General features: G+C 42.6%; 56 protein-coding genes (2 of these 56 only partly in view). 23 read left to right on the forward strand and 33 right to left on the reverse strand.

All coding sequences use genetic code 11. The features are described from left to right. Positions 1–632: the 3' portion of a hypothetical protein gene (locus DB520_RS01965; RefSeq protein WP_157971901.1), read on the forward strand. The gene continues 484 nt to the left of window position 1, outside the view; 632 of the gene's 1,116 nt are visible here — the last part of the coding sequence; its start codon lies beyond the left edge, outside the window; the stop codon is at positions 630–632. Here DB520_RS01965 and DB520_RS01970 read toward each other — a convergent pair. The 6 genes from DB520_RS01970 to DB520_RS01990 form a co-directional block, all read right to left on the reverse strand. Beyond that, positions 629–1,291: a hypothetical protein gene (locus DB520_RS01970; protein WP_114747982.1), complete on the reverse strand. Its 663-nt coding sequence runs from the start codon at positions 1,289–1,291 to the stop codon at positions 629–631. The two genes, DB520_RS01965 and DB520_RS01970, sit on opposite strands and share 4 nt — an antisense overlap. 120 nt (positions 1,292–1,411) lie before the next feature. Further along, complete coding sequence (locus tag DB520_RS26945; RefSeq protein ID WP_198675217.1) at positions 1,412–1,582, reverse strand: hypothetical protein; 171 nt, start codon at positions 1,580–1,582, stop codon at positions 1,412–1,414. Positions 1,583–1,587: 5 nt separating this feature from the next. Further along, positions 1,588–3,000, reverse strand: a complete 1,413-nt coding sequence (locus DB520_RS01975) for a purine-cytosine permease family protein (protein ID WP_114747983.1) — start codon at positions 2,998–3,000, stop codon at positions 1,588–1,590. A 63-nt stretch (positions 3,001–3,063) separates the two neighbouring features. Then, positions 3,064–4,113 (reverse strand): GntR family transcriptional regulator, encoded by a 1,050-nt coding sequence (locus DB520_RS01980; protein WP_114747984.1) that lies wholly within the window; start codon positions 4,111–4,113, stop codon positions 3,064–3,066. Between the two features lie 145 nt (positions 4,114–4,258). Beyond that, entirely contained in the window at positions 4,259–7,012 is a 2,754-nt protein-coding gene (locus DB520_RS01985) for a glycosyl hydrolase (RefSeq protein ID WP_114747985.1), read from the reverse strand. A 19-nt stretch (positions 7,013–7,031) separates the two neighbouring features. Next, positions 7,032–7,322 carry an L-rhamnose mutarotase gene (locus DB520_RS01990; RefSeq protein WP_317047726.1) on the reverse strand — a complete coding sequence of 97 codons (291 nt, stop codon included), beginning with the start codon at positions 7,320–7,322 and terminating at the stop codon, positions 7,032–7,034. Between the two features lie 166 nt (positions 7,323–7,488). Between DB520_RS01990 and DB520_RS01995 the strand changes: the two genes are divergently transcribed. Then, positions 7,489–7,941, forward strand: a complete 453-nt coding sequence (locus DB520_RS01995; protein WP_114747987.1) for a DinB family protein — start codon at positions 7,489–7,491, stop codon at positions 7,939–7,941. A gap of 8 nt (positions 7,942–7,949) precedes the next feature. On the opposite strand, the gene gldD is transcribed toward DB520_RS01995, so the two are convergent. The 3 genes from gldD to DB520_RS02010 form a co-directional block, all read right to left on the reverse strand. Further along, on the reverse strand, positions 7,950–8,543 hold the full coding sequence (gldD, locus tag DB520_RS02000; protein ID WP_198675218.1) for a gliding motility lipoprotein GldD: 594 nt from the start codon (positions 8,541–8,543) through the stop codon (positions 7,950–7,952). 216 nt (positions 8,544–8,759) lie between these two features. Beyond that, entirely contained in the window at positions 8,760–10,238 is a 1,479-nt protein-coding gene (gene guaB / locus DB520_RS02005; protein ID WP_114747988.1) for an IMP dehydrogenase, read from the reverse strand. A gap of 195 nt (positions 10,239–10,433) precedes the next feature. Then, positions 10,434–11,630 carry an RsmB/NOP family class I SAM-dependent RNA methyltransferase gene (locus tag DB520_RS02010; RefSeq protein WP_114747989.1) on the reverse strand — a complete coding sequence of 399 codons (1,197 nt, stop codon included), beginning with the start codon at positions 11,628–11,630 and terminating at the stop codon, positions 10,434–10,436. 131 nt (positions 11,631–11,761) lie between these two features. On the opposite strand from DB520_RS02010, the gene DB520_RS02015 reads away from it, so the two are divergent. The 3 genes from DB520_RS02015 to prmC all read left to right on the forward strand — a co-directional run bounded on the left by DB520_RS02015 (position 11,762) and on the right by prmC (position 13,469). Then, entirely contained in the window at positions 11,762–12,046 is a 285-nt protein-coding gene (locus DB520_RS02015) for a hypothetical protein (RefSeq protein WP_114748736.1), read from the forward strand. A gap of 62 nt (positions 12,047–12,108) precedes the next feature. After that, positions 12,109–12,441, forward strand: coding sequence for a magnesium citrate secondary transporter (locus tag DB520_RS02020; RefSeq protein ID WP_232834793.1), 333 nt, complete (start codon positions 12,109–12,111; stop codon positions 12,439–12,441). After that, the gene (gene prmC / locus DB520_RS02025; RefSeq protein ID WP_317047727.1) at positions 12,438–13,469 is read left to right on the forward strand and encodes a peptide chain release factor N(5)-glutamine methyltransferase; all 1,032 of its coding nucleotides are present in this window, start codon (positions 12,438–12,440) and stop codon (positions 13,467–13,469) included. The genes DB520_RS02020 and prmC overlap by 4 nt, the downstream gene beginning before the upstream one ends. Here the strand turns inward: prmC and DB520_RS02030 are convergent. Then, a complete protein-coding gene (locus tag DB520_RS02030) occupies positions 13,450–14,073 on the reverse strand; it encodes a thiamine pyrophosphokinase (protein WP_114747991.1) in 624 nt (207 codons plus the stop codon). The genes prmC and DB520_RS02030 overlap by 20 nt on opposite strands. Positions 14,074–14,375: 302 nt before the next feature. On the opposite strand from DB520_RS02030, the gene DB520_RS02035 reads away from it, so the two are divergent. Further along, entirely contained in the window at positions 14,376–14,654 is a 279-nt protein-coding gene (locus DB520_RS02035; RefSeq protein ID WP_114747992.1) for a hypothetical protein, read from the forward strand. Positions 14,655–14,879: 225 nt separating this feature from the next. Here the strand turns inward: DB520_RS02035 and DB520_RS02040 are convergent, their stop codons facing one another. Together DB520_RS02040 and DB520_RS02045 are read right to left on the reverse strand one after the other, a co-directional pair. Continuing rightward, positions 14,880–15,509, reverse strand: coding sequence for a LysE family translocator (locus DB520_RS02040; RefSeq protein ID WP_114748738.1), 630 nt, complete (start codon positions 15,507–15,509; stop codon positions 14,880–14,882). Then, positions 15,509–17,056: a GH3 family domain-containing protein gene (locus tag DB520_RS02045; protein ID WP_114747993.1), complete on the reverse strand. Its 1,548-nt coding sequence runs from the start codon at positions 17,054–17,056 to the stop codon at positions 15,509–15,511. The genes DB520_RS02040 and DB520_RS02045 overlap by 1 nt, the downstream gene beginning before the upstream one ends. Before the next feature lie 66 nt (positions 17,057–17,122). Here DB520_RS02045 and DB520_RS02050 point away from each other — a divergent pair, with 66 nt between their 5' ends. From DB520_RS02050 to DB520_RS02065, 4 genes are read left to right on the forward strand one after another with little or no spacing between them, the layout of a single operon-like run. Next, a complete protein-coding gene (locus DB520_RS02050; RefSeq protein WP_114747994.1) occupies positions 17,123–17,797 on the forward strand; it encodes a YggS family pyridoxal phosphate-dependent enzyme in 675 nt (224 codons plus the stop codon). After that, complete coding sequence (locus tag DB520_RS02055) at positions 17,790–18,200, forward strand: DUF423 domain-containing protein (RefSeq protein WP_114747995.1); 411 nt, start codon at positions 17,790–17,792, stop codon at positions 18,198–18,200. The genes DB520_RS02050 and DB520_RS02055 overlap by 8 nt, the downstream gene beginning before the upstream one ends. Before the next feature lie 11 nt (positions 18,201–18,211). Next, complete coding sequence (locus tag DB520_RS02060) at positions 18,212–19,507, forward strand: D-alanyl-D-alanine carboxypeptidase (RefSeq protein ID WP_114747996.1); 1,296 nt, start codon at positions 18,212–18,214, stop codon at positions 19,505–19,507. A 27-nt stretch (positions 19,508–19,534) separates the two neighbouring features. Beyond that, positions 19,535–20,572: a S66 peptidase family protein gene (locus DB520_RS02065; RefSeq protein ID WP_114747997.1), complete on the forward strand. Its 1,038-nt coding sequence runs from the start codon at positions 19,535–19,537 to the stop codon at positions 20,570–20,572. A gap of 64 nt (positions 20,573–20,636) precedes the next feature. On the opposite strand, the gene atpG is transcribed toward DB520_RS02065, so the two are convergent. The 10 genes from atpG to DB520_RS02115 form a co-directional block, all read right to left on the reverse strand. Then, positions 20,637–21,515: an ATP synthase F1 subunit gamma gene (gene atpG / locus DB520_RS02070; RefSeq protein ID WP_114747998.1), complete on the reverse strand. Its 879-nt coding sequence runs from the start codon at positions 21,513–21,515 to the stop codon at positions 20,637–20,639. 39 nt (positions 21,516–21,554) lie between these two features. Then, positions 21,555–23,138, reverse strand: coding sequence for a F0F1 ATP synthase subunit alpha (gene atpA / locus DB520_RS02075; protein WP_114747999.1), 1,584 nt, complete (start codon positions 23,136–23,138; stop codon positions 21,555–21,557). Positions 23,139–23,172: 34 nt separating this feature from the next. Then, the gene (atpH, locus tag DB520_RS02080) at positions 23,173–23,733 is read right to left on the reverse strand and encodes an ATP synthase F1 subunit delta (RefSeq protein ID WP_114748000.1); all 561 of its coding nucleotides are present in this window, start codon (positions 23,731–23,733) and stop codon (positions 23,173–23,175) included. A gap of 3 nt (positions 23,734–23,736) precedes the next feature. Next, complete coding sequence (gene atpF, locus DB520_RS02085; RefSeq protein ID WP_114748001.1) at positions 23,737–24,231, reverse strand: F0F1 ATP synthase subunit B; 495 nt, start codon at positions 24,229–24,231, stop codon at positions 23,737–23,739. Positions 24,232–24,302: 71 nt separating this feature from the next. After that, complete coding sequence (gene atpE, locus DB520_RS02090; protein ID WP_114748002.1) at positions 24,303–24,560, reverse strand: ATP synthase F0 subunit C; 258 nt, start codon at positions 24,558–24,560, stop codon at positions 24,303–24,305. Positions 24,561–24,600: 40 nt separating this feature from the next. Next, positions 24,601–25,623 carry a F0F1 ATP synthase subunit A gene (gene atpB / locus DB520_RS02095; protein ID WP_114748003.1) on the reverse strand — a complete coding sequence of 341 codons (1,023 nt, stop codon included), beginning with the start codon at positions 25,621–25,623 and terminating at the stop codon, positions 24,601–24,603. A gap of 18 nt (positions 25,624–25,641) precedes the next feature. After that, complete coding sequence (locus tag DB520_RS02100) at positions 25,642–26,058, reverse strand: hypothetical protein (protein WP_114748004.1); 417 nt, start codon at positions 26,056–26,058, stop codon at positions 25,642–25,644. Between the two features lie 15 nt (positions 26,059–26,073). Further along, positions 26,074–26,292 (reverse strand): AtpZ/AtpI family protein, encoded by a 219-nt coding sequence (locus tag DB520_RS02105; RefSeq protein WP_114748005.1) that lies wholly within the window; start codon positions 26,290–26,292, stop codon positions 26,074–26,076. Then, positions 26,267–26,680, reverse strand: a complete 414-nt coding sequence (locus DB520_RS02110) for a bactofilin family protein (RefSeq protein ID WP_114748006.1) — start codon at positions 26,678–26,680, stop codon at positions 26,267–26,269. Before DB520_RS02110 ends, DB520_RS02105 begins: the two co-directional genes overlap by 26 nt. A gap of 2 nt (positions 26,681–26,682) precedes the next feature. Further along, complete coding sequence (locus DB520_RS02115; RefSeq protein WP_114748007.1) at positions 26,683–27,555, reverse strand: M23 family metallopeptidase; 873 nt, start codon at positions 27,553–27,555, stop codon at positions 26,683–26,685. A 121-nt stretch (positions 27,556–27,676) separates the two neighbouring features. Here DB520_RS02115 and porW point away from each other — a divergent pair, with 121 nt between their 5' ends. The 3 genes from porW (at position 27,677) to uvrC (ending at position 34,772) form a co-directional block, all read left to right on the forward strand. Further along, positions 27,677–30,322: a type IX secretion system periplasmic lipoprotein PorW/SprE gene (gene porW / locus DB520_RS02120; protein WP_114748008.1), complete on the forward strand. Its 2,646-nt coding sequence runs from the start codon at positions 27,677–27,679 to the stop codon at positions 30,320–30,322. Positions 30,323–30,330: 8 nt separating this feature from the next. Further along, on the forward strand, positions 30,331–32,643 hold the full coding sequence (locus DB520_RS02125) for a penicillin-binding protein 1A (protein WP_114748009.1): 2,313 nt from the start codon (positions 30,331–30,333) through the stop codon (positions 32,641–32,643). A 323-nt stretch (positions 32,644–32,966) separates the two neighbouring features. Beyond that, a complete protein-coding gene (uvrC, locus tag DB520_RS02130) occupies positions 32,967–34,772 on the forward strand; it encodes an excinuclease ABC subunit UvrC (protein ID WP_114748739.1) in 1,806 nt (601 codons plus the stop codon). Between the two features lie 47 nt (positions 34,773–34,819). Here uvrC and porN read toward each other — a convergent pair whose 3' ends face one another. The 9 genes from porN to DB520_RS02175 form a co-directional block, all read right to left on the reverse strand. Beyond that, positions 34,820–35,632, reverse strand: coding sequence for a type IX secretion system ring subunit PorN/GldN (gene porN, locus DB520_RS02135; RefSeq protein WP_114748010.1), 813 nt, complete (start codon positions 35,630–35,632; stop codon positions 34,820–34,822). A gap of 39 nt (positions 35,633–35,671) precedes the next feature. Continuing rightward, entirely contained in the window at positions 35,672–37,276 is a 1,605-nt protein-coding gene (gene porM, locus DB520_RS02140) for a type IX secretion system motor protein PorM/GldM (protein ID WP_114748011.1), read from the reverse strand. A gap of 45 nt (positions 37,277–37,321) precedes the next feature. After that, the gene (gene porL / locus DB520_RS02145; RefSeq protein ID WP_114748012.1) at positions 37,322–38,134 is read right to left on the reverse strand and encodes a type IX secretion system motor protein PorL/GldL; all 813 of its coding nucleotides are present in this window, start codon (positions 38,132–38,134) and stop codon (positions 37,322–37,324) included. A gap of 42 nt (positions 38,135–38,176) precedes the next feature. Then, entirely contained in the window at positions 38,177–39,271 is a 1,095-nt protein-coding gene (gene porK / locus DB520_RS02150; protein ID WP_114748013.1) for a T9SS ring complex lipoprotein PorK/GldK, read from the reverse strand. Between the two features lie 117 nt (positions 39,272–39,388). Next, entirely contained in the window at positions 39,389–40,366 is a 978-nt protein-coding gene (locus DB520_RS02155; protein WP_114748014.1) for a PorP/SprF family type IX secretion system membrane protein, read from the reverse strand. A gap of 78 nt (positions 40,367–40,444) precedes the next feature. Further along, the gene (locus DB520_RS02160) at positions 40,445–41,218 is read right to left on the reverse strand and encodes a uroporphyrinogen-III synthase (protein WP_114748015.1); all 774 of its coding nucleotides are present in this window, start codon (positions 41,216–41,218) and stop codon (positions 40,445–40,447) included. Positions 41,219–41,244: 26 nt separating this feature from the next. Beyond that, positions 41,245–42,345: a DUF4271 domain-containing protein gene (locus tag DB520_RS02165; RefSeq protein WP_114748016.1), complete on the reverse strand. Its 1,101-nt coding sequence runs from the start codon at positions 42,343–42,345 to the stop codon at positions 41,245–41,247. 4 nt (positions 42,346–42,349) lie between these two features. Beyond that, entirely contained in the window at positions 42,350–44,056 is a 1,707-nt protein-coding gene (locus DB520_RS02170) for a BamA/TamA family outer membrane protein (RefSeq protein ID WP_232834795.1), read from the reverse strand. A gap of 23 nt (positions 44,057–44,079) precedes the next feature. Further along, complete coding sequence (locus tag DB520_RS02175) at positions 44,080–45,000, reverse strand: SMP-30/gluconolactonase/LRE family protein (RefSeq protein WP_114748740.1); 921 nt, start codon at positions 44,998–45,000, stop codon at positions 44,080–44,082. Positions 45,001–45,202: 202 nt separating this feature from the next. On the opposite strand from DB520_RS02175, the gene hemW reads away from it, so the two are divergent. Both hemW and DB520_RS02185 read left to right on the forward strand, forming a co-directional pair. Beyond that, positions 45,203–46,327, forward strand: coding sequence for a radical SAM family heme chaperone HemW (gene hemW / locus DB520_RS02180; protein WP_114748018.1), 1,125 nt, complete (start codon positions 45,203–45,205; stop codon positions 46,325–46,327). 56 nt (positions 46,328–46,383) lie between these two features. Further along, entirely contained in the window at positions 46,384–46,659 is a 276-nt protein-coding gene (locus DB520_RS02185) for a DUF721 domain-containing protein (protein WP_232834796.1), read from the forward strand. Here the strand turns inward: DB520_RS02185 and DB520_RS02190 are convergent. Next, positions 46,656–47,369, reverse strand: a complete 714-nt coding sequence (locus tag DB520_RS02190) for a DUF4197 domain-containing protein (protein WP_114748020.1) — start codon at positions 47,367–47,369, stop codon at positions 46,656–46,658. The two genes, DB520_RS02185 and DB520_RS02190, sit on opposite strands and share 4 nt — an antisense overlap. 311 nt (positions 47,370–47,680) lie before the next feature. On the opposite strand from DB520_RS02190, the gene DB520_RS02195 reads away from it, so the two are divergent. The 8 genes from DB520_RS02195 to DB520_RS02230 all read left to right on the forward strand — a co-directional run bounded on the left by DB520_RS02195 (position 47,681) and on the right by DB520_RS02230 (position 56,204). Beyond that, the gene (locus DB520_RS02195) at positions 47,681–49,666 is read left to right on the forward strand and encodes a GAF domain-containing SpoIIE family protein phosphatase (protein ID WP_317047729.1); all 1,986 of its coding nucleotides are present in this window, start codon (positions 47,681–47,683) and stop codon (positions 49,664–49,666) included. Between the two features lie 30 nt (positions 49,667–49,696). Further along, the gene (locus DB520_RS02200; protein ID WP_114748022.1) at positions 49,697–50,041 is read left to right on the forward strand and encodes an STAS domain-containing protein; all 345 of its coding nucleotides are present in this window, start codon (positions 49,697–49,699) and stop codon (positions 50,039–50,041) included. Further along, positions 50,031–50,447, forward strand: coding sequence for an ATP-binding protein (locus DB520_RS02205; protein ID WP_114748023.1), 417 nt, complete (start codon positions 50,031–50,033; stop codon positions 50,445–50,447). Before DB520_RS02200 ends, DB520_RS02205 begins: the two co-directional genes overlap by 11 nt. Before the next feature lie 90 nt (positions 50,448–50,537). Further along, positions 50,538–52,547: a peptidylprolyl isomerase gene (locus DB520_RS02210; protein ID WP_114748742.1), complete on the forward strand. Its 2,010-nt coding sequence runs from the start codon at positions 50,538–50,540 to the stop codon at positions 52,545–52,547. Further along, complete coding sequence (locus DB520_RS02215) at positions 52,504–53,409, forward strand: peptidylprolyl isomerase (protein ID WP_114748024.1); 906 nt, start codon at positions 52,504–52,506, stop codon at positions 53,407–53,409. The genes DB520_RS02210 and DB520_RS02215 overlap by 44 nt, the downstream gene beginning before the upstream one ends. Continuing rightward, entirely contained in the window at positions 53,402–54,835 is a 1,434-nt protein-coding gene (locus tag DB520_RS02220; RefSeq protein ID WP_114748741.1) for a peptidylprolyl isomerase, read from the forward strand. Before DB520_RS02215 ends, DB520_RS02220 begins: the two co-directional genes overlap by 8 nt. 86 nt (positions 54,836–54,921) lie before the next feature. Beyond that, positions 54,922–55,539 (forward strand): nicotinamide riboside transporter PnuC, encoded by a 618-nt coding sequence (gene pnuC / locus DB520_RS02225; protein WP_114748025.1) that lies wholly within the window; start codon positions 54,922–54,924, stop codon positions 55,537–55,539. 98 nt (positions 55,540–55,637) lie between these two features. After that, positions 55,638–56,204, forward strand: a complete 567-nt coding sequence (locus DB520_RS02230; protein ID WP_114748026.1) for an AAA family ATPase — start codon at positions 55,638–55,640, stop codon at positions 56,202–56,204. A gap of 22 nt (positions 56,205–56,226) precedes the next feature. Here DB520_RS02230 and DB520_RS02235 read toward each other — a convergent pair whose 3' ends face one another. Next, positions 56,227–57,671, reverse strand: partial view of a GMC oxidoreductase gene (locus tag DB520_RS02235; RefSeq protein WP_114748027.1) — the 3' portion only. The gene runs 259 nt beyond the window's last position; only the last 1,445 of its 1,704 coding nucleotides appear in the window; the start codon falls outside the window, past its right edge — the gene reads right to left on this strand; it ends in the stop codon at positions 56,227–56,229.

Raw genomic sequence — 57,671 nt, forward strand, 5'->3', positions numbered from 1 at the left:
ATCAACACGCCAAAACGATTTTCAATTACGATATTAAGGAGGTGGAGTCCGTGGCCCTGGAAAGCTACCCGGAGGAATGGCAACCTATACAAGAGGACAGGTATGTGGGAACCGGCAGAGTGCTGTCAGCCTATAACACTGACAAACAGGAACTGGCACTGCTCCCGGCATTGGGGCATCAGCTCTTTATCTATGATTTTTCCGGGGAGGTCCCCCTATTAAAACACGTTGTGAAGCTTTCGCACAAGAACAGACCAGAAAAAATCCCCGACTATGAATTTGACCGGGACCAAAGCTATTCCGATTACCCCTCCCTTACCGAGTTGCGATATGTGGGGGAAAAGTTGTTGGTGGGTTTCTATACTATGGTGCCTAAGGACGTTATGAGGCAACTGCGAAGTCAATCTGAGGATTTCCGCAATTCACAAACCTATAGGGAAGCAGAAAAAAAATTCATAAGGCAGCACTTTATGGTGGTGGAGGGGGATAAACAAATAGGAGTAATAGATGAGTTCCAGGTTCCCGGCACCTTGGATTTCGTGGATCAGAAGGGGAGAATATACCTCAATGACAACGTACAACCCTCACGAGAAAGAGACTACAATGTGTTTTACAGGTTGAAAATTGATTAATCCCCTTTTAATTCATCTTCCTCATCCCAGGCCAAAAAGACCATTCTGTACTCACCACTTGGCAGGTATCTGGGTTTTGAATTCATATAAATATAGAGTCTATTTGAAGATATCTCGTACCTATAGGCATTTTGGAGTGCTTGCAAATAATTTACTTCGTATTCTATCGCGGCAAAAGAGGTTGCACTCCCAATCTGTTCCCGCATCTCGGAATCTATAGTAAACCGGATTTCATGAGAGGATTCATCGAAACTATAACATGCCAAATACTGGTAGGCATGGGTCCTTGTCCCAAATTCGCTTTTATCTTCTTCGCAGGACTTCCCTTCTACCTCAGTGAGACGCAAAAAAAGTGGAAAATAGTAATCTTCAAGGTTGTTTTCATAGCCACCATTGTAAATAATAGCGTGTGCTAATTTAGACATGGGAGTTCTATAATCCAGTTCTCCAGTCTCCAAATTCTGAAAATTCACAAATTCCCAATCACGTACCAAAGGTTCATCCGCCCCATCATAGGTAAGGTCAAAATCCTCAAGAGGGTTAGGAGCCCTCTCCACTTCCTCCTCTTCCAGATCACCATTTTCTTGCGGTAAATACTCCTGGTCATAGCCACAGCCAATGAAAACAACTAAAAGTAAAATAAGCCTAGTCCACTTCATGGAAAGATGGTTTAACTACACTAGTTAATACGGAAACTTTTCAATATCGTTTCCCCGTATCTTCAGGTTAAAACCTACCATGACCAAATCTTTTACTAAGGCAATACAGGGGCCATTCAGCTAAATTGACTTGTTCATCCAGAAGGGGGATGTGACAAACCACAGAACCGTCCCCAGGGCCATAAGCTGCTTGCAGAGGGTTGCGCTAATGACTTCCTGAAACAGGAACACGCTTGGCAAAAGCGTAAGGGCCAAGCCTAGAAAGGACACTATTTTTATCAACTGCTTCATTTATTTCACGCTAAGGTTTTTTGGGTTACAACAGGTTTTTGGTTGATTTTGCTGGCGGCTATATATACCAGCACAGCAATAAACCAACCGGGCAATCCCAGAAAGAATATCTCGATGCCAGCAAACATGTTCAACGCCACACAAAGTACCAAGGTAATTCCCCAAGTAAGCGCAACGGACCAGTTTAACGATTCTCCTGAGAATTGGGCATAATTCGGTTTTAGACCTAATTTTTCCAACACATACACATCAATGAATATGACCGCCCCCACTGGCATCAAAATCAATCCATACAATGCCACAAATTCCAACAACATCATTACAAGCGCCGGAAAACAAGCTGCAACCGTGGTAAATAATCCCACAAACAAGGTTACTTTCCAAGTTTTCCATTTGGGATTAATAGACTGTATCGCCAGCCCTGCCCGGTACAGTGTGGGATTGGCTGTGGTCCAGCCGGCAATCACCACACAAATGGCTCCTGTCACTCCCACCACATTATAAGCTATTGGGCCTGGCGCAAAGGTGAGGCTCCCTTGGGATTCGATAAGAAAAAGAGAAAAAAGAATGCCTGAAGCAATCCATGCGATAAAGTGTCCCAAAAACACACCAGTGGCAGAGGAAAACCCATATTCCCATTTTTTGGCATACCTGAGGATAGACAAATCCGCCATGCCTATATGCATGGCCATATTACAAAACCAAGCAAAAAACAGGATATGCCAAAAGGTAAATTTACTCTGCCCCTCCAAGGGCTGCCCCGTCCAGATGGTTTGGTTGGCCACCTCCCAAAACTGACCAAACTCCGTGACCCCCAAACGGGGTAGGGCCGCAATTCCTGCTGCTATAAATACCATGATCATCCAGGGGGCTGCCACATTGGCGAACTTGGAAACTTTCTCAAATCCAAACATGGCAATCACCGTGGTAATGGCACCGACCACGAATACGGTTAACACCCAACCCAGATTATTTGGATAAACATCTGTGAGCTGAGGCATGGTCATATCGAAGGAAATTCCCACGGCGGTGGCCGAAACGGCGATCATGGCTCCTGCCAGAAAACAAAACAGCCCTGCATTGACCAAGTTGTACAAGGTAGTGAATCTGTGTCCAGCGATTTGCTCAAGGAGGTAGTACAAGGTCACCCGGGTCTTTACTGCAATTTTACCGGTAAAGAAAGCCCAGCTAAGCACTGCCAGGATATTTCCTATTATCAACCCACTTACCAGGTCCCCTGCACTGGCACCATGTGCCACAAACAAGGGTCCAATTACAAATTCGGTTCCTGCTGTATGTTCGCCGGCATAAGTGCCTAAGAAACTTTTCCAACCTTTATACTTATTTGGAGGGATGGGTTCCTGCTCATACTCATTTACCGCATCCAGCTTCTGTACCCAGGCCTTTTTATTCCACATATGAATTTCATAATGCCCTTTTGGGCAAGTTAGTTTGTGTTTTGGTTTAACAAGTATATTCCGCTAGACTGAACCTCTGTTAATAAACTTGAAAATGTTTTTAACAGATTCCATTTTTTGTTTTTTGAGCATATAAGCTGCGGACTCACCCATTAGTTGAAAGTCTGTGGAAATTACTGTAATTCCCAGCAGCTCTTTTAGTGGGGTATCATTGTAGGAGATAATTCCTATATCTTTACCCATAGTGAAGCTTTGCTCCCTTACCTGTTTAATCAGGTTTACCAAGTCATTTTCCTCTATTACTATATAGGCATCTTTAGGCCTTAGCTCCATCTCCGAATACACGGTATCCAGAATTTCGTGGTCAAAGTCAAAGTCATTACAAAATTTCCTAAAGCCGTAAGTGATCTCCTTGGGATAGGGATAAACAATATTTGTGGGATAGACCAGTATAATCTTTTCATAATTTTGGAGTTCAAATATCCCCTCACATAGCGCGTGATAAATATCATGTTTGAAATCCTGATAAATGGATGGCACCCGATCTCCCAATTCTGGCACATAATTGTCCAAGATCAAAAGTTTTCCCGAAGGAATCCCTTTAAGGGCTTTCAATACCTCAGTATCCAAGTTGTAGTGTGATTTATGCTCATCTTTGAAATGAGGCATAATGACAAAGTGATCATAAGCCAAGGCATGTTCATCCAAGATGTTCAACAACAACTTGGGGTCGCAATGATATACCTGAAGGTCCACCTGTGCGTTTGTTCCCATACAGTCTAGGAAGGAATTGTATATTTTTAGCTTATAGTTGCTGAGTTTGTTGATGATAAAGAGGACATTGATTTTGGATTGGCTTACATTTTTAGCTACGTAATACCCTTTACCCTTTACCGACAAGATAATTTTCCTACTCTTCAGGTGTGAATAGGCTTTTTCAACTGTATCTCTTGACAGGTAATGCTCTTCGCTGATCTCATTGATGGAGGGAATCTTGTCCCCCACCATAAGCTGTTTATTTTCAATGTCCTCAATTATGGAATTGATAATTTGCTGGTATTTCGGGATTCGGGATTCCTCATCCAACCTAATCAAAGATTTTATTTGTTGCATGATGGGTTTATTTAGGTCGCCAATTGATGCAATGAAAAGGAGGATAAGCCAAATAACCTAAGCCTACTTTCGCCTTTGCACAATGAAAGGTTTAAATTAAGTAATAAATGCTTATGTTTTCTATCATTGCGTATTTTTAACATTACTATTTTTTTCTTTGAAAGGAAAGTAACTTTACCGGCCCCAATAAGCCTGAGGGCATCAATTCCCACTCAGTGGCATCAAAGGGTTCATAATCAATATTGACAAAGTTGATTTCGTGATAATTTCTCCAAACTTCACCTTTCCTATCCATGTGCCTGATCCTATTGGCCATCAAATTAGCCACTTCCACCTTCAAGTGGTTTTCGCCTTCCTTGACAAAATCCCCCACTTCCAGCCTAAATGGCAAGCCGTAAGCGTATCCCACTTCCTGCTCGTTTATCCACACCCTTGCGCTTTCACGAACTACCCCCAAATCCAGATACAGGACTTCATTTTTAACCCTATCCACCGTGAAGCTGGTTTCATAGGTTCCCAAACCGGAAAACGCGTCCAAGTCCTCATTTAAAGTCCAGGTCACAAGCTCGTTCATTTTTATTGGGGAGGGTTTCGAGGGGCCTCCGTCAAATCTAACCATCCAAGGCCCCTGAATCTCCAAAACATCTGGCCTTCCCTCATAATAGTCCCAATCCTGCAACCCTTCCATATGCTCCTCGAGAACTTGAATAACACGGGTCTCACCCGATGGAATTTGGACCAACACTTCATCCTGCTTGTTCCTAATGGCTCTTCCCAAGGCTCCTTGCTGCGGATCCATGATAAGATATTCGTTCCCCTCTTTAGACAATGCAATCCATCTTTCTATAGGGTCGGCAGTATGGTTGACCAAATAATAAAATGCCCGCTTTCCGGAGACCCTTTTTACAAATTGAAGTCCCGTATCGGCAAGGGTTTCCCTCTGTATACCTGAGGTATGGAGCAGGGAAAGAATATCCTCCCCTAAATAGACTTTACCTTTCCCAACCTCAGCAATTTGGCCTTTAAACGACAGGGTTCCCCAAAGCTCCTCCAACCTTACCCTGCGATTTTCGTGATCCAAATAACCTGGAATATCTTTAGGTTGGGTTTGAAATATCACCGTAGCTCCGCTTGCAGCCAGCTCAAAAAGTCTTTCTATTGTACTTAAGGGTATTCTTTTGAGGGTTGGAACTACAAGAACCTTTGCAATGGCCCCTCCCTCTAACTGAATGTCATTATTGGAAACCTCCACGTTTTGTAGGAATGCATCGGAAATAAAATCTACCCCATAACCTGATTGTATGAGTTTATTGGACTCTTGGTAAAAGGCAGTAGGATGAAGCCACTCGTCGATGTTATGCACAGTAATCATTTTAGAAAGACCCTTATCATCGTGCCAAATATCATATACCGGCCAGTACATCAATACCTCGTGCTCGGGCTGGCCAGCTTGCAAAACGGATTGGCATCGTGCTATGTATTCGTTGAAACCTTTGAAATGTGGCCAAAGACTATTATGGGTATTGAGGTTCAGTGAGGCATAGAATAGCCATCCCGGAAACTCAATATCTTTGGGTGAATAAGTAATACCATGGTAAAACATATGGTTTACCCCTCCCAAAAACGCTTGCTCCAGCTCTGGTTTTGCCTGAGAAAAAGAAGATTTAAAATGTTCCCCTAGCCAAGTAAAGGTTTCGGAGGATACCAACTTCTTACCAGTGAGATGGGCAGCCGAAGCAGCAAACTTAAGCATGATGGGATCTGGATCCACGTTCCGTATGTCTGCACTATCCCTGCGCAAACCAGGAATGGGAAAATAGCTGGACCCGAAGGTTTCCCCTTCAGGGATATCCACTGTGGCATAAAGGTCCAACAGATTTCCAGGTGAACCATGTGCCTGATTTTTGGTTTTTTTGCCCTGATCATGTGCCCAATTGGTCCACTGCTTGGTAAAATTATCCAGTAGCATTTCGTGGATGGTTTCCCTATAATCTGATTTGATACGGGCGTTTATATCTTCTCCTTCCCCCAGCAGCTCGGGAAGGTACTCCCTTAAATCATACCCTCTTTTGGTTTCGAAATACTCAAAGAATTCTCGGGTGAAATCAGCACCATACACCTCAAAGCTGTCATTGTAAAAAGCCCTGAAATTAGGAAAACCATCCTCAAAAGCATCGTCAAAATGACGGAGGTAGGAAGAAACAGCTTCTTCAGAAAAATGGTCCAAGGTAAACCCCTGCCCACCAGGTGCTGCCCTTTTTACCTGTTGCCCTGTCTGAGCCATATACAAAGCTATCACTTTTGCCTCCCCCTCATGTTCCCAGTTTACCTTGCCATCCTCACTCACCTTATCTGTCAACTCTACAGGGTCTGAACCTATGGGGAAACCCATTACGCATATGAGTTCATTTCGAAATCTTTTAGCCCTATTAGCCTCTAAGCTGATGCTTAAACTTGGTGACCAATCATATTCTTGATGAATCAGACGTTGAGCCGCGGACTCAGGATTCACCATTGGCCCACCAAAGGGCCATCCTGTTCCCTGGGTCAGGTCTATCCCCATCCCGTATTTCTCTGCCTCCACTACGGTGTGAGAAAGCATTTCTTTCCATGCGGGAGAAAGGTATTCAATAAATTTATCCTCATGACCCTTGGCTCCGTAAATGGGAGCAATTTCTAGCCCCCCAATTCCTGCCTCATGGTAGGATAGCAACAAGGCACTAAGGTTCTCCTTATCTACAGCACTCCCCATCCACCACCATCTGCTCCATGGCTTGGCTGTTTGGCTGATCTCCGGCCAGACACCAGGTGCTATCTCGGAGGGGGGTTCGGGAGTTTTACAACTTAAGAAAAGTGTCCAAAAAATAATTATTCCGATTGAAAGACCACGTTGCTTCATGCACAACCAGTTTGGGACGTTAAAGGGTGAATACATTTTCAAGTTGTTTTACAACAGGTGAATGATCCACATGGGTTTCCATCAAATCCTGCATGTGCGCCCACCACTTTTTCATTATGGGGTGCTCAGGAAGTTGCTTGACTTGGTTGTTTTCCCCAAGTCGCTGAAAAGCAAACAAAACGCCGGTGTCTTTGTCTAAAAAAATATGGTATTCCTCTATTCCACTCTCCTTTAACAGGGAAGAAAGTTCCGGCCAGATTTTATTGTGCCTGTCCTCATAAACATCCTCTTTACCAGGTAATAGCTTCATAGTAAAAGCGACGACATTTTTCATGCTCCTCTTTCTAATTATTGGTGTACCATGTTCATCAAAATGTTAAAATAACACCTTACAGCAAAAAAACTATCCTGTACTTTCAGGTGTTTTAGATTAATGTGATTCAAGACGGAAATAGCTCGTATCTTTAATAGAAAAAATGGATACAGCCTATTTTTCGGAAATTTTCCAATACAATGAGTTTGTAAACGAAAAGTGGATAAATGCCATTCAAGATGCCGAAGCACCTGCCCCCAGAGTATTTGAATTGATGAACCATATTTTGAACGCCCATGCAATTTGGAATAGCCGGATAGCTGGCAAAACTCCTAAAGTAGAGGTATGGGGAATCAGGAAGCAGAACCTCCATTCCCAATTTAACCATGAAAACCATCTTACAACCCTACTTTTAATGGAGGGAATTGATCTGGGTTCCAGTATTGACTACAAGAATTCCAAAGGGGTTAGGTTCTCAAATACTTATAGGGACATTTTATTTCACCTTATCAACCATTCCACCTACCATAGGGGACAGATAGCAATCTTCTTTAGAAATTCTGGCTTGGAGCCCGTAAACAGTGATTATGTGTTTTGGAAAAGAAGTAAAAAATAAATTAGCCCTTACCCTTCCTTAAATTCTAGGGAATTTATAAGGTGCATCATATCCACCTTGATATATTCGATGATTGGCGCCAAGGAGTCGTTCTTTACCGCTGTTTTAAAGTAAAGGGCTCCTCTTAGGAAATGGTCAGTACTATCTGTCACGTAAAATTGAAATTGGGTAGGCACCTCTCCCGATAATTCGGCAACGAGGCCTGTATATCCCTTCGGGTTTTGAATCACCCCCTCGTCTATACCGTAGGCTTTAACTTGGTGTTTTGAAGTAAGAGAAAGTGCATCGTGTAAATAGGCTTTAAGGTTCTCCCTATTACCTTCTACAGGCTTATAGGTAAGATGCACACGGGCATCCCAGTCCTTGTAATGGAGGTTTACCCAGGTTTTCTCCTCTAAATTAAAGGAATCCGCCTCCACCGCACTATACTTAGAATGTTCAAACTGATAGGGCAAATCCTCCTCCAGTGATTTATAAGAGGGATCTGGCAAGTCTATCCTATTAAAACCCTTGGGCTTTGGGAAATAGGATTGTTGACAGGCAAAGGTTACCACCAAAACCGATAATAGGACAAGATTGGACAATATATGCTTTAAATGCATTTTCATTTGCTTAATTGTGTATTCCCACAATGCATTAACTCCAAATTAGGAAAAATCATTGCATCATTTGCGTCTTTTAAGAAAAACCTTTCCTTGTCCTGAACAGATGCAAAGATCCTGTTTTTCCAAAGTAAAGGCTCCTGAATAAATACAGGAGCCTCTATTTTTGTCTCTTTTAATGCAGATAGTACTTCTATCTTTTGGAGATGTCGGGATTTACATTTTGGCCGAATAGTTTGGAGCTTCCCTGGTGATGCTTATATCATGGGGATGGGACTCCCGAACACCGGCAGCAGTGATTTTCACAAATTTACCATTGACCTTCAAGTCCGAGATGGTGGGGGTTCCGCAATAGCCCATGCCAGCCTGAAGCCCTCCTACCATTTGGTAAAGTACTTCGGAAACCATGCCTTTAAAAGCCACTCTTCCCACTATGCCTTCGGGCACCAGTTTTTTGATATTGTCCTCGGCATCTTGAAAATACCGGTCTTTGGACCCAGATTCCATAGCATCCAAAGAGCCCATTCCCCTGTAGGACTTAAACTTCCTACCTTCAAAAATAATGATTTCGCCTGGAGCCTCTTCGGTACCTGCCAGCAATGACCCTATCATGACTGAATCCGCACCAGCCGCCAAAGCTTTGACCACGTCGCCGGAATATCGTATTCCCCCATCGGCTATCACACAGACATCCCTGTCCTTAAGGGCCTGGGCACATTCAAAAACTGCTGAGAGCTGAGGCACTCCCACTCCAGCAATAACCCGGGTGGTGCATATGCTGCCCGGACCGACTCCCACCTTCACTGCATCAGCTCCTGCATCAGCCAAAGCAATAGCAGCCTCTGGGGTGGCTATATTCCCCACTATTATGGCCAAATCCGGAAAAGCTTCTTTAATTTTTTTGCACCCTTCAATTACCCCCTTGGAGTGACCGTGCGCAGTGTCTATGGAGATAACGTCTACTCCCGCGTTTTTGAGTGCTTCCACCCTTTCCACTATATCTGCCGTAACCCCTACAGCAGCACCTACCCGTAGTCTGCCATATTCATCTTTGCATGCATGGGGTTTGTCCTTTCTCTTGAGTATATCCTTGTAGGTGATCAGTCCGGTAAGCTTGTAGTCTTCATCTACAATGGGAAGCTTTTCAATCTTGTACTCTTGCAATATCTCTTCGGCATGTTCAAGGCTGATGCCCGCCTTTGCGGTAATGAGGTTATGAGTGGTCATGATCTCCTTGATAGGCCGGTTGAGATCTTTGATAAACCTCAAATCCCTGTTAGTGATAATACCTTTCAAGAATCGGTCTTTGTCCACTACAGGTATCCCACCAATGTTGTATTCCTTCATGATTTCCTCGGCATCTTTCACCTTAGCCTCTATATCCAGGGTAATGGGATCGAGGATCATACCACTTTGAGAGCGCTTTACCTTTCTGACCTGGGCAGCCTGCTTCTCTATTGGCATATTCTTGTGGATAAATCCCAAGCCTCCCTCTAGGGCAATTGCTATGGCCAGTTCCGCTTCTGTCACTGTGTCCATGGCGGCAGAAACCAGGGGAATGTCCAGCTTAATGTTTTTGGTAAGGTAAGAAGAGGTATCGGTGTTGCGTGGCAATACTTCAGAGTATCCCGGCACAAGAAGCACGTCGTCGTAGGTAAGTGCTTCGTAAATAAACTTATCAGCGTTTGGATTCATGGCAAATGGTTTAGTAACCGTATTTGCCCGTCAAAGATACAAAGTATTATCTATATGAATCAACAAATTCATCGAAGTGTCGTGAAATTTTCTTCTTTTCACCCTCTTGGTATAAAATTATATTTTGACAACTGCTGCCATTCTAAATGCTTTTCATTCTCAAATTTCATTCGAAAAACTTCCTTTTAAATTAACTTATCCCGCTTTTTGCAGTTTGGCAATATAAAAGCCATCAAACCCACTTTCATGAGCTAAGACCTTCTGTTCTTCTTCCAATGTGAAACCTTTTCCCGCCTCACTTTCCAAAAACCTATTTACCTGATCTTGGTTCTCCATTGGGAGTATACTACAGGTAGCATAAACTAATATCCCTCCTGGTTTGAGCATGCGTGAATAATCCCTTAACAAGTCCTCTTGGATTTGCAGGACCTTCTCAAGTTGAGCAGAACTCAATTTCCATTTTGTGTCTGGGTTCCTACGCAAAACCCCTAACCCCGAACAGGGGGCGTCAATCAAGAGCCTATCCGCACTTTCCTTTAGCCGTTTTATGGTTTTGCTTCCACTGATCTCCCTAGTTTCAATGATGGTAATGCCTCCCCGTCTGGCCCTGAGTTTGGTGTTTTTCAGCTTCCATTCCTTTAAGTCCATGGCCAATATTCGGCCTTTGTTTTGCATTAACGCCGCTAGGTGTAAGGACTTCCCTCCAGCCCCTGCACATGCATCAATTACCCTCATCCCGGGCTCGGGGGCCAATGCCATAGCCACCTTTTGGGAACTTGCGTCCTGAACTTCAAAAAATCCCTTTTTGAAATAAGAAGACTTAAAAATATTCTGCCTTTCCTGCAAAACTAAAGCATCGGGATATTCTTTCAACGAATAGGTTTCCACACCCTCCTCTAGTAATAGCTTTGCCAACTCTTCCCTGCTGGTCTTTAAGGTGTTTACCCTAAGCACCACTTCAGCCTGTTGATTCTGTGCATGCAGCTCATTTTCCCATCTAGCGCCTAGCTGCTGACTGCCAATTTCGTCCAACCAATCCGGAATAGATTCCAAAAGGGCTCTTTCCCTAATCTTGGAAGCTTTTTCCAACACCTCCCCTTTGTTGACAGCCTGAAATTCTTTCCAGAAAGGCAGATCATTACCCATCCAAATCCAATAGGAGGCAAATAAATGATAATAATCCTCACTGGGGCTGATCTCCTTGATAAATCTCCACCACCTTACCATATCATATACAGTCTCCGCTACAAAGCCCCTATCCCTTGCGCCCCACTTAGGGTTTTCTTTAAAGGTGCGCTCTATAACTTTGTCCGAATAATAGCCCCCTTCAAAAATGGATGCCAGAGATTCTACTACTCCTCTTACTGTATTCGAATGTAATTTATTTACCATGTGAGTTTTGAAAAGAAAGCACAAATATAGGAAAATCAATTGGACAGGGTATTATCCCCTTCGGGCTATCTCTCATTTCAATGGGTCACCTGAAAATATCGTTTGGCAGGATTTTGGTATATTGCTTGACTATGGGAGAAAAAAAATGTCCACATTGCGGAGAGTGGTCGAGCTGGAACCAAAACCTTATCGACACTTGTGATCACTGCGGGAAAACCCTAGGGGGGGTTGACTTGGAATACCAAGAGAGAAGAGAAGCTCAAAAACAGGCAAACAAAGAGCAGTGGATTTTTTATATCAAGGAAACAGATAGCGAGTTTGTGAAGACAGTGAAGAAAGTGGGAAATTTCTTTTATACCGTATATATTTCCATCATAACCTTCATTGCTTGGTTGATTGCCGCTTTACCTGGATAATGACTGTTCTTAAAAACCCTTTCTTTATTTTACCCTGTGTGATTTTTTGGATAAATCAATACTTGGAAAGAGTAGAAAAAATCTTTCTTCCCTACATACATAGTTACCTCGACGACCTCATGGCTATGCCTGTAATTTTAGGCGTTACCCTTCAGGTGTACCGTTGGATACACCCTTCAAGAAATCTTTTCGTTTTCACCAAAACCCAAATTTTTGTAGCATTTATATATATTAGCCTTTTATTTGAGGTAGTGCTGCCATGGTACTCCTCCACCTATATTCAAGACATCTGGGATGTGGCCTGCTATTTGGCAGGTGCAATTTACTTCCATAAGTTTATCAATATCTCTAGTAATATCGAGCATGGGGTGGGCAACTCAAAGGGGGATGATTGACATTGCGGGATTTTCCCGTAGCGAGTTACTCAAATCCCGATAAATATAGAGATTGGGCAGGCTCCCGAATCGAGTCCCCCGAATCAAGTTCGGGGCAGGCTACCCGCCATACGGTTTACCTGCCGAAGGTAAGGGATTCAGATGTGACCATTGAAAACAATGATAAAAAAATGAATACTAAGGAGTTTTTTCAGCAGCAGGTACAGCAACTTTCCTCCTTGATGTACCCTAAGGAAGAAGCAAAGCACCTTGTTTTTTGGTTGCTGGAACATCACCATGGAATCTCAAGAAAAGACCTTTTAATGGATAGAAAGCTGTTAAAAGATACAACACCCATATTGGAGTCTATAAATGCATTGCTGGAAGGAAAACCCATTCAATATATTATTGGCAAAGCCCCCTTTTATGGGAGGGAATTTATCGTGGATGAAAGGGTACTGATTCCGAGAAGAGAAACGGAAGAGCTTGTTTATTGGATCTGTGAGAACCATAAAGATCAGGCACCATCCCTGTTGGACATTGGTACTGGTTCCGGATGCATACCCATTACAATTAAGCTGGAACTTCCTCGTGCCAAAGTAAGCGGGGTGGATATCAGCGAGGAAGCCTTAAGCGTAGCCAGGCAAAATGCAGATAGACTTAACGCAGAAGTCACGTTTTTTTTCGCCGATGCCTTAAATTGGAATCTGGACTTATCCACCGAAGTTTCAGTTTTGGTGAGCAACCCTCCTTATGTACGTGTAGGTGAGAAATCACAAATGAAGACGCAAGTGTTAGATCATGAACCTGGCCTGGCTCTTTTTGTTGATGATGCCGATCCCCTGGTATTTTACAGGGCGATAGCCAACATAGGAGTGGAGATCCTAAAACCTAATGGTCTTCTCTATTTTGAAATCAACGAAGCTTTCGGTAGTCCAATAAAAGTTTTGTTGGAGGAACTAGGTTACGGGGATGTCAAGGTTAGAAAAGACATGCAGGGAAGGGACAGAATGGTCCGGGCAACCAACATTAAAAGGCGGGATCTGTAAATTCCCCCACCCAAAATGAGTCCGTACCCTTGAAGGAAGTAATTCCCTGCTCCACCTCTACAAAAGTAGCATATTTAATCGGTAGAAGTTCAGACTTGCCATTATGGCATTTTTCAATAAAGCTGTCTTCCCTGGCATGCAAATGAAGGCTGCTTGCAGGCCACCACTTACGAAAATGACCATTCTTTGCATGAACATACCTAAGCTGCCCATCCCAAACCACTACGTTACTATCCTGAAACAAAACCTCCATTTCCAATAGCTCTTGATGGGAGAAGCCAATGACATTAAGAGCCTCCTGATCCAATCCCCTCAAATAGTGCAAAGCAATTTTCAGTTGTTCTTGCACTCCACTTCCTTCCACCCTTATACAATGAACCGGCTCTTGGGACCTAATCAGGTCTGTCTGAAGAAATAGGTCTTGCCCCAAAAGAACATCCACCTTTACCCCCCAAGCCAGTACTTTTTCAATACTGTCTTGATTGCACAGCACCGTTGGGGACCATTCCAATAAACTACTGATTCTGGAAAAAGGGAAATCTTTCAAATCTAGAAAAAGGATTGCGGGCTCTTGCTGCTCTTTTACAAAATGGTGTGAGGACATTTGTTTCTTGGTATGTCTTGTAAGAGTAAGGTAAAAGTAAGGATTTTCTGATAAGCCCAAGAATTAATGAAGGACAGGAGAGGAAAGTCTTAAGGACAAAAAAAAATCAAAAACCAGAATACATGTGCCTATATATTAAAACATTGAAATTCAATATTTTATGACATCGAGTAATTTTTTAGCTCATCTAAAATGTATTTTAAATACTCTTTTTTGTTTTTTGTTTAAACTTTTTGTTTTACCTTAGCGTTGAAGATAGTAAGTTTTTTATTTTTATACTTTGAAATTAAACAGCTAATACAATGTTAAAGTACACTTTCGAAACGAATGATCAGGAGTTGAAGACATGGGTAGATCCTGAAACCGGTTCATTGAACGTTCAAATTGACGACGAAACCGTTAACATCCCATACGAGATTGGTGCGGAGATGATCGCAGTACTTAAGCACAAGCAGTCCATTTATCATGAGTTGGAACGCAAGAAGGAAAGTGCATGGAAGATGTTTTTGGACTTGTTCTCCAAAAGTGAAAGGGGTTCCTCCTACCGGGAGATTCCAGAGCGAAAATTTAAAGCCGCCTAGATTTGGGGGATATTCTATCTAAACTAAAAATTATAAACCAGGTAACAAAACCTGGTTTTTTTGGTTTTTGTCCGCTGTTCCTTTTTTTCCAATTCATTTACAAAATCCTAACCACGTCCTTTAAATTTTTTCGAACCCATAGGGAGAAAACCCAATCGTAGCCTAGGCCCTTCACTTTCCAATACCTTTTTAGCACCATTCCCAATGTATACGTACTTTATGGACTTAGGGAAAATTGGTCACTCCAAAGTAAAATAGTCTTATTCCAAAGAAAAGCAGCAGAACCGCCACGGTTCTGTTCAATCTTTGCATCAGCCTTGGGGTGACATATTTACTTAAGGATTGGGCGACGTAAGCTTTCACCAAGTCCAAAGAGAAAACCGTGAGAAGAAGGGCCAGATAATAGTTGGCCTTGTCCCAGGCACCAAAACTTTCCTTGAGATTTACGATTCCAGCCACGGAAACCCAAAACAAAAACACAAAAGGGTTGATTCCGTTAAGCCCCAAGCCTTTAAAAAAACCTTTTCTACGCTTTGTTTTCCGAAACACAACTCCACCAGAATTCGGTCTTGCTACGTTTCTACCGAAAAAAGAGGCTGAAGCAAAGCCAATTAGAATAATCCCCCCAACCAAACCCAAAACAGACTGAAAGTAAATGCTTCGCGAAAGCCAGTTTACGCCAAAATGAGTAATCAATACATAGATGCTGTCACTTAGAAGTATTCCAAGTGCCATAAAGACAGAATGGCGAAAACCATTTTCAATGCTATTCTGAATCAAGGCGAAAAAAACAGGTCCAATAATCAGGGATAGGATCACCCCCATACCTATCCCTTCGAGTAGGGGCCAAACCATTACAAATATTTTTTTTCCTTGAGAAATTGTATCCATGAGCTGACTTTAGCACCTTTGAGCACCCTTGGGAATTTGTTTTGTCCCCCTTCTTTTCCTTCCTCACGCATCCACTCATAGAAAAGTTGTACAGGTAGCGGGGTCAACTTAATCTCCCGAAGTGCGTGTTTTCTCTCCACTGCATAGTCGTCGTTAAGGGTTTTGAGGTTTTCATCTATATCCTTTCGAAGGACATCGGCATCTACCTCTTGTTCTACTCCTACAAACCAATGATGGCCAAATAAAGAACCATGAGGCACACCAATCACCGTAAACTCCCTAATTCCCACATTGCGTGTATCTTCCATCATTTGAATGGCCTTGTTCATATTATCCACCGAAAGATGCTCCCCACAGAGGCTCAGGAAATGCTTGGTCCTCCCTGTTATTACGATCTCGCTTTCCACTTTGGAAACAAAGCGAATTGTGTCACCAATCATGTAGCGCCAGGCACCTGCACAGGTGGTAATAAGTAGGGCATAGTCCACGTTTTCCTGTACTTTTTCTATAGGCAGTACCTCACAATCTTGCCTAATCTCCCCATTTTCATCAAAATTCCGGTCATTAAAGGGGACAAACTCATAAAAAATGCCGTTGTTGAGTACTAGACGCATGGATTTCCTGTTCGGAAATGCCTGAAATGCCAAAAAGCCCTCACTTGCTAAATACGTTTCGATATAATTCAGTGGCCTTTCCAATAATTTTTCGAACCCTTTTTTGTAAGGTTCAAAATACACTCCCCCATGTACGAATATGGTGAGGTTTGGCCAAATTTCATGGATGTTTTTAAGCTTGTACCTTTCAATGATCTTTTCCATCAAAATCTGTAGCCAAGCAGGCACGCCCACAATGATGCCTATGTCCCATTTTGGCGCGTTTTCCACGATTTGCTCTAGCTTTTCCCCCCAGTTTTTATTTCGGGAGATCTTTTTGCCTGGCTTATAAAAGCGCTGAAACCAAATAGGCAGCCTACCGGCGGTAATCCCACTTAGGTCCCCGGAGAAATAGGTCCCATTAAAATCCAGGTCCGTACTGCCCCCAAGCATTAATATCCCTTTACTAAACAGCTTGGCAGAGAGGTCGTATTTGGAAAGTGTCAGTATTTGCCTGACCCCTGTCCTCCGTATGGCCTTCACCATTTCATTCGTAATGGGAATATATTTGGAGGCACTGCCGGAAGTGCCGGAGCTTAAGGCAAAATATCGGATCCTCCCTGGCCAGGTTATGTTTTTCTCCCCAGCCTTCAACCTGTGCCACCATTCATTATAAATTTTTTCGTAATCATAAATTGGCACTTTACTGGTAAACTCCTCGTAGTAGTCTAGCCCTTCCTCCTTAAAAGCCTCCAAAATTTGTTTGAATCCATATTTCTTGCCCATTTCAGTTTTCGCAGCTGCTATTAAAAGTTTTTTGAGCAGGGTCTTTTGCAGCTCTTCAGGAGCACTGTATTCTTGTTCCAATGACTCTCTTAATCGGATGCCTTTTTTTAGTAATGTACCTATTATAGCCATATCTTTGTCTTGAAAGTAAAAACAAACCTAAGCGAATTAAACTTCTAATTAGGTAAATTAAAGAGAATGGATATAAAAGCAAACCTTGACAGGATAAAATCTTCATTTGAAAACCCCAACTGTTTACTCATTGCCGTGAGCAAGACAAAACCTGAATCGGACATACAAGCTGCCTATGAAGCGGGTATAAGGGATTTTGGGGAGAACAAAGTCCAGGAACTCACGGATAAGGCTCCCAAACTACCACAGGACATACGTTGGCACATGATTGGCCACCTACAAAGAAACAAGGTGAAATACATAGCCCCATTTGTACATCTAATTCATGGGGTGGACTCTCTGAGGTTATTGAAGCAAATAAACAAGGAAGGCAAAAAAATTGACAGGGTGATTCCCTGCTTGCTTCAAATTCATATAGCAGAGGAAGACAGCAAGTTTGGGTTGGACGAAAAAGAGTTAAAGGAAATCCTATTAGGGGAGGAGTTGAAGTCCATGAACTTTATTGCCATAAAAGGACTAATGGGAATGGCAACATTCACGGAGGACAATGAGCGTATAAGGCGGGAGTTTATCTCTTTAAGAAAGCTAAGAGACGCCTATGCTTCCTCATCCCTTCCCCCCAATACAGAACTCAAAGAATTAAGTATGGGTATGAGTGCGGATTACAAGATTGCCATAGAGGAGGGAAGCAGTATGGTTAGAATTGGCAGTGCAATTTTTGGAGAAAGAAACTATGGGTAGTTATTTCAATACCAGATCCATCCTTAAATGGGCTGCACTTTTGGGTGGAATGGCAGTGGCCTTGGGGGCATTTGGTGCACACGGATTAGCAGATCGATTGGAGCAAATGGAAAGGATAGACACCTTTCAAACTGCCGTCGATTATCACTTCTATCACAGTCTAGCCTTACTTCTTAATGGTGTCTTGGTCTCCATTTATGCAACAATAAAGGCATTCAAAACAAGTGCCTTGTTTTTTATCATCGGTATTTTCATCTTTTCGGGCTCCCTTTACGTTTTATCCCTGACAGGCATCACTTGGCTTGGGGCAATTACCCCCTTTGGTGGGGTGGCGTTCATTCTCGGGTGGGTTTTCTTGTTCCTCGGGGCTACCAACATTAAAGGGAAACATAAAACTAGTTAGGACAATTCTCTATGAAGATTAAAATTTTATGCCTATTCGGCATCTTTTCGTTTAGCATACTGTTTTCAGAAATTCGTGCTCAGGATGGCCGAAGGCTTTATGTGGGATTGGACGAATTATTAGGTAAGGGGAGTTTTTTTGACAACCATCAAACGGGCTTTATGCTATATGACCTGGACAGCCAGCGCGTTCAGTATGATAAAAACAGCCATATTTATTTCATTCCGGCATCAACAACCAAACTGTTTACTTTCTTTTCTTCACTACTGGTCTTAGGCGACAGCACCAATCTTTTGAGGTTTGTCAACAAGGAGGATGAAATTGTCATCTGGGGCACCGGCGATCCCTCTTGGAAATATCCGGGCCTCCCTCAACCAAAACTAAAGGAGTTCTTAAAACCTTACTCAAAAGTACATTTTTCCGATCATAATTGGAAGGATGACTCTTTCGGTTATGGTTGGCAATGGGACGACTATAACAGTTATTATTCCGCAGAAAAATCCCCCTTTCCTATTTACGGAAACCTTGTCACTGCCGTAAACATCAACAATAAACCTCACTTGAGTCCCAGTATTTTTTCCATTTACCAAGACGACAAAAATGTCAGGAATGTCACCAGGGAGTGGCATTCCAACGATTTTTTCTATAACCCAAGGACATACAACGGAATGAGGGCCAGAATCCCCTTTATCACCTCCCAAAAGACCTTTGTTACCCTAGCGGCAATGGATTGGGACAAGGAGGTCTACGCCTCTAAAGAACCCCTTCCTGCAAAACATATGGTCCTTAAAGGTGTTCCTACCAGGTCTCTTTACAAGGAACTTCTCTTGGAAAGTGACAATTTCATCGCAGAGCAATTGCTCTTGATGATTTCTGATGAGGTGTTCAAAGAACTAAACACGGAAAAGACCATTTCCTATATAAAGAAAACCTATCTTTTTGACCTTCCTGATGATCCCATATGGGTGGATGGGTCCGGATTATCCCGGCATAACCTTTTTACTCCACGCTCCTTTATCGCACTCTTGGAGAAAATCTACAGGGTAATGCCAGACGATGAATTGTTTCAACTCTTGCCTACCGGAGGAAGAACGGGTACCCTAAAAAACAACTATTATGCCCCCACTCCATATGTATTTGCCAAAACGGGTACCATAAGCAACAACCATTGCTTGGTGGGATTTATACGTACAAATAAGAAAAAATTGTATGCATTTGCCTTTATGAACAACAACTACCCCTACAGAGCATCAGCAGTAAGGAGAGAAATGGAGAAGGTTCTCTTGTATGTGAGGGATAATTTTTAAATTGGCCTTCATTATTCAACCACCAACATGAAAAAAAGAGACTTTATTAAAAGTTTGGGGTGGGGTTTAGCTTTTGCCCCAACCATGGGATGGTCGGCTAGCTCCACCCAAAACAACACTTCAAGCATCCTACCCCAACCGCTAAAAAAGGGAGATTGGGTAGGACTGGTTAGCCCCTCCGCTGCTACGAGCGAAAGGATACTTATCACCTTTGCCGTAGAGGCCCTGGAAGCTTTGGGGTTCAAAGTCATGCAAGGGAAAAACCTATTCAACAGAAGGGGCCATCTTGCCGGTACAGATCAGGAAAGGGCTGGGGATGTCAACGAAATGTTCCTCAACCCCGACATCAAAGCCGTGATTTGTATCCGAGGGGGAAGTGGAGCAGCTAGGATCCTACCCTTATTGGATTATGATGCCATCCGAAACAACCCCAAACCCTTGCTGGGATACAGCGATATCACTGCTCTGCACATGGCTATCTATGCAAAAACGGGCTTAGTTACTTTTCATGGACCAAATGGAACAGGATCCTGGAATAAGTTTAACGTCAATCAATTTGAGCAGATGTTTTTTGAAAAAAACAAGCTCGTTTACGAGAATGAACTGGAAGAAACCGACGATTTGGTCATCAAAAAAAACAGAACCCAAACCATCTTCCCAGGTACAGCAGAAGGCACCTTGGTGGGAGGAAACCTTACGGTACTGAGTGGTCTTGCAGGATCCCCCTTTTTACCAGATTTCGAAGACAAGATCTTGTTTTTGGAGGATATAGGGGAAGAACCTTATCGGATAGATAGGATGATGAGCACCCTACAGTTGATGGGGGCACTGAATAAAATCAAGGGGTTCGTTTTTGGATATTGCACGGATTGTTCCCCTTCTTCGGGATACGGGAATCTGAACCTTGACCAGATATTCGAAGACTTTATCCTTCCATTAAAAATCCCAGCCTATAGAGGTGCCATGATTGGGCATGAGGCAAAACAATTCATTCTTCCCGTAGGAGGTGAAGTAGCTATGGACGCAGGGGCAGGAAAGTTTTGGATGACTTCCCATGTATTCTAAAACAAAACCCCAGTATCTGACTTAGATACTGGGGTTTTGTTAATATTATTTTTATGGAAAGGATTTAATTACTCCCTTCAAGTGCATTTGCACCGGCCACAATTTCTAGGATTTCGTTAGTTATGGCAGCTTGCCTGGTTCTGTTATATACCAACTTAAGGTCTTTCAAGAGATCATTGGCATTTTCAGTGGCTTTATCCATTGCAGTCATCCTGGCTCCATGCTCGGATGCATTGCTGTCCAAAATAGCCTTAAAGAACTGGATTTTTAAGGAATTAGGCACCAACTCGTCGATAAGATATTCTCTTGAAGGCTCTACAATGTACTCCGATTGGGCCGTTCCATCAGTAGCCTCCCCTTGAATTCTTTCAATAGGAAGGAATTGCTCGGTCTGAACTAACTGAGTGGCCACATTTTTAAACTCGTTATAAACGATGATGACCTTATCAAAACGCTCTTCTTCATACGCTTTCATCACAAATTCAGCAGCGTTTTTTACATTCTCGAATGAAACATCCAAAAACAACTGGTAAAAATCATTGATAACGGGATTATCTCGTTTCTTAAAGAAATCGAACGCCTTCTTTCCTATAGGCATCACGGTTACAAGTTGGTCTTGGTACCGATTTTCAATAAGATAGGCGGTGCCCTTAAGAATATTGGAATTAAACGCACCGCACAGTCCCTTGTCGGATGTGACAGGAATGAAAAGTACTTTCTTTACAGGCCTTTCCTTTGCATATACAATATCCGTATCCCCCTCAGTACCGGAGGAAATGTTATTGAGTATCGCCGCCAATTTTTGGGCATAGGGACGCATTTGGACAATCTTGTCCTGTGCCTTTCTCAGCTTAGCAGCCGCCACCATTTTCATGGCTTTTGTAATCTGCTGGGTGGAACTGACCGAATTGATTCTTTCTTTTACTTCCTTTAGGTTAGCCATATTCTATTTCATTGCCTCCTTCGGATGGTTAGGTTCAAGTTAGGATACCTTGCTGTGTTTAGGTGCTAATTCGGCAACTGCCTTTTTCAATAGTTCCCCAGTTTTTTCAAGATCCCCTTTTCTTATTGCTTCCAAGGCCTCCTGATAATTTGCCTTAATTAAATTGTAGAAGTCCGCTTCAAAGGCTTTAACATTCTCTACAGGTATGCTATCCAACATTCCCTTGGTGGACACATAAATAATGGCCACTTGCAATTCCACTGGTACTGGGGAATATTGTTTCTGTTTAAGTATTTCTTGGTTTCTCCTACCTCTTTCAATGGTTCTTTTGGTAGTAGGATCAAGGTCTGAACCGAATTTTGAAAACGCTTCCAATTCCCTAAACTGAGCCTGATCCAACTTGAGTGTACCGGCCACTTTCTTCATAGACTTGATTTGTGCGTTACCTCCCACCCTCGACACGGAAATCCCCACATTAATAGCAGGTCTGATGCCAGAGTTAAACAAGTTGGTTTCCAAAAATATCTGTCCGTCTGTAATGGAAATCACATTTGTAGGGATATAGGCAGAAACGTCCCCAGCTTGGGTCTCAATGATAGGAAGAGCCGTCAATGATCCTCCGCCCTTTACAAGCGGCTTAATGGATTCAGGAAGGTCGTTCATCTGCTTCGCAATTTTATCAGAAGCATTGATTTTGGCCGCCCTTTCCAATAGTCTGGAGTGTAGGTAAAAAACGTCTCCAGGATAAGCCTCTCTTCCGGGGGGTCTTCTCAGCAAAAGAGATACCTCCCTATAGGCTACGGCCTGCTTAGATAGGTCATCATAAACCACCAAGGCTGGCTTACCGGTATCCCGGAAAAACTCCCCTATGGCTGCTCCTGTAAAGGGGGCAAAAAACTGCATAGGTGCAGGGTCTGAAGCGGCTGCTGAAACTATTACGGTATAAGGAAGCGCTCCTCCTTTTTCCAAAGCAGCCACCACGTTTGCAACGGTGGAGGCCTTTTGACCAATGGCTACATAAATGCAGAAAACAGGCTCTCCCTTTTGGTAGAATTCCTTTTGGTTAAGAATGGTATCAATGGCAACTGCCGTCTTACCAGTTTGCCTATCCCCTATAATTAATTCCCTTTGCCCTCTTCCAATTGGAATCATAGCATCAATAGATTTGATACCGGTTTGTAAGGGTTCATTTACAGGCTGACGATAAATAACACCGGGAGCTTTTCTTTCCAATGGCATTTCATAAAGATCTCCAATCAAGGGGCCTTTACCATCTATGGGATTCCCAAGAGTATCCACCACCCTGCCAAGCATGCCTTCTCCCACTTTAAGGGAAGCGATGCGCTTAGTTCTCTTCACGGTATCTCCTTCCCTTACGGTTTTGGAATCACCAAAGAGCACAGCACCGACATTGTCTTCCTCTAGGTTAAGAACCATGGCTTTTAGACCATTTTCAAAGGAAAGCAGTTCTCCCGCTTGTGCTTTTGAAAGTCCATAAATTCGGGCAACACCGTCCCCAACTTGAAGGACAGTTCCCACTTCTTCCAGTTCAGCCTCTGTCCTTGCACCGGAAAGTTGCTCCCTCAGGATGGCCGAAACTTCATCAGGTCTTACTTCTGCCATTGTATATAGCTATTATGTGTGATTACTACGTTGATTAAAATTTCTTCTCGTATAAATTCTCGGTGAACTCCAGACGAAGTATTCTCAGTTTGCTGCTAAGTGACTCATCCAACTGCCTGTCGTCTATTTTAAGCACAAATCCTCCGATTAGGCTTTCGTTCACTTTTTCTTCCAAATCCACTTTTTCCTTGCCTGAAATTTCAGTGACAATTTCCCTAAACCTCTTTCTCAATGGGTCATCTATGGTAAATGTGGTGACTATTTCCGCTCTTTGGATGCCTAGGTGTTTGTTGTATTGGGTTAAAAACTCCCTGGCTATAGATGGAAAAACATCCTCCCTCCCCTTTTTGGAAAGCAATTGGATAAAGGTGTGGGTGACTTCCGAGGCTCCTGCACCCATTACCCCGTTGAGGACATTGAGTTTCTTATCTGAAGAAACAATTGGGCTTTTCAATACAGCAGAAAACTCAGTACTCACCTTGCAGATTTCCAATAGCCTTTCCATATCCGCATGCACGTTTTCAAGTACCCCTTTTTCTATAGAAAGTTCAAGGATAGATTTTGCATACCTACTGGCTACTTTAAAATCGGACATGCATTAATTAAGTTTAATTTCATCCACAAACTTTTCCACTAGTGCTTTTTGAGAAGGCTCATTACTGAGTTGAGCCCTCAGAAGCTTCTCCGCAACTAGCAAGGAAAGTTCAGCAACTTTGATTTTCACATCAGTGAGGGCCGCCTCTTTTTCGGTCTGAATCACAGCCTTGGCCTCTTCTATAAGTCTAGTTGCCTCCTTGGAAGCTTCCCCCTTGGCTTGATCAATAATTTTAACCGCATTTTCGTTGGCCGTCTTCAATATTTGGTCTCTTTCAATTCTAGCTTCTTGTAGGAGCTTTTCATTTTCGGAGACAAGAGACGCCATTTCGGCTCTGGCTTTTTCTGCAGTTGAAAGTGCCTCTTCTATACTTCCTTCTCTTTCCTCCAAAGCGGAAAGAATAGGTTTCCAGGCGTATTTGGCCAAAACCAAAAACAAGATGCCAAAACCTATCGTTTGCCAAATAATTAACCCTAAGTCAGGACTGATCAAATCCATAGTTTATCTAATTTCGTTGTTGTCCAATGGATAAAAAGGTGGGCTGACCTAGTGTCAGCCCATTACTTTTTTTAAAATGTAATGTTGGCGTTTAGTGCGATTAGCAAACACACCACCACTGCAAATAAGGATACCACTTCAATAAGGGCAGCAATAATCAACATAGCTGTCTGGATTTTTCCAGCAGCTTCTGGTTGACGAGCAATACCCTCCATGGCTTGTCCACCGATACGGCCAATACCCAGACCTGCGCCTATCGCAACAATTCCGGCACCGATACCAGCACCCATAAGTGCAAATCCGGCAGTCAATAATAGAGAAGTTAACATACGTGTGATTTATTTATATAAATTGAACAAAGAAATTTCATTAATGATCATGCCCATGATCCGCTACAGCAGCACCGATATACATAGCTGAGAATAGCGTGAACACATAGGCCTGTATAGTGGCCACGAGCAATTCTATCAAATTTATAAATACTACCATCATGGTACTCGCGAACCCGACGGCATAGGATTCAAAGACAAATATTAGCCCGATGAAACTCAGGATTACAATATGCCCTGCAGTTATGGCCACGAAAAGACGCACGGTGAGGGCAAATGGCTTAGTAAAAAGCCCAATGATCTCTACAGGTACAATAATCAATAACAAGGGAAGGGGAACACCTGGGGTTGCTACCACATGTTTCCAATAGGCCTTGTTCCCATTGAAATTGGTAACAAAAAACGTGATCATTGCAAGTGTCACGGTGACTGCAATATTACCTGTAAGGTTTGCAGCTCCAGGAAGAAGACCCAATAAGTTTCCAAACCAAATAAAGAAAAAGAGGGTCAGCAAGTAGGGAGTGAACTTCTTGTACTTGGGACCAATGTTCGGAAGAGCGATTTCATCCCTCACAAAAAGGATAATAGGCTCCAGAAAGGAGGCAATACCCTTCGGTGCCCTGTTAGGATTTCTTTTGTATTGTTTTGTGGCTGTCAATATCAAATACAATGTGACGCCCAATACCAGAAACAACATGGCAACATTTTTGGTAATTGAAAGGTCTACAAAAGACCTTCCTTCCTCCGTGGCCCTCAATTTATCATGGTCATCTATAAAATAACCATTGTGTTCCCTACCAAAAGTATGGGTTTCGGGATCCACAAAATTGGAAGAAGAATATATTTCAAAACCCCTGTCGGACGAATAAATTATCACTGGCAAGGGAAGGGAAATATGGGTATGTCCTATGGTAGCAAAATGCCATTCATGGGAATCCTTGATGTGATGCATGATGAAACCGGTCTTGTCCTCGTCATCTCCGGAAGCTGCCTGAGCAATCGGCGAAAAATACATCAAAAAGACTGATAACAAGATACTTAAGCAGATAATTTTGCGGGCCATCCAAGTATTTTTTTATACCTATTTCAAATGAAGGCGCAAGTTAGTTATAAGGCCGTAGATATCAAACAATAAGTACAACAAATAAACTGCAAAGAAATTAACCACAAACCAAAGGATATTCTCATCCCCCATTTTCAAAACTACAAAAACAAAGGCCAGACTGGCCAAAAGTCTGAAAACTATCCCTCCCATAAGCACTGAAACAGAATTATATTTCTTGTTTTGAAGCAGTTTTTCAGAAATATTGCCCGTTGCCAGGGTGAGAAGTGCATAAAACAAAATTATCAACCAAATATTATTATGAATGAAGCCAGGCTTTAGAAAGGATTGTAAGGCTACTACTAACAGGGATATCATCCCTGTAAACAGCAAAAGTTTGCCCGAAAAAGAGGACAAAAACTTCAGGTAGGCTGGGGAAGAAGATTGCTGTTTCATAGACTTGGAGCAGGATCAATCCTTGGGCAGTGACTTAAAAAGTTGATAAAAGGCAAGCAAGGTGGAAAGCAGGCAACCCGCCAGCAAACCCACAGGAAATTTAAATTCTGCCTTTTGGTCTATCAAATGCCCAAGCCATGTACCCAGTGCTATTATGGTCAGCATTTGAAATGCCAATCCGGTGTACTTGATAAAAGATGGTGTTGGCTCAGGAGGAGATTTTCTTTTTCCCATGATCAATGTTCTTCGGATCTTCATTGAGTTGGTTGCCCATTTGACATTTCCCATTGAACTCCGCTCCATTTTCGATGATAAGTTTCTTCGTAAATATATCACCTATGATAAGTGCAGACTTTTTTAAAAACAAAGTGTCCTTACACCGAATCTCTCCGTTTACGTTTCCTGCTACTTCTACTTCATTGGCAGACACATCCCCATTCACCTTTGCGGATTCCCCAATGATAATTTTCTTTTGGGATTCCAAAGAGCCTTCCACGGTTCCCTCTACCCTAATGTTACCTGGGGTGCCTATGTTACCCACTATGACAGTGCCTGCTGCCACCAAATTATTGGAGTTCACCATAGCCGTGGTACTTTTCTTGTCTTCATTGTTACTAGCCATAATCAGTCAAATGTGATGAATTCCTGGGGGTTTAGGGGAGTCCCCTTGTACCAAAGCTCCAAATGCAAATGCTGCCCTGTGGTTTGCTCTCCAGTATTTCCAATAATTGAAATTATTTCCCCTCCTCTTACCGTGTCGCCAACGGATTTCAATATTACAGAATTATGTTTGTAAATTGAAATCAATTCATTGGAATGCTGAATGCCCACAATATAACCAGTCTCCAAAGTCCATGAAGCGATGATCACAGTTCCTTCTGCAATAGCCTTCACCGGCTCATTTTCTGCTGCCACCACATCCACACCGAAGTGCTCTTTAGAAGGTGTGTACCCACTTACCACCACACCCTGTATGGGGGGGAAAAAATAGGTGTCCGTAAAGGAGGAGCTGCTAAGTCTCCCAAAATTGTTTTCTTCAAGGGGCATAGATTCAAACTCGCTGATAATGCTGCGAGTGGCATCACTGGATTTATAAAGATCAATTTCACCTCTATTAACTTCCAACCCGCCTTCACTGGACTCCCTTTCCTGGGTTTCAGACTCGTCCTCCTCACCAGAGATTACCTGCCTGAGGTTTTTTACGTACCTGTCCTTGGCATTTACCTCCATAATTAGCGAGTCCACTGTTTCGGAAAGCGCATATATACGTGCCGTATTCTCGGATTCCATATAACCCGGGTCAAACCATCTCGCCAACAAAGTCTTTGACAAGAACAAGGATGCAGCAAAAGATGTCATCAACAACAACATCAACAATAAACCTATCCTAATTTTCGTAATAGTAAAGGAGGTGATGACCGAAAAGTCCTCCTCCCTTCGTATGACAAAAAGAAACTTGGTTTCTATCCAGTCATTTAATTTTTGTTTGACACTCAAAACGTCTTAGTTTATAGTTTTGCTACCACAAAAATAGGATAATCATGGCAGCATTTAAATATTTATTTTAAAAGAGGTAAATTTCGAGCTCTCACTATATTATATGCGTGCGTCTATAAACATGAAACCCCTAGTTCTGATCCTGGTAGTAGCAGGGTGGGTTTTGGCTGCTTGCAGCTCACAGAAAAACACTTTTATAAACCGCCTGTACCACAATACAACGGCAAGATACAACGCCTATTATCTATCTAAGGAGAAGATGCAAGAATTGGAGATGAAAATTGAAGAGGAGCATGAGGAGGATTATTCCACCATCCTCCCTGTTTTCTATCCTATTGACAGTGCGGTCATAGAATCCAATGCAGAACTGCTGGAAGATGCCAGGAGCCTGGCCTCGAAGGCAATAGACTGGCACAAAATCAGTAACTGGGTAGACCCTTCCTATCTGTTACTTGGTAAAATAGACTACTATCAAGCCGAGTTTGATGAAGCCCAGAACACCTTCAAGTACCTCAATGTCAACAGTAAAGATAAAGAAGTAAGGCATGGGGCATTGATAAGTTTGCTTAGGCTCTTCATTGATTTAAGGCAATTTGATGACGCGGCCTATGTCATGGACTACCTTTCAAAGGAATCCGGAATTAGTGATCAGAACAAGGCATATCTTTATAAGACGCTTGCCTATTACTATGAAACCAGGGAAGAGCAGGAGATGATTGCCCCTGCATTGTTTAAAGCCCTGGAGTTTGCAGAGCGGAAAAATGAGATTTCCAGGATTAACTTCATCCTCGGCCAACTTTATCAAAGAGCCGGGTTGGATGCATTTGCCTACGAATATTACCAAAAATCCTTGACAGGTTCCCCAAGCTATGAGCGTACGTTTTACGCCCAGCTTTTTTCCCAGCAGGTGGCCGAACTTGAAAAAAGTAAGGATCTGAAAAGGGTGAGAAACTACTATGACGACCTCTACAAAGACCGCAAGAACTTAGAATTTCGGGATGTTGTGCTTTATGAAAAGGCCCTTTTTGAACATAAGCAAGGGGAAATAGAAGAAACCGTGCGCCTACTTACCTTAGCTGCTAAGGAGCCATCCGAAAACCGGAGGCAGAAGGGTTACATTTACGAAAAACTTGCGGACATCTTTTTGAATGACAAGGATGACTATCTTAGCACAAAATATTACCTGGACAGCGCCTTCCAACAATTTAAGGAGTCGGATAAGAACTATGCCGAATTGGCTTTGAAAAAGGACATATTTGACAGATACGCTGCAAATTATGAGAGAATCACAAAAAATGATAGCCTTATCGCACTAAGTAAACTTTCTGCCGAAGAGCAGGAAGCCTATGTGGATGAGTTTATCGCCAAGGAAGAGGAAAGGCTTATGCGGGAAGCTGAACTGGCCAGTGCCAAAAAATCAACCGGCATCTTCGACAACCTCCTAGCCTTCGGTGGAAAAGGCACAGGCTCTTCCTTTTATTGGGAAAACCCTACCGCAATGCAAAGGGGGGCTATTGAATTTGTACGAGTATGGGGCAACCGTTCCCTGACGGATAACTGGAGAAGAACCAATAGGAGTTTTCAAGAAAGGGGTGATGAATATGGTGACGAAGAAGGCCTTTCGGAGGAAGAGTTAGCCCTGGGGCTCCCTTCGGAGGAAGAAGGAGAAGAACCCCAAACCTTGAACCTTCCTGACAAAGCCACCCTTTTGAATAACATTCCAAAAGACCAGTCCGTTCTGGACCAGATGGCCGACGAAATGGAGGATTCGTATTTTAACTTGGGAAAAATATTATTCTTTGAACTCAAGGAGCCAAGGCTTGCCCTAATAAATTTGAACAAATTGGTGGAGACCTACCCCAATACACTCAAAAAACCGGAGGCCTATTACACCATGTATCTGGCTACCAAGGAACTGAATGAGAACCCTGAATATTATGCCCAGATGCTCAATACGGAGTTTCCTGAGTCACAGTACACAAAATCCATAAATAACCCGGACAAGGTCTCCGGTACCCAGGCGAACTTTGAATCAGCAGAAAACTACAAACAGGCCTATAGCTTGTACAGACAAGGAGAATACGAATCTGCAAGGGCTGTCGTAAAATCCACTCTTGAAAAATATTCCCTTTCCAAAAATACCGAGAAACTTTTACTTCTAGGGATCATGATCGAGGGTAAAAGTGGGGATTTGGAAGAGTTCAAGGATCGCTTGGAAGAGTTCATTGCAAACGCAGAAGATACGGAGTTACAAAAATTGGCTCAAAAAATGCTTAAAAGTTATGTAGGTGAAAGTGAGGACCCAGAATTGACGGAAGGAACAGAATCATTAGCCGACGAAGGAGAGGAAGCCTCTGAAGATGGCGTTGAGGATGAAGGCAAAGCCGAGGAAGAGGATTCACCTTATAAAACAAACCCCAATCAAACACACATCTTCATCATTAGTATGGAACCAAAGCAGGCTCAGGAGTCCAAAGACCTCACAGCAGAATTCGAGGGCTTTCATGCCAAAAATTACCCCAACGACAGACTGAGAACCGGCACCATATCCCTTAACAGGGAAAACACAATTATCATTATCAGCCCCTTCAGTAATGCAGAAAAGGCCATGAAATATAGAGATGAGTTTTTAAACAGTTTTAACAATGATAATTTACCTGAGGAAATAAAAAATGGTAGTTTTGTAATTTCTATAGAAAACTTCCAACAATTGAATAAAAGGAAAGACATTAAAGAATATAAGGCTTTTTTCAAAAAAGCTTACTGAAATACAGAATGGGAAATCACATTAAAAAAAGAAACTATAGCTGGGTAGCAAAGACCATAAAATATTTGTGGTTTGCCTTTATCTTCGGCATGCTTGGGTTTGTATTGTTTGTAATGGCAGTCAGTGCAAATTTTCTGGGTCTTTTTGGAGAAATGCCAGAATTCAAGTCCCTTGAAAATCCCGAAAGTGAGGTAGCATCCGAGCTTTATTCCGCCGATGGAGTGATGCTAGGGAAGTATTACAGGGAAAATCGCAGCCCTATCACCTATAACGAGCTTTCTAAAAACACAATTCAAGCCTTAATCGCAACAGAAGATGTGAGGTTTGAAGACCACTCCGGAATTGATCCCAGAGGACTGATGCGTGTATTATTCAAAACCTTGCTGCTTGGCCAGCGAAGTGCTGGAGGGGGTAGCACTTTAAGTCAGCAGACAGCCAAAAATCTTTTTAAAACCCGAACCCAGGCTACACAAGGCGTATTAAGCAGGGTGCCGGGTTTAGGCATGCTAATCATCAAGACAAAGGAATGGATAGTGGCTACCAGGCTGGAACGCTCCTACACCAAAGATGAGATTTTAACCATGTACCTTAACACTTCCGAATTCGGAAGTAACGCTTACGGCATTAAAACTGCCGCCAAAACATTCTTCAACAAGGATCCCAAAGATTTAAACCTGCAAGAATCCGCCACATTAGTGGGGCTATTCAAGGCACCGTCCTATTATAGCCCTGTTTACAACCCGGAAAATTCTACAAGGAGGAGAAACACGGTGTTGTACCAAATGAGCAGGTATGGCTTCATCAACAAGGAGGAATTTGACTCCCTGGCAGCTATGCCCATAGAGCTTGAATATCAAGTTGAAAGTCACAATCAGGGAATGGCCACCTATTTCAGGGAGGTGGTAAAAGCCGACCTTCTAAGGTGGACCAGGGAAAACCTAAAGTCTGATGGCACCCCGTATGACCTTTTCGGTGATGGGCTCAAAGTATTTACCACCCTGGACAGCCGATTGCAGAAATATGCAGAAGAAGCAGTAGCCTCCCATATGCCTGAATTGCAAAAGGCATTTGAGAAGGAAGTGGGAAACCGGGAACCTTGGATAGACAAAGGGGGAAGGGCTATCCCTAACTTTATTGAAAATGCAGTAAAAAGAACCCAAGCTTACAGAAATTTAAAAGCAAGATACGGCGACAACCAGGATTCCATAGATTATAAGCTCAACGAAAAGAAAAAAATGAGAATCTTTTCTTGGGATCAAGGGGAGCTTGATACTTTGATGAGTACCATGGACTCCATGCGGCACTATAAAAAATACTTACAAACTGGTTTTGTTTCCATGGATCCACATACCGGTCATATTAAATCCTGGGTAGGTGGCATCAACCATAAGCATTTTAAGTACGACCATGTGAAGCAGGGGAAAAGACAGCCCGGTTCAACCTTTAAGCCTTTTGTATATGCAGCAGCCATTGAAAATGGCTATGGGCCCTGCTACTCCGTTATTGACCAACCTGTAGAGGTGAATATTCCCGATCAGCCTACATGGAGGCCAAGCAATTCAAATGGAAAGTTCACTTTCGAAAGAATGACCATCCGGAAAGCAATGGCCCAATCTGTCAATTCAGTCACCGCCTACATGATGAAAAAGTTGAGTCCCAGAGTAGTGGTAGAAACGGCCCATCGGTTAGGGATAAACAGTGACCTCGACGTAGTTCCTGCCCTAGCATTGGGAACCAGTGATGTATCGATTATAGAAATGATTGGGGCGTTCAGCACATTTGTAAATCGCGGAGAACATATTACCCCTATATATATCGACAGGATTGAGGATAAAAATGGCAATGTGCTTCACCAATTTATTCCTCGGAAAAAGCCAGCAATGAGTGAGGAACACGCCTATATCATGTTATACATGCTAAGGGGCGGCACGGAAGAAGAAGGCGGAACCAGCCAAGGTTTGCCTAGATCTATCCGGGATGAAGGCAACGAAATTGGCGGTAAAACAGGGACTACACAGAATGCATCCGATGGCTGGTACATGGGAGTGACCAAAGACCTGGTAAGTGGCGTTTGGGTTGGAGGAGACGATAGAGCCATACATTTCAGGAGCTGGATTAGTGGGCAGGGCTCCCGAACCGCCAGGCCCATCTGGAGTAAGTTTATGGAAAAGGTATATGAGGATCCCAGCCTCGCTATCACAAAGGGGCCGTTTCCAAAGCCGGACAGACCTCTGAGTATTGAGATAGATTGTTCTCTTTATGATCTGGATCAGGAAAATTTCAGGGAATTTGAATATGACTCTCAGAGTGTAGATTTTTAACCCTTTCATGGAGAATTAAAATTTGCTTTTTAAAGGATATACAGCCTGTACCTGCCTGCCGCAAATTCGCTTCTGGGGACTCGTTTCGGGAGATTCTCACCATGCCCCGATAGCTATCGGGGAGGTGCATCTCTGCATGTCTCGTTCTCTTGATACTCGATTTCATCTGTTTATATTTGTTTTTCAATGGTCAGATGGAATGCCCTGGATAATCATCCCCATGTGTGAGAATTCTTTCTCATGGGCATTTCATATGTTCAATCTTCTTCACTTATTTTGTGAGTGGCGTGGAAAATGAAAACGGTCATAAGGAATCCCAAGGCATGGAATCCCCATCTTATTCGGTGGAGGAGTACCATATGCTACCGGATCAGCCTGGTGTTTATCGTTACTACAACACGGAAGGCAAGCTGATATATGTTGGCAAAGCCAAAAGTCTCAAAAAACGGGTAGCAAGCTATTTCGGTAAAAATACTGGCATCAACAGAAAAACCAGGAGAATGGTAAGTGAAATCAATCGAATTGAATTCACCATGGTAAACTCCGAGTTTGACGCCCTACTTTTAGAAAATACCCTCATCAAAAAGTCCCAGCCCAAGTACAATGTGCTGATGAGGGACGACAAAACCTATCCGTACTTATTAGTCACAAATGAACATTTCCCTAGAATTTACCCTACCCGAAAAATGATCCCTACAAAGGGCACCTACTACGGTCCCTTTGCCAGTGTAAAGGGGATGAAAAATGTCCTTGAACTTATTCAGTCCCTTTTCACTATCCGGACTTGCAAACTGGATCTTTCCCCGGAAAAAATCAATGAAAAGAAATATAAGGTCTGTTTGGAATACCACATAGGTAACTGCCTAGGGCCTTGTGAAGGTTTGCAGGAGGAGAAAACCTACCTTAATGATATTTTGCAAGCCAAAAACATTCTCAAAGGCAACCTGTCGGTTCCAAAGGCCTACTTCAAAGAGCGTATGCAGGAGGAAGCCGCTGCAATGGCTTTCGAAAAAGCGCAGCGTTATAAAGAAAAACTAGAGCTTTTAGAAAAGTACCAGGCGAAGTCCTTGGTAGCCAACCCGAATGTCAGTAGCCTCGATATATTTTCAATTGTTACAGACGAAAAACTGGCATTTGTCAACTACCTACGGATTAAAAATGGTGCTTTGATTCTTTCTAAAACAGTGGAGCTGAGAAAAAAGTTGGACGAGGCACCTTCAGAATTGTTGGAAACGGCAATTATAAGGTTGCGGGAACAATTCAGGAGCGATGCCAAAGAGATCCTGGTAAATATCCCCTTGGATGAGAGTTACGAAGGATTCCAGGTACAACTCCCAAAGATAGGGGACAAAAAGAAACTGGTAGACCTCTCCCTAAAGAACGCCTTATATTATAAAAAGGAAAAGTCCCTATTGGCTGGGGAAGCAAAGGAGAAAAAAAACCGTATCCTCAAAAAATTACAGGCAGATTTATCCCTTAAAGAACTCCCCGATCATATTGAATGCTTCGACAACTCGAATATTCAGGGTAGTAACCCTGTGGCAAGCATGGTCTGTTTTTTAAACGGCAAACCCGCAAATAAGGAATACCGACATTACCACATCAAAACAGTAGAAGGCCCCAATGACTTTGCCAGCATGACTGAGGTAGTGGGTAGAAGGTACAAAAGGTTAATTGCGGAGGGAAAGCCCCTGCCTAAACTCATTGTAATTGACGGGGGAAAAGGCCAGCTTAGTGCATCTATCATAGCCTTGAAAGAGTTGGGCATATATGGGGATATTCCTATCATAGGAATTGCTAAAAGGTTGGAGGAAATATACTTTCCGGAGGATTCCTACCCCATCTACATTGACAAAAAATCCGAATCACTACGTTTACTTCAGCGAATAAGAGATGAGGCTCACCGGTTTGCCATCAATTTCCATAGGGATATAAGGAGCAAAAAGGCATTGGGGACACAATTGACAGAAATCCCCGGAATTGGTGACCAAACGGCAGAAAAACTACTTCAGCACTTTAAGTCAGTGAGAAAAATAATAGAGGCAACTCCGGATGAAGTAGCAGCCATTATTGGGAAGGACAAGGCCGAAAAGGTCTTAAGTCAAATTAATAAATGGTATCCGAAATAAATATATCAAGCATAAAAAAAGCGGGCAAAGCCCGCTTTTAAATTTTCTTACCATTCCCAAAGGGTGTTTTCCCATTCCAGAAGGTCATATTCAAATTCCAAAGACTTCAAATATGCCTGTAACCTTGAATTCTGAGAATCCGAATCTATCATGTCTGCAATCAGGGCATTATCCGGATTGGTATATTTCCTGACCACTGACCTGAACAACCTTAAATCAAAGGCCTGGCTGTAAGGCATATGCTTAGAGGTATTCTGAAAGTTGATCCACTTGGCTTCTGGATGATCCTTAAAGTGATCATAAAAATCCTTGAAACGAATATAGGCAATGGTTTTTTGACCTGCATTGGAGTTCGTTTCAGAAGGCATTACCATTTCCAAGTATTTCACATCGAATTTAATCTCCGACCTGTGCTTGTCAAACAAAAAGTCTTCTTTGAAATCCAGATAATACAAATCCTTCACAAAGATGCTATCCCCATTTGCAGCTATCCAGAAGTTAGTCTGAAACTCACTTATGGAAAGTGGCTGGGTAAACTCCTCATCGCCAAAGATCTCAAAAGCATTTTCATCCACTACAGCCTTGTAGATTTGGGATATAATACCATCTGCCTTCAAGCCTCCGGTACCATAAAGGGGAAGGTTAAACTTTTCCCTTAGGTCAATTCTTCTCCAAACCCCAATTTGATACATTTTATCATCCTCCCTGATGGGAAGCACAGAATAAACAGTATCAATTTGGAAACCATTGTCCCCACCATTGGCAGGGCGCTGGCTGTTTGGCCCTTGCGCAAAAATCTCCATACCGCCTGATAACAACAAAAAGCTGAGGATGAAAGATATTTTAAGTATTCCCTTCATAATCTTTTCAATTTTAATATCCAATAGGGACGAGCAATATTAATTTTTAACAGGGATAGAAAACACCTCATTCATGGAAATCGGTATCTTCCTCTGCTGAAAATTCGTCCGAGTAACTTCATTTACTATTACTACCAGCCTATCTCCGGCCTGCGCCTGAGCAAGCAGGTTGGTAATCGCCACGGATTCCCCGGAGATCTTTACCTGGTCCCTGGGTACGTCGTTCCTGATAAGCCTTATTTCCCCTGCAGTAACCTCAAAGTTAGCATCTCTGGCCATAGTTCTTGCGAAATTAGGTTCTGCAATTGCCCTTATCCTCAAATTTCTAAGTTGCCCAACCGAGGATGGGTTTTGAAGGTCAACTTGGGTTTCCCCGATATATGGCCGAATGGTAGGTGTTGGAACACCTCTGATGTCATATTCAACTGCACCAATCCGATTGCCCCCACTTGAAACGCCTATATTCACCTTGCCTGAGCTACCTGGAATGATGGTTACTTCACCAGGTCTATTACCTTTGACGGACTGACCACCTGACACTGAAAACTCAGGGGCATAGGAACTGCCCAAGGCAGGAACATCAATCATAAGGTCATTGGCACATTCTGCATAAAGCTGTTGCACCACCTCCGACGTCACCCTGATCAAGGGTTGCGCTACAAAGTAATCATACTCTACAGTAAGGAGGCTATCCACACCACCTATGGGCACGACCACCTCACCTTTTAAGGTTCTTTTGGCCAAACCTCTGTCATCATAATTGCTGGCAGGAGCCACATTAAACTCAATTTTGCCGAAACCATCCACGACAGGAACTTCTCTACCATCAGCTGTCATCTTCATCTCTATTCCGGAAGCAGAAGAAGCCACAAACATATCCGCCTCAAACTTAGTGCCTGCGGCAACCACATTGGAACTAGCAGCCACCCTGGCAAACAACTTATCAGCCTCAAAGATAAAAGAGCCCAAAGAATTTGTGATCCCCCTGAGGGCCTCACTCTCAATATTTAGCACTTCGTTTTGATGTTGAGATATGATAGCAATCACTGCACCAATTGGAGACTTCACAAAATTAAGGTTCACATAATCCTTAAACCTCACGTCAGGGTCATTCTTGAAAAGATCTATCTCGTCTGCATCATTGGCAATCTTTTCAAAAGACATGTTCACCCCAATTCCGGCCAAGAGGGTACTTACCTCCTGTGGGTATTGGTTAAGCTTTTCCTGCATCTCATACCCAACTCTGTTGTTGTTGAAGATATTACCAGGAATATCTACATTTTTTAAAGCGGAGTTTTTAAATACACCTTCATCAGTTTTGGCATTTGAAACCTCTATGAGGTTCTGCTTGATATCCTCCAGATAACTGTAGATATCCGCAGTCATACTTCGTATCTCACGTGCTGCATCCACCTTAGGCAAATCCAACTCATTGCTTCCTTGCTGTTCTACAGTAGAGGAAATTATATTCACCGCAAATTCATTCTTTTGAATATAGTTCTTGGAGGTTCTTTCCAAACCAGCATTCAGAAGTATAAACTTTTGGAGGATTTGATTACTCACTTGTAAGGCCAAGAGTGCGGTAAGAACGAGGTACATCATACCTATCATCCGCTGCCTTGGGGTCTCTTTTCCACCCGCCATAGTATTGTTTTTTTTTAGAAAATTTAATCCTGTCCTAACCTGCTACTAAGCTTTCATTGCTGTAAGCATGCCTCCATAAATTTTATTGAGGGCATTTACGTTGCTGTTTAGCTTGGAAAGCTCATTTTTAAAGGACTCGGTTTCTTTTCCTGCTTCATTTAATCCTTCCATTGCCGCTGTCACGTTAGAATAAAACTTATTCAGTACCTTCACGTGACTTTGGGTATCCTGAAGTTCCATTTCATAGATGTTGTTCAATGCCGAGAGGCTTTTAGTAACATTTACAATCTGATCCCGGTATTGCTTGGCGTCCTGGCTTGCGGAAGACATCTCAGCAAGAGCAGAGGCGGTCTTCGTATAGGACTCATTTATTTCAACCAAGGTCTTGGATGCCGTTTTTACATTATTCGCATAATCATTCGTGGCTAATGCAGCATCGGAGAGCGTACCCATTTTTTCCGTAGAAGTAGCTAAGTTCTGCAATCCCTTTCCTAAGCTTTCGATAAGTTCTGGGCCAATCTTGGCTTTTTCCAGCATATCATCTAGCTTCTGAGAAGTTTGGTCTGTTTGAGCAACAGCAACTTTCTTCTTAGTAGGAGTTGAACCTGTGTTCTCTCCAGCCAGTTCTGGATAAACCTTCGACCAGTCTAGCTCTTCGTGTTTTGGCTCAAAGGCAGACAAGAAAAATATAAAGGCCTCTGTGGTAAGACCAACCCCAATCATAAGGGATGCAAAAGGCCAATCTAAAATTTTAAACATTGCACCTAAGATTACTACAGATGCACCAATCCCATAAATCTTGGGCATTATCGAGCCATAAAATTTATATGACAGCGTGTTTTTATTATCCTGTGACATAGTATTAAATAAAAAGAAATTAAATTTTGGTTTGACTAAGCATTATCTTCTACTTCTTCTATTGGTTCTTGACTCCATTGACCCAGACCTTCCTATATAAGTCATGGCAGTTCTGAACCCAATATGGGCAGTCTGTACCTGCTGATACTCATATGTTCTTGTACTAGTTTCCAAAAAATGAGCAACATCCTTCCAGGATCCTCCCCTAACCACTTTTCTTGGCTCGTTGGGGTCATCGTAAATAGGATCCATATCCCAGACAAGGGCGTTGGATGCAGGACTGTAAGCATCTTCCACCCACTCGGATACATTACCCGCCATGTTGAAAATGCCATATCCGTTTGGGGCAAAAGCATCTACAGGAGCTGTATATGCAAACCCATCGTCAATATAATTACCCCTACCAGGCTTGAAGTTGGCCATAAGACATCCTCTTCTGTTTCTCAAGTAAGGGCCACCCCATGGATATTTGGCTATTTCCTTTCCTCCTTTGGCTGCATATTCCCATTCAGCCTCAAAAGGCAACCTGAATTTTGGCATATCAAATTCTGATCGGTCATTTGCATTCATGTGGTAGGATTTCCACTCGCAAAATTTCTTTGCCTGTTCCCAACTCACCCCTACCACCGGGTAATCATCAAATGCCGGGTGGTCGAAATAATACTCCATTAAGGGGTCTCCGTAATGGTGGGTAAAACTAGTGGACCACACAGTGGTGTCTGGAACCAATTCATCATACTCGAACTCCGGTGGATCCGCCTGAGTTGTCGGTGTACCAAAAGCTAAGTCTCCCATCCTTACCGCATCTAAAAATTGACGGTACTTGTTGTTGGATACCTCATACTTGTCCATGAAAAATTCTGAAATGGTAATCTGCTTGTTCATCGAAGACATACTTAATGCAATGTCTTCGTCAGCTTGACCCATCCAAAAAGTTCCGGCTTTCACAGGGACCATCTCATAAGGCAAGGCTTGTTGCCAGCCAGACCTTTTGGGAACTCCCGTAACTTCACCTCTTCTGTTCAGCTTTTCACTTGCCCCTCCCCTGTTTCCGAATAGGCCGCATCCCTGAAGTAGTGTCGCCGCAATTAACCCTATTACCAAGGCAAAAAAACGACTTTTCATTTTTAATAGCATAAATGACATTTTATTAACTACATTCAATATCAACTATTTAATCGATTAACCAAATCGAAATTTAGTAGAAATTATCAGAAAAACACAAATTAAATTCTCATTTTATATATATAAATTTTAGAACCTAAATCGTGGTGTTCTCTGAATCACCCTTTCCAAATCTCTCTTTACTTGCGGCAAATCATAAGACAACATAAATTCATGCGAGGTAGGGGATTTAGCTTCCAAGCCTCCAACGACAAGATCAAATGCGTATCCCAATCTTAAGGAGTTATCCCTTAGAAGACTATAGCCTAGCAAAACGGAGGCTGATTCCTCCCCTCTGTAGGCTAAGCCAAGACTCACTTTCTTATTATACGTGCCTATAACGCTGACGTCATAAGAAAAATTATTAATGGAGATCGATTTTAATAAGATACTTGGTTCTACACTGAACAAGGCAAAAGTATTAATTCTATATCCCACTAACAGGTAGTTGTGGTTTTCAAGTTGGTTGTTGATGTTTCCATCCCCAAAATCAAAGCTGGGTTCAAAGAAATTCCTGGAACTTACGCCCACATAAAAGTTACTACGGTCATAAAGCATGCCAAATGACACATTGTTGTTGATTTGATTTTCCCTGCCAGAGGTGGGGACACTTGGGTCTGGATTAACAGGGTTGTTGTCGTCATAATTCATGGTGGTGGAAAAAAAACCTCCGGATGCACCAAAACTCAAAGTGCCCCTGCCTATTCTCAAATGATAGGCCAGGGAAAGGTTAATCTCCTGGTTGTTCGTGATTCCGATATCGTCGTTTACCACCGTCAAGCCAAAACCAAGGTTGGCCTTCTCTATGGCTCCAGAAAAGGTGAGCAACTGAGTGGTTGGTGCACCTCCGGTGCCGGCTGTACTTGTATAAGCCAGCCATTGGCTACGATGAAGTGCCGAAAACGAATACCCACCGCCTTTTCCAGAAAAGGCTGGATTGTAAAACTGGCCATTATACATAAACTGAGTAAACTGCGCATCTTGTTGAGCTTGGACCTGATGGGGTAGGGTAAACGAAACCATCCATCCAATGATAGCACCTGCAAACAGGTAAATCCATTTCATCATGTGTAAATGACATTTTGCATTTGAAAACCTAGTCTACACAATTTAACTGAATTTACCTTAAAAAAGATATAAAAGATGCTACAATTTATTCGCTTTTTTTATATAAAGTTCCAAAGCACCAGTCATACTAGGGGCATTGGGAAGGGGGGCTTCTATATCCAATATCAAGTTCCTTTCCTTTACTGCCTGTGCCGTGGTAGGTCCAAAAGCCGCAATCCGGGTATTGTTCTGCTCGAAATTAGGGAAGTTGTGGAACAGGGACTTTATGCCGGAGGGACTGAAAAAGGCCAATATGTCATACTTTATATCCTTAAGGTCAGAAAGGTCCGCTGCCACGGTATGATAGATAATGGCTTCTGTAAAGGAAATGCTCTGCTTGGTAAGATAATCGGGTATTTCGTCCTTCCTTATATCTGAGCAGGGAAACAAATACTTCTCCCCCTTATGCTTCTTGAAGTAGTCAAAAAGGTCGGAGGCAGTCCTGCCCCCCACAAAGAGTTTCCTTTTTCTTATTACAATATACTTTTGTAAATAATGCGCTGTCTGGTCAGAAATGCAAAAATACTTCATGTCCGCGGGCATTTCCACCTTTAGCTCCTGGCAGATACTAAAAAAATGGTCTATGGCATTCCTGCTGGTGAAAATAATCGCAGTGTGCTTAAGGATTTCAATTTTTTGTTTCCTGAATTCCTTGATGGAGACAGGCTCAACCTTTATAAAAGGCCTGAAATCAATCTTGATGTTGTATTTTTCAGCAAGTTGAAAATAAGGTGACCTTTCATCAGAAGGTTTTGGCTGGGAAACCAGTACACTTTTAACCCTAGTAAGCCTGTCTTTGGTCGATTTACTCATCTTTTAGTCTTTCCTTGGTTTTTTCGTTACCTCATCAGAAATTGTGTGATCACCAAAAAGGGGATCAATTCTGAGGTGCAAATGTAAGAAAATAAATGGTAAAGTTTAAATGATCCTGATTTCTGAGCCACGATAAGAAACATCACAACCCCAGTCAAATAAACAAAAAACATACTTCTTGCCAGAAGGCTGATGTGATTTTCAGCAGTAAGGGGGTAGTTAGTCATTATAAATAACAATGCTGAAAAAACCAAAAGGCCAATAATGGAAACCACACGGAGCATGAACATGAATTGAGATCCCTCTACCACCTCCAACCTGAAAATAAAGGCAATAATTTTAATCCAAAAAAATTTCAGATATCCAATGGCCAAGAATATCAGAATGCCAACCAACCAATAAAAAAGGAGGGTGTTCAGATCAGTGGACACCTCCACCCCTAAGGGGTGTACCAGAACCAAGAATACTATCCCAATTAGTGCAAAGGCCATACTCAATACTAGCATATAAAATACGGTGGATGCAGAAAAGACCTTTGAAACAAAGCTGGACTCCATCACCTCCTCCGCATCAAAAAGTTTACCTGGATGGAGCATACTTGATAAGACGGAGTAATTTACAGACCTAAATATTGCAAGTACCCCAATAATCAACAATGCTACCAATACAAAGAACTCCTCCAATGACGCTCTGTCTCGGGTCGAAGACAGTTGGTCCTCCGCTACTTTCTCCGATATTTGAAGCTCGTCCTGAAAATACCCCTTATTCACCTTTATCCTGTCCAAATCAAGAGCTTGGTTCAGAAAAATCAATGCTACAGTATCTCTTCCCGATTGGGGTAGCGTGTCGACTAGGGAAACTAACGGAAGGTGAAGGGTAGTGTCCACCTTCACGTGATGTAATAGCCGGGACTCCACAAACAAGCTGGTTCCTTCTTGTAGGTCGATCCTGAGGACAGATTGGGGAAAAGTATTTAAATTAACGTAAACCTCGGCCCTGGGTATTTTCTTGGAAAAGCCACCTTTCATTCCAACCTGAGTTACCTCATAGCTTTCTAATACCTGAGCTTCTAGGCAAGTCACAAAAGTCAACAAAAACAACCCTACTCCAAAAATAAATCCTCTCATAAGCCTAGAATCTTGCTGTATATCCAAAATGAATCCTGGAGTAATTAAAACCTATCGGCTGATTCTCCGCCTTGCCCACTGCATATACAAAGTTAAATATCCCTCCCTTAGTCTCCATACTAAAACCGGCACCGAACGCAATGGGCCAGTCAGCTCTTGAGGAAGTAACTTGATTTTCCATTCTACCAAAGTCTGCAAAAATCAAAAAATACGAACTAGTATCAAAGTAATATCTTGGTTCAATGTTTAAATACGCATAGCGGCTTGCAAAAAAGAAATTCTCATTAAACCCCCTGAAAGATTTTAGACCGCCAACCCTAAAAAGGTCATTGAGAAGCAGGTTTTCATTATCCATTTCCCCAGCCCTCAGCCTATAGAGAGCACCAAATTTGCCCCTTACAAGATGACGGTACGAGATATCCGCTTCCATATAATATTGCAGGCTCACCATTTCCACCCCTTCGTAAAGCTCATTGGGCAGACCTGTGTTTTGGATCAGTCGTTTATTACCCAACCCTGTGTTAAACGAGGCATGCCACCCTTGGGTAGGGAAGAAGGCATCATTCAAATCACTGAATGTCACTCTTCCCCCATAATTATTGTACCTGAAATCCGCTGCTTCGGGCAGGCTTTTTGCGCTTTTATGCCTAAAAGTAGAAAGTAGATCCCCAGCCTGCCTTCTATTGAAAAAACTCAGATATGTCTTCCCGCTAATCCTATAGCCCAGGTTGATGGAAAAATCCCTATTTAGGAAGGTAGTGTCCTCTTTCAACAAAAAATAACTGGCATGAAGGTCTATCCTGCTGCCAAAAACCAGGGGTTCGGTCGCTGCTACTCTTAAATTTTGAGAATATTGGCTTAACCTTTGCCAATTTATCTGGTAATTCCTCCCCTTTCCCGAAACATTGTACAATTCCAGATCAAATTGTCCTGTAACCAGCATACGGTTGGCCTCAATTTCATTGGGTAAAAACCCGATAATCCCATCTATGGTGTTTAACTTCCTGTCCTCTAAGGGCAAATAGAGCGTTGCTTCTTCGTTTTGGAAGGTAAGTGATGGTGATTCCGAAAGCTGCACGTAGGGAATATTTCTGAGAGCTTGGAGGGCATTTTCCACCTTCTTTTGGGAAAAAGGTTCTCCTGGCACCAAATCCAGGCTTTTGGCCAAAAACATAGGTTTGGTCCTGGATCCTCCCAATACCTGAAGTGTGTCGAAGGTGATATGTGGGCCTAAATCCATCCACATGTCCGCCCCTAGGTTGTCTTTTTCAAGGTAGAGACTGTCCAACTTGATATTTGCAAATGGGAAACCATGGTTCTCGGCTGTACTTAACAGACGGTCAAAGCTTCTCTGCAATACCCTAAAATTTATAGGCTTATGCTGAAAAAACCTTAGGTCTATTCCCGACTTTAAAACCAGCCAATCTTCAACATTACCCTGACCCAGGCTTACCCACTCGAACATTTGGCGCGTTTGAATAGTGAGCTCCATCACTCCCTCCTCTGAAAAATCCGAGTGGATGACCTGAGCCAATAAATAGCCCTGCCCCTGTAAATCCAGTAAAAGGGATTTGACCTGCTGATCTCTGCTAAGGGAATCCTCAAACACCAGTTCCTCAACCCGTGTTTGTTCACCTGTGACAGCATACCTCAACCTATACTCCTCTTGACCCAGTACACACCAAATGGATAAAAAATTGAATAAGCACAATAAACCTAGGAACCTCCCTTGATTTACCAGACTCCTCTCACCTTCATCTGCAAGGTATATACAGCATCCATCGCGGTGATAAACAGGGTTTTTCGGTCTCCTCCTCCAAAACAAACATTTGCGGTCCATTTAGCGTCTATCGGTATGTGGCCGATTTTATTTCCCTTATTGTTAAAAATAGTTACACCATCACCAGTAAGATATACATTTCCCCTGTTGTCAATGGTCATTCCATCCGAGCCCATGTCGGTAAAAAGTTGCCGATTGGTAAGATAACCGTCTTCCTCTATATCGTAAACGTAAGTCTTTTTATCCCCAATATCCGCAACATACAGTTTTTTACCGTCAGGTGTACCGACTATGCCATTAGGTTTGACCAATTTTTCGTCCACTCTGATAAGTTGCAATCCATCTTCGCTCAAATAATAGAGATGTTCTCCATCCTGTTGCATTTCAGGATCTCTATCCCAATATTCCCTTTTATAAAGTGGATCAGTGAAATACATATCCCCTTTGGGAGAAACCCATACATCGTTGGGGCCATTTAATTTATTCCCTTTATAGCTTTCCACAAGCACTTTGTGGTTGCCCTCATCATCTATGGACCAAAGTTGGTTGTACATATCAGCACAGGAAATTAATTGACCCTTAAGGGTGAAATACAGTCCGTTGGATCTTCCAGCACCTTCCATAAAGGTACTTACCTCACCGGTTTCGAAATTCCATTTATGTATTTTGTCATTGGGTTGATCCGTAAAAAATATATGCCCGGGTCGGTTTACTGCAGGTCCCTCCGTGAAACTAAACCCATCAGCCACTTTTTTCACCTCTGCGTTCCGCTGTACCAAACTTTTTTTTACGTCCATTTGAGCATGAACCCCATTGCTGAAAAGCAGTAGACAGATTGATAATAGGTAAATCGGGTTTAACTTATTTTGAAGCATTCTATTATTTGGATTATGATTTGACATTTTTCGCATTCTGAAATAAAGGTATAGTGTTGAATCATTTGTAACGACTACTTTTCCTTTAAAGTCGAAAATTAAGAAATTTAAAGTGAATTGAACCAATTATAATGCAATTATGCTTAATCTCATTGGCTGACTTCGTTAATTTTGGCAATTAAAGACCCCCAAACTCCCTTCTATGGCAGGAATTTACATCCATATTCCCTTTTGCAAACAAGCCTGTCATTATTGTGATTTTCATTTCTCTACCTCCCTAGACCTGAAAACCAAGCTTATTGATATGCTCAATAAGGAACTCATCACCAGGCGGGAGTACTTGGGCCGAGCCGGTATCGTTCGCACCATCTACTTTGGTGGAGGCACCCCCTCCCTTCTCACACCTTTGGAACTTGGGCGAATTATGGATACCATTACTGAGCAATACCAACTTGACCTTCAAGAAATCACGCTAGAGGCTAATCCGGATGATTTAAACCCCATGTTATTGGCCGCTTATAAGTCCATAGGTATTAACAGACTGAGTTTAGGCATTCAAAGCTTTCACGATGAGGTGTTGAGGTTTTACAACAGGGCCCACGATCAATCCCAATCCCTCCGGATAATTGAGATGGCAAAGGAAGCTGGCTTCGAAAAACTTTCCATCGACCTCATCTATGGGTACCCATACCCGAACCATAAGCTATGGAAAAAGGATCTGGAAATAGCCCTATCCAAAAATCCCGGGCACATCAGCAGCTATGCACTAACCCTTGAACCTAAAACCGTGCTGGAAAATTGGGCTAAAAAAGGAGTCTTTTCTCCTGCCTCCGAGGATTTTGTAGCCGAACAGTACGAGTGGCTGCTTGACCAAACGGAGGCCGAAGGTTACCTGGCTTACGAAATTTCTAACTTTGCAAGACCCACAGAGTTGGCTTTGCACAATTCCAATTACTGGAAAGGGGTACCTTACTTGGGAATAGGCCCCAGTGCACACTCCTTTGATGGGCAGCACCGGGGGCACAATATCCCCAACAACCCAAAATATATCAAAGAAATGCAAAAACGCGGCACTGCCCACACCCCTGAAATACTCAGTGCGGAGGAAAGTGCCAATGATTATATCCTTACTTCCCTCAGGACGATTTGGGGACTGGACAGGGACATTTTTTATGATAAAACAGGACGCGATATTTACCAGGAAAAAATAAAAGAATTGGATTGGCTAAGCCAGAACCAATGGATCACCATAAAGGATAAAAATATTTATTTGAGCCGAAAAGGGAAGCTCTTGGCAGATGATATTGCCTCCCGCTTGTTTTTTTAATTTTCTATCTTTACAAAATGAAAAAACCCAACAAAGGATCAACCCGAAAAAGCAACATGGCTCCTCTTAAGGATGTGTTTGAAGAGTTACTTGAAACCTACAAACTAAAAGATAGGTACAATGAGCAAAAAGTTGTTGCCATGTGGGGAGAAGTTATGGGTAACACCGTTGCCAAGCGAACCGAAAAGCTATTTATCAAAAAAAAGACCCTTTACGTTCAGCTTAACTCAGGCCCGGTGAAAAAAGAACTGATGATGAACAAATCAAAGGTAATCACCATTATGGCAGATCACTTCGGCGAAAACACCATTTTGGACATAGTATTTCTCTAGTCTTGGGCTGAAAACACCCTTCTCATGATAGCAGTGGTACGCTCCGCAGGGTTTTCCCTAATTTTTCTTTCTTCTTCTGCGACAAGGGTAAATAAGCCATCAATAGCCCTGGCGGTAACGTAGGCATTTAAGTCTGGGTCAATTTTTCTGGTAGTAGGAATGGCATTATAGGCACTTACTAAGTCCGTATAATGTCTAGTGGCTCCTACCTGGTCCAAGGATTCCTGGATCCTGGGCTGAAACAACGTGACGAGTTGATCGTAGGTGGTGCGTTGTAAAAACTGTGTAGCCGCATCCTGATCACCCCTAAGTATGGAAAAGGCATCCTGAATGGTGATCTGGCGTATGGCATTGATGAAAATGGGTTTAGCTTCTTGAGCGGCCCTTTCGGCACCTCGGTTTATTGTCAATAATACCCTGTCCACTTCAGAACCCAACCCAAACTGGCGCATGGTAGATTCCAGTCTCCTGAGTTCTTCTGGCAACAGTATTCGGATAATTTCATTGCCATAGAATCCATCTTCCTCGGAGGCAAGATCTGCCCCTACGCTGATGCCTTTTACCAGGGCATCTCTTAATCCATTGCCTACGTCCTCATTGGTGAGGGTGGCCTGGGAGGCGCCCTGCAAAAACCTATTAACATCCGCACTACTGCAGGCTGTTAAGATCCATAAGGCGAATAAAATTGTAAACCTGCCTTTAAACTTCATGTGTACATATATAATTGTTTCTTATTGGGCAAATAGCCGATCCCTACCTGCCCCGAACTCGCTTCGGGGGAATCTCGCTTTGATAACCCCTCCTTGTGAGGTTCTCCTCATGCCTGACTGCCGTCCAGGCAGGCTCTATTTCATAAGTCAAATCAAATGAAAATAAATTAGTTTTACTAGGGTGGCTCATGAATTCTGCCACTATCTATGTATTATTGTGGTAGTTTTTCATTATGTTCAAATTTCCCAACATACACATTGGCAAAATCACCATTATCCTAGCAATTTTTTCTTGGATATGCCTCTTATTGGTGGATTCCCTCAGAATATTTGGTGAGGTCAACCAGCTCGATGTAGGTATTTCCCCCCAACTTACCAATATCCTTGAAATCATTTTCTTCATAATAGTTTATGTCTTTTTCAACGATAATATCAACAAAAAACAAAACAACAGGTTTTTGAATCTCATTTGGCGTGCGGCCTCTACGGGGCTGGTAGCCTCTGCATTTTTTGTGGCCTCCTACCTCTTTCGGGAAGTACTGATGGCCGATACCAAACTGGCCGAGGACGAACAGCTCAAAAACCTGAGTTACCATATCAGCTTTGCCCTTACTTCCATTTTTTTGATATCTACCTCCCTGCTTTGGAAAAACCTCATATTGTACCAAAGAACCAAGAATGTCGTACAACAATGGCAAGCCTTCGAGATCATTTTGTTAATGAGCATGTTCTTCGTGTTATTTATCGAGGGAGGAGAAACCAGGTTTGGGCTCGTCGCCGGAATTCTGTTCATCGTAATTTACAGCATAATTTTATCCGTTAACTTAAAATGGATACCCTACCTTACCATCCGGGAAAAGTGGAAGTCCCTCCTTTTCCTCTTCATAATAATATTTTCTGCGGTAGGTCTGTTTTTCCAGCTTGCAGACCTTCAGCCCACGCAAGACATTAATTTGGTTTCCAACCTTTTTTTGATGGGCTTGTTTGCCTTTGTTATCATTTACTCCCTTTCCAGCTTCTTGGTGACCCTTTTCAACCTGCCCACTTCCTCCGTATTTGAACAAAAGCTCGTGGAAGCCATAAGCTTCCAAAAACTCAGCCAGTCTATAAAACCAGGCGAAGATGAGGAAAGGGTTTTGGACATATTGATGGATAGCTGTATGAGTGCAGCATATGTAGATGCTGCATGGATGGAGCTGCACCTTCCGGATGATGAAATAAAGGTAGCTCATCAACGTTTTATCTCCGACGAGGAAAGGGGGAATTTGAGAAAAACCCTACTTAATACGGATCCATTTGGTGACTTTTTGAATACCAATTCCCCATCGAATATAGAGTACATTTACGGAAAGTTAAATTACGAAGCCTTTGCCTCTATAGTGATTTTTCAACTGAAAGTCCACAAAAAGAGAATTGGCAATATTTTCTTGATCAAGGAGGTAAAAGAGGGGTTCAACAAGGAGATGATTGACATCATTTCCACCTTTGTAGGACAGGCCTGTATATCGGTGGAAAACTACAGGCTACTGAATGAGGCCCTTAGAAACGAGCGCTATAAGGAGGAGTTGGAAATTGCCAAAAAGGTACAACAAAGCCTATTGCCTTCTCACCTCCACCATAACGATTGTTTTGAGATTCATGGGTTTTCCGCGGCTGCCGATGAAGTAGGAGGGGATTATTATGAAACATATGCCTATAATAATCACCAGTTTGCCATGATCATTGGTGATGTTTCCGGTAAAGGAACCTCCGCTGCCTTTAATATGTCCCAGATGAAGGGAGTGTTCCACAGTCTGGTACAGATCAACCTTTCGCCTAAAGAGTTTTTAGTTAAAGCCAACAAAGCACTGAGTAATTGTCTAGAAAAGAAAAGTTTCATCACCACCACCTATTACATTCTAGATACAAAGGCTAAAACGATCCAATTTGCTAGGGCAGGGCATTGTCCTACCCTATATTTCAACCAGAAAAAAGGGGGGGCTGAGTTTCTGAAAATTACAGGTATGGGCTTGGGGATGGTAAGAAACGACCAATATGAAGAATTCCTGGAGGAGGGGTACATTCGGTACGAACCAGGTGACATCCTCCTTATGTACACAGATGGCATCATCGAGGCCAAAAACGAAATAGGGGAGGAATTTGGTTATGAAAGACTAAAATCAACCCTAGACGGATGCAGTAGGAACTCCGCAGAAAATATCAAAGAGGAAATCATAGATACCGTTTATTCCTTTGTAGGTAAGGATACCTTACCAGATGATGACTATTCACTGATGGTTGTCAAATTCAAGGGATAACATTAAGGGCATTAAAGCGTATAAACAATTATGTTAGAAATCACGCAGACCAAGGATGAAGCTTGCACCATTATCACCTTAAAAGGCGAGGTAGATGCCAGCAACTCCGTGGAGTTAGATGCTGCCATCCAAGAGGCCGTCAAATCCGGAAGCAAGAACATTTTAGTGGAAGGAAACGCGTTGGAATACATATCCTCCGCTGGCTTGGGGGTATTCATGTCCTATTTGGAGGATTTTCAGGAGAGCAATATCAGTTTTATTATCTTTGGTCTAAGTGAAAAGGTAGGCAACGTTTTTCACATTTTGGGCCTTGATCAACTAATCACATTGGTAGGCAATAAGGAAGAAGCTTTGGCGAGGATTTATGAGGCATGAACTTAACTTGTCCTGCGAAAAAAGCAGGCTAGCAGACTTAAGGCTGTTTCTTTCCAAGGTTCTTGAACCCGTAGGAATTTCAGAAATCGCCAAAAACCAGATTATACTGGCCGTAGAGGAGGTGTGCGCCAACCTAATTATTCATTCCCATGAGTGCAACCCAAAGGACTGTATCCACCTTAAAGTAATGGTTCATGAACAAAAAATCATTTTTGAAATAGCGGATTCTGGCCTTGCTTTTAACCTTTTAGAATACCAATCGCCTGCACTCTCGGAGGTGGTGAGAAAAAAAAAGAAAGGCGGACTGGGAATCTTGCTGGTAAGAAAGATCATGGACAAAATCGAATTTGAAAACCGGGAGGACAAAAACATTTGCAGACTAGTTAAAAGGTTGAATTCCAAATAAATGTTAAATGCAGTCGCTAAGTCGTGACTTTTTCCAATTTTATCTTTTAAAATTTGTATCATTGCAGCGATGTTAAAGGTTGGGACTGATATGATTGACCTTCGATGGCTTACTCTGTTGTTGGCTTTGGCGTGGGCCTGTTCTCCTAAATTAGCAACGGATAATTCTGAGAAGGGGCCAAAGATGGAGGCCAGTGATGAGGAGCCTTTTCTTATTAAAATAGCAGGTGAACCTGTATATGCGGAGGAATTTTTATACGTACTTTCAAAAAATGCAAGCTTTTCCGAGGGGGAAGACTCAAACAAAGAACCGGATATCGATGAAAGTTTTGAACTATTTGTCAATTATAAACTGAAGGTAAAGGAAGCTATTGATAGAGGGTATCACGAAACAGATGATTTTCAGGAGGAATTCAACAGTTTCAAGGAAGAAATCACCCAACCCTATCTGCTCGAAAACCAAGTGCAGGAGGGGGAAATCCAAAAAGCATATGCAAGATTGAAAGAAGTGATTAAGGCAAGCCATATTCTTTTGACTTTTCCTCCTGATGCCAGCCATGATGATTCTTTAGCCGTCTTTAGGATGGCTGAAAAAATCAAGGCCGATGCTGAGTCCGGTGAGGACTTTGCACTACTGGCAATGGAACACTCCCAAGACCCTTCCGTTGTTCAAAATAAGGGTTCGTTGGGGTATTTTACAGCTATGCAAATGGTATACCCGTTTGAAGCAGCGGCCTATAGCTTGAATATTGGACAAGTATCGGATCCAGTGCTTACCGATTTCGGTTATCATATTATTAAACTAGAGGACCGAAAACCCAACCCCGGGGAGGTGCGGGTGAGCCACTTATTGATCCGGGTGGACACCGCCTTAGCAGGCAGTGAAGAGGGTGCTAAAAGAAAAATTAACGAGATTCACCAAGAATTGAGTAGGCAGCCTGACCAGTGGAAAGAACTGGTACTGAATTTCTCCGAAGATCCGGGAACCCGTTCAAATGCGGGTCTATTGCCTTGGTTCGGTGTAGGTGCCATTGTGCCGGAATTTGAAAAAACTGCTTTTTCTTTGAGCGCAAAGGGCGAGATTTCTCCACCTGTGAAGACAGACTATGGTTATCATCTCATCCGCCTAGAGGAGACAAAACCCGTAGCTCCTTATGAGGAACTTGCCCCATCACTAAAATCCCGGGTATTGAGAGACAGCCGTTTTAAGCAAATTCAATCTCAGGTTTTGGCCATGCAAATTGCCAAGTTCAAAGTGGAAGAAAACACTAAATTATATCAGGAATTAGAAAAACTAGTGATTGACGGTAATTCCCAACTTGACAGTTTGCCTATAGAGAAAAGGGACTGGCTGCTGAAATACAGCGATAAAACCGTAACTGTGGGCCAATTTTTAGACTACCTTCAGCAAAACCCTCCAAAACCCCTCGATGTACAACAAGGTGTTTCGGCTATTATCGATACCTTTATTGGAGAAAAACTCAAGGAGGAAGAAGAGAAAGAATTACTGAGGGAAAATTCCGAGTACAGGTTATTGGTGCAGGAGTTTCGAGAGGGTATCTTGCTGTTCAATTTGATGAATGATTTGGTTTGGCAAAAAGCCATGGAAGATAGCGTTGGTTTAGAGAGGTTTTTTGAAGAGAACCGAGAGGATTATCGCTGGGAGGAAAGGGTGGAGACTCTTATGGTAAAGGTAACGCAGGATAAACCTGAAAAGGTAGAAGCCCTGATCGATTTTCTAAAGGACAAAGACTACCAAAACGGATTAAATATGGAAATAAAGGAACGATTTTTACAGGATGATCCTTTACTTTTCACGGTGCAAGAAAATAGGGTGGAATGGGAAACCCACCAAATCCTAAAAGATTTAAATATCGACCAGTCCTTTCATACTATTAATCAGGGGGATGTTTTATACCTTGTTTTGATAGGGGAAAAAGAGCCAGCACGATTTAAAAACCTCAATGAGGTGAGGGGAAGGGTCATTCAGGACTATCAGAGCTATCTTGAAGAATCCCTAATCGTAGAGTTAAGAGATAAATATAAGATTGAGGTTAATGAAAGAGAAAAAAACAATGCCTACCAATTGGCACATCGCTAAGGCATTCCCCCTTTTGATTTGCCTGGGGTTGTTGGCTACTTCTTGTGACTTGTTCAAAATGAAGGGGGATTCAGAAGGGGAGGATAACCCTGTATTAGCTACGGTAGGCAAAAACAACCTAAAACTTTCGGATATTGAGTTTATCCGTAAAGACAACCAAGGAGAACTTGACAGTACAGAGTTGGTAAACCGATATCTTCAAAATTGGATTAAGAAGCAGCTCATGATTAGGGAGGCAAGTAAAAACCTAACCATAAATGAAGCTGAAATAGAGCGCAAACTATTGGATTACAGATATGCATTGATCGTATATGAGTTTGAAAAGTCCTTTGTGGAGCAAAAACTCGATAAAGAGGTAGGCATAGCGGAAATCGAAGAATATTATGACAAGCACAAGGAAAATTTTTCCTTGAAAGAAATAATTGTAAGAACTAATTTTGTGAAACTTGAGAAAAACCTCCCTCAAAAAAGGCAACTAGAAAGATTACTAAGAAACCAACGGGATGGTGACAAAAACGAATTAAAGGAATTGGCTTTGAGGTATGCAAATAACTATTATTTAGAGGATGGAAACTGGATAAAATTCGACGACATTATCCTAAATTCCCCTTTGGCACAAAACCCAAATAAGGTTCAGTTGCTAAAAAATGGCCCCCTCATCAGCGTTGACGATGACAACTATACCTATTACTTCAGCATATTAGAGTATAAACTTCAAGATCAAGTGCCACCTTTGGAGTTTGTAAGAGATGAAATTTCAAAAATCATCGTTAACAAAAGAAGAGTAGCACTTGCAGAACAGTTACACAAGGATGTCTATAATAAGGCATTGGACAATAATGAATTTAGAATTTATGATTAAGCAGATTAGATACTCCTATTCTATCGCACTTCTTTTATTTTTGAGTGCCAATACCTGTTTATGGGCACAAGAATCCGACACTTCTTCTTTAGCCAGTGCCGAAACGCCCAAAAAGGAGGAGAGACCTTCAGGACAGGTATTGGATAAAATCATTGCCAAGGTTGACAATCACATCATCCTGGAATCTGATCTTCAGAAAGCTTACCTTGAGGCTGTTTCCCAATCCCAACAGGGCTTCGAGGCACCTTCCAGGTGTGATGTGTTCGAATCACTTCTCATCAACAAACTAATGGTGGCCAAGTCTGAAATCGACTCCGTATTGGTTTCAGAAGCCGAGGTGTTGATTCAAACCGACCAAAGATTCAGCATGGTGCTTTCCCAATTTGGAGGTGACGAGGAATCCTTGGTGGAGATTTATGGTAAAACTGCCGACCAGCTCAAAGCCGAGATGCAGGATGCTATTAAGGAACAAATGATTGTCCAGAAAATGCAAGGCAAGATCGCAGAAGACCTGACTGTGTCACCGGCAGATGTAAGAAAGTTTTTTGAAGGTATTCCGAAAGATAGCTTACCCTTCTTTTCTGCTGAAGTTTCAGTAGGTCAAATCGTGAAAAAGCCTGAGGTCAGCAAAACCCAAAAAGACAAAGTCATTAGCCAAATGATGGAAATCAAGAAAAAAATCCTTGATGGAGAAGAAGATTTTGCCAGCATGGCCAGAAAGTATTCTCAGGACCCTGGCTCGGCGGCTCAGGGAGGGGATTTAGGCTTCTTTAGAAGGGGAGAACTTGCACCGGAATACGAAGCGACTTCCTTTGCGCTAAAACCAGGTGAAATAAGTGATCCCGTGGAAAGTATGTTTGGTTTTCACATGATTCAGCTTCTAGAGCGAAGGGGGAATACCTTTAACACACGCCATATTTTGATAAAACCTGAACCCTCTGAAGAAGATGTGGTGAGGGCGGAAAAATACCTGGATAGCCTTAGAAAGGAAATCCTTGCAGATAAAATCAGCTTTGCAAAAGCTGCAAAAGAACATTCAGATGACCGGGAAACTTCCGATAACGGAGGATTTTTCACTGACCCTAACTCAGGTTCAAATCGATTGACCTTAAGAACCTTGGAAGATCCGGTACTGTATTTTACTATTGACACCATGAAGGTAGGTGATGTTACAGTCCCTATGCGATACGATGATGTGGATCAAAGGTCTGGAAGAAGTGAGCCTTCTGTGAGGATATTGTTCTATAAAGAGCGTTTTTCAGCGCATAGGGCCAACCTCAAGGATGACTATGAAAAACTTAAACAGGCGACCAGGCGTAAAAAAGAAGAGGACATACTAAGCAATTGGTTTGTTCTAGCTAAGGAAGAAGTATTTATTGATATAGATCCTCAATACGACCGTTGCGAAGTTTTGCAGGAAAAATGACCTTGTTAAGGAACCAATTATAATAAACAGCGGGGAGTTAATTATCTTTCCGCTGTTTGTTTTTATGAGGTTGTCAGCTATTGAATATGGAAGTTAATTACTGGGTGAATCATTTCATGTTGGGTCTTTATGACATGTCATGGTTGGAAGGCTTGGCGGTATTTTTTGGCTTGGCCTCTGTTTATTTCTCCATTAAAAGAAATATCCTGGTGTTTCCCACGGGAATTATCAGCACACTAATCTATGTGTGGATTTGTTTCCAGGTTCGACTTTATGCAGATATGGGGATCAATGCGTATTATTTTTCCATGTCTATCTATGGTTGGTACATTTGGGCAAACCCTAAACCGGGGAAAAGTGAAGTTCCAGTAACCTGGTTGAGTACCAGGGGTATACTGAATTCCTTATTGCTATTTCTCATTTCTTACCTGCTTTTGTATGCTATCCTTCATTTCTTCACCGACAGTGATGTGCCTTCCTGGGATGCTCTGACTACTGCTTCTGCCTTTGTGGGTATGTGGCTAATGGCAAAAAAGAAAGTGGAAAACTGGATTGCCTGGATAATCACCGATCTGATCTCGGTTCCACTTTACATCTATAAAGGCCTCCCGCTCACCGCCTTCCAATTTGGTGTGTTTACCGTTATGGCAAGTATAGGATTGCATTCCTGGATCAAAGCTTACCGGAAAACACAGACGGCCTGACCTTGAGGAAAGGGATCCCTTTTGGAAGGGGAAATGCTTAAAGAAAAATCAAATGTGGATATATCCGCAAACATGCTTAGCTAAACAAGGATACAGCAATGCCACCAATCATTATTTCCATAATAGGCCCTGAGTCAACAGGAAAAAGCACACTCGCCAAAGATCTTGCCCAGCATTATGGGGAACCCTGGGTTCCAGAATACGCCCGTGAATATATCGATAAACTAGATAGACCGTATAATTATGATGACCTAAGCCAAATAGCAAAAGGACAACTGCTGCTTCAGGAAAAATTGGCCAAAAAGTCCAAAAACCTCCTTTTTTGGGATACCGATCTGCAAGTAATAAAGGTATGGAGCTTGCACAAATACAACAAGCTGCATCCTTGGATCGAGGAAAAATGCCAAACCCAGCTCCCTCACTTCTATATTTTGACAAACATAGACTTACCGTGGGAGCCAGACCCACAAAGGGAACATCCAGATCCGAAAATGCGCTTGTTTTTTTTTAATAGGTATTTGCAAATAATCCAAGAATCAAAGGTTCCTTATACTATAGCCCGAGGTAACCGGAAACAAAGGCTTGAGGTCTGCCTCCAAGCCATAGAATCCTACATCCATAAAAAAAGAAATCCGGGCTTCAAGAAGAAGTCCGGAAATCCTTAATATCCTAAATATTCGGTAAGGGTTATTTTCCCCTTTCCCGAATGGCATGATCCACTGCTCTTGCTGCCAATGCCATATAGGTAATGGAAGGGTTTTGGGTGCCCGTGGATGTCATACAGGCACCATCTGTCACATAAACATTTGGGACGGCATGAAGTTGGTTCCATTTGTTCAACAAACTGGTTTTGGGATCCTTACCCATACGTACACCCCCCATTTCATGAATATCCAGTCCCGGAGCTCTATGGTCATCACGGGTTCGGATATTGGTGAACCCGGCAGCCTCAAACATTTCGGAAACCTGCTCAATATAGTCTTTCACCATTTTCTCGTCATTGTCGTCATAGCCCACGTTGACCTTAAGCAATGGTATCCCCCATTCATCGGTTTGCTTAGGATCCAGGCCTACCTGGCTTTCCTCTTTGGGGATTGTTTCACCCATCATGTGGGAGCCCACTCCCCATACGCCGTATTTGGGGTTAAGAATGCCCTTTTCTAGGTTTTCACCTACATCTGACAAATCCCGCTCTATTCCCCTACTTCCACTGAAACCTGCTGCATATCCCCTAAGGAAGTCTGTCTCCTGCTTCATTAAATTCCTGAACCTGGGAATATAGGCACTGGTAGGCCTTCTTCCTTCAGTGGTATATTCCAATAATCCCTCATATTGGCCAGAGACTCCCGCCCGGTAGTTATGAAAGGCTATATACTTGCCCAAAAGCCCATTATCATTACCCAAGCCTTCCGGAAACCTATTGGATATTGAATTCAATAAAATCAGGTTGGTATTAAGTGCAGAGGCATTCAAGAATATCAGGTCCGCATAAAATTCGGTCTCTTCTTTAGATTGGGCATCTATGACCTTAACCCCCACAGCCTTTTCCTTCTTTTCATCATAAATAATACTGTGGACAACTGCATGATGTTGAAGAGTAAGGTTGCCCGTGTTCATTGCCCAGGGTAGGGTAGCAGAATTACTGCTGAAGTAGCCTCCAAAGGGACAGCCTCTCTGGCAAAGCACCCTGTGTTGACAAAGTGTCCGACCTTGCTTGGCATAGTATTCTTCGTTTCCGGTAATGTGTGCACAACGGGCAATAATTACGTCTCTTCCCTTGTATTTTTTGGAAACGAAGGATTTGAAATAATGCTCTACCGCAGAGAGTTCCATGGGAGGTAAAAACTCCCCATCAGGAAGATGGGGAAGGCCGTCCTTATTCCCTGAAACTCCCACAAATTTTTCTACATAACTGTACCATGGTGCTAAATCCTTGTATCGGATAGGCCAGTCCACGGCAAAGCCATCTCTGGCTGGGCCTTCAAAATCAAAATCGCTCCAACGCTGTACATGCCTGGCCCAGAGTAAGGATTTACCCCCTGTCTGATAGCCCCTGATCCAATCAAAAGGTTGCTCTTGTACATAGGGATGTTCCTGATCCTTTACAAAGAAATGCTGCGCATCCTCCCTGA

The organism is Pleomorphovibrio marinus, from assembly GCF_003347495.1.
GTDB lineage: Bacteria > Bacteroidota > Bacteroidia > Cytophagales > Cyclobacteriaceae > Pleomorphovibrio > Pleomorphovibrio marinus.

What these genes read in the sequence shown, in the direction of transcription:
- DB520_RS01970 (WP_114747982.1), bottom strand. Translation starts at nt 1,291, where the DNA reads ATGAAGTGGACTAGGCTTATTTTACTTTTAGTTGTTTTCATTGGCTGT.
- DB520_RS26945 (WP_198675217.1), bottom strand. Translation starts at nt 1,582, where the DNA reads ATGAAGCAGTTGATAAAAATAGTGTCCTTTCTAGGCTTGGCCCTTACG.
- DB520_RS01975 (WP_114747983.1), bottom strand. Translation starts at nt 3,000, where the DNA reads ATGTGGAATAAAAAGGCCTGGGTACAGAAGCTGGATGCGGTAAATGAG.
- DB520_RS01980 (WP_114747984.1), bottom strand. Translation starts at nt 4,113, where the DNA reads ATGCAACAAATAAAATCTTTGATTAGGTTGGATGAGGAATCCCGAATC.
- DB520_RS01985 (WP_114747985.1), bottom strand. Translation starts at nt 7,012, where the DNA reads ATGAAGCAACGTGGTCTTTCAATCGGAATAATTATTTTTTGGACACTT.
- DB520_RS01990 (WP_317047726.1), bottom strand. Translation starts at nt 7,322, where the DNA reads ATGAAGCTATTACCTGGTAAAGAGGATGTTTATGAGGACAGGCACAAT.
- DB520_RS01995 (WP_114747987.1), top strand. Translation starts at nt 7,489, where the DNA reads ATGGATACAGCCTATTTTTCGGAAATTTTCCAATACAATGAGTTTGTA.
- gldD (WP_198675218.1), bottom strand. Translation starts at nt 8,543, where the DNA reads ATGCATTTAAAGCATATATTGTCCAATCTTGTCCTATTATCGGTTTTG.
- guaB (WP_114747988.1), bottom strand. Translation starts at nt 10,238, where the DNA reads ATGAATCCAAACGCTGATAAGTTTATTTACGAAGCACTTACCTACGAC.
- DB520_RS02010 (WP_114747989.1), bottom strand. Translation starts at nt 11,630, where the DNA reads ATGGTAAATAAATTACATTCGAATACAGTAAGAGGAGTAGTAGAATCT.
- DB520_RS02015 (WP_114748736.1), top strand. Translation starts at nt 11,762, where the DNA reads ATGGGAGAAAAAAAATGTCCACATTGCGGAGAGTGGTCGAGCTGGAAC.
- DB520_RS02030 (WP_114747991.1), bottom strand. Translation starts at nt 14,073, where the DNA reads ATGTCCTCACACCATTTTGTAAAAGAGCAGCAAGAGCCCGCAATCCTT.
- DB520_RS02035 (WP_114747992.1), top strand. Translation starts at nt 14,376, where the DNA reads ATGTTAAAGTACACTTTCGAAACGAATGATCAGGAGTTGAAGACATGG.
- DB520_RS02040 (WP_114748738.1), bottom strand. Translation starts at nt 15,509, where the DNA reads ATGGTTTGGCCCCTACTCGAAGGGATAGGTATGGGGGTGATCCTATCC.
- DB520_RS02045 (WP_114747993.1), bottom strand. Translation starts at nt 17,056, where the DNA reads ATGGCTATAATAGGTACATTACTAAAAAAAGGCATCCGATTAAGAGAG.
- DB520_RS02050 (WP_114747994.1), top strand. Translation starts at nt 17,123, where the DNA reads ATGGATATAAAAGCAAACCTTGACAGGATAAAATCTTCATTTGAAAAC.
- DB520_RS02055 (WP_114747995.1), top strand. Translation starts at nt 17,790, where the DNA reads ATGGGTAGTTATTTCAATACCAGATCCATCCTTAAATGGGCTGCACTT.
- DB520_RS02060 (WP_114747996.1), top strand. Translation starts at nt 18,212, where the DNA reads ATGAAGATTAAAATTTTATGCCTATTCGGCATCTTTTCGTTTAGCATA.
- DB520_RS02065 (WP_114747997.1), top strand. Translation starts at nt 19,535, where the DNA reads ATGAAAAAAAGAGACTTTATTAAAAGTTTGGGGTGGGGTTTAGCTTTT.
- atpG (WP_114747998.1), bottom strand. Translation starts at nt 21,515, where the DNA reads ATGGCTAACCTAAAGGAAGTAAAAGAAAGAATCAATTCGGTCAGTTCC.
- atpA (WP_114747999.1), bottom strand. Translation starts at nt 23,138, where the DNA reads ATGGCAGAAGTAAGACCTGATGAAGTTTCGGCCATCCTGAGGGAGCAA.
- atpH (WP_114748000.1), bottom strand. Translation starts at nt 23,733, where the DNA reads ATGTCCGATTTTAAAGTAGCCAGTAGGTATGCAAAATCTATCCTTGAA.
- atpF (WP_114748001.1), bottom strand. Translation starts at nt 24,231, where the DNA reads ATGGATTTGATCAGTCCTGACTTAGGGTTAATTATTTGGCAAACGATA.
- atpE (WP_114748002.1), bottom strand. Translation starts at nt 24,560, where the DNA reads ATGTTAACTTCTCTATTATTGACTGCCGGATTTGCACTTATGGGTGCT.
- atpB (WP_114748003.1), bottom strand. Translation starts at nt 25,623, where the DNA reads ATGGCCCGCAAAATTATCTGCTTAAGTATCTTGTTATCAGTCTTTTTG.
- DB520_RS02100 (WP_114748004.1), bottom strand. Translation starts at nt 26,058, where the DNA reads ATGAAACAGCAATCTTCTTCCCCAGCCTACCTGAAGTTTTTGTCCTCT.
- DB520_RS02105 (WP_114748005.1), bottom strand. Translation starts at nt 26,292, where the DNA reads ATGGGAAAAAGAAAATCTCCTCCTGAGCCAACACCATCTTTTATCAAG.
- DB520_RS02110 (WP_114748006.1), bottom strand. Translation starts at nt 26,680, where the DNA reads ATGGCTAGTAACAATGAAGACAAGAAAAGTACCACGGCTATGGTGAAC.
- porW (WP_114748008.1), top strand. Translation starts at nt 27,677, where the DNA reads ATGAAACCCCTAGTTCTGATCCTGGTAGTAGCAGGGTGGGTTTTGGCT.
- DB520_RS02125 (WP_114748009.1), top strand. Translation starts at nt 30,331, where the DNA reads ATGGGAAATCACATTAAAAAAAGAAACTATAGCTGGGTAGCAAAGACC.
- uvrC (WP_114748739.1), top strand. Translation starts at nt 32,967, where the DNA reads ATGGAATCCCCATCTTATTCGGTGGAGGAGTACCATATGCTACCGGAT.
- porN (WP_114748010.1), bottom strand. Translation starts at nt 35,632, where the DNA reads ATGAAGGGAATACTTAAAATATCTTTCATCCTCAGCTTTTTGTTGTTA.
- porM (WP_114748011.1), bottom strand. Translation starts at nt 37,276, where the DNA reads ATGGCGGGTGGAAAAGAGACCCCAAGGCAGCGGATGATAGGTATGATG.
- porL (WP_114748012.1), bottom strand. Translation starts at nt 38,134, where the DNA reads ATGTCACAGGATAATAAAAACACGCTGTCATATAAATTTTATGGCTCG.
- porK (WP_114748013.1), bottom strand. Translation starts at nt 39,271, where the DNA reads ATGCTATTAAAAATGAAAAGTCGTTTTTTTGCCTTGGTAATAGGGTTA.
- DB520_RS02155 (WP_114748014.1), bottom strand. Translation starts at nt 40,366, where the DNA reads ATGATGAAATGGATTTACCTGTTTGCAGGTGCTATCATTGGATGGATG.
- DB520_RS02160 (WP_114748015.1), bottom strand. Translation starts at nt 41,218, where the DNA reads ATGAGTAAATCGACCAAAGACAGGCTTACTAGGGTTAAAAGTGTACTG.
- DB520_RS02165 (WP_114748016.1), bottom strand. Translation starts at nt 42,345, where the DNA reads ATGAGAGGATTTATTTTTGGAGTAGGGTTGTTTTTGTTGACTTTTGTG.
- DB520_RS02175 (WP_114748740.1), bottom strand. Translation starts at nt 45,000, where the DNA reads ATGCTTCAAAATAAGTTAAACCCGATTTACCTATTATCAATCTGTCTA.
- hemW (WP_114748018.1), top strand. Translation starts at nt 45,203, where the DNA reads ATGGCAGGAATTTACATCCATATTCCCTTTTGCAAACAAGCCTGTCAT.
- DB520_RS02185 (WP_232834796.1), top strand. Translation starts at nt 46,384, where the DNA reads ATGGCTCCTCTTAAGGATGTGTTTGAAGAGTTACTTGAAACCTACAAA.
- DB520_RS02190 (WP_114748020.1), bottom strand. Translation starts at nt 47,369, where the DNA reads ATGAAGTTTAAAGGCAGGTTTACAATTTTATTCGCCTTATGGATCTTA.
- DB520_RS02200 (WP_114748022.1), top strand. Translation starts at nt 49,697, where the DNA reads ATGTTAGAAATCACGCAGACCAAGGATGAAGCTTGCACCATTATCACC.
- DB520_RS02205 (WP_114748023.1), top strand. Translation starts at nt 50,031, where the DNA reads ATGAGGCATGAACTTAACTTGTCCTGCGAAAAAAGCAGGCTAGCAGAC.
- DB520_RS02210 (WP_114748742.1), top strand. Translation starts at nt 50,538, where the DNA reads ATGATTGACCTTCGATGGCTTACTCTGTTGTTGGCTTTGGCGTGGGCC.
- DB520_RS02215 (WP_114748024.1), top strand. Translation starts at nt 52,504, where the DNA reads ATGAAAGAGAAAAAAACAATGCCTACCAATTGGCACATCGCTAAGGCA.
- DB520_RS02220 (WP_114748741.1), top strand. Translation starts at nt 53,402, where the DNA reads ATGATTAAGCAGATTAGATACTCCTATTCTATCGCACTTCTTTTATTT.
- pnuC (WP_114748025.1), top strand. Translation starts at nt 54,922, where the DNA reads ATGGAAGTTAATTACTGGGTGAATCATTTCATGTTGGGTCTTTATGAC.
- DB520_RS02230 (WP_114748026.1), top strand. Translation starts at nt 55,638, where the DNA reads ATGCCACCAATCATTATTTCCATAATAGGCCCTGAGTCAACAGGAAAA.